48 protein-coding genes, 1 pseudogene and 1 riboswitch (2 of these 50 only partly in view) are annotated in these 56,673 nt (G+C 69.1%); of the genes and pseudogenes, 13 read left to right on the top strand and 36 right to left on the bottom strand.

All coding sequences use genetic code 11. From position 1 onward, the window contains the following. The 7 genes and pseudogenes from kdpA to FHU13_RS18740 form a co-directional block, all read right to left on the bottom strand. Nucleotides 1-122, bottom strand: the start of a protein-coding gene (gene kdpA / locus FHU13_RS18770; RefSeq protein ID WP_183437367.1) for a potassium-transporting ATPase subunit KdpA. It extends 1,594 nt beyond the left edge of the window; only the first 122 of its 1,716 coding nucleotides appear in the window; it begins with the start codon at nt 120-122; its stop codon lies off the left edge, out of view. Nucleotides 123-156: 34 nt separating this feature from the next. Beyond that, entirely contained in the window at nt 157-246 is a 90-nt protein-coding gene (locus FHU13_RS18765; protein WP_183437366.1) for a K(+)-transporting ATPase subunit F, read from the bottom strand. A gap of 221 nt (nt 247-467) precedes the next feature. Beyond that, nucleotides 468-776, bottom strand: coding sequence for a hypothetical protein (locus FHU13_RS18760; RefSeq protein WP_183437365.1), 309 nt, complete (start codon nt 774-776; stop codon nt 468-470). After that, a complete protein-coding gene (locus FHU13_RS18755) occupies nt 773-913 on the bottom strand; it encodes a hypothetical protein (protein WP_183437364.1) in 141 nt (46 codons plus the stop codon). Before FHU13_RS18755 ends, FHU13_RS18760 begins: the two co-directional genes overlap by 4 nt. A 178-nt stretch (nt 914-1,091) precedes the next feature. Further along, nucleotides 1,092-2,159, bottom strand: a pseudogene (arsB, locus tag FHU13_RS18750) (ACR3 family arsenite efflux transporter). Nucleotides 2,160-2,171: 12 nt separating this feature from the next. Next, entirely contained in the window at nt 2,172-2,609 is a 438-nt protein-coding gene (arsC, locus tag FHU13_RS18745) for an arsenate reductase (glutaredoxin) (RefSeq protein ID WP_183437416.1), read from the bottom strand. 4 nt (nt 2,610-2,613) lie between these two features. Further along, nucleotides 2,614-2,973, bottom strand: coding sequence for a helix-turn-helix transcriptional regulator (locus FHU13_RS18740; RefSeq protein ID WP_183437363.1), 360 nt, complete (start codon nt 2,971-2,973; stop codon nt 2,614-2,616). Between the two features lie 50 nt (nt 2,974-3,023). On the opposite strand from FHU13_RS18740, the gene arsH reads away from it, so the two are divergent. Next, nucleotides 3,024-3,770, top strand: coding sequence for an arsenical resistance protein ArsH (arsH, locus tag FHU13_RS18735; protein WP_246714734.1), 747 nt, complete (start codon nt 3,024-3,026; stop codon nt 3,768-3,770). Nucleotides 3,771-3,858: 88 nt separating this feature from the next. Further along, nucleotides 3,859-4,755 (top strand): alpha/beta fold hydrolase, encoded by an 897-nt coding sequence (locus FHU13_RS18730; protein WP_183437362.1) that lies wholly within the window; start codon nt 3,859-3,861, stop codon nt 4,753-4,755. 31 nt (nt 4,756-4,786) lie between these two features. Here the strand turns inward: FHU13_RS18730 and FHU13_RS18725 are convergent, their stop codons facing one another. From FHU13_RS18725 to FHU13_RS18680, 10 genes are all read right to left on the bottom strand, one after another. After that, nucleotides 4,787-5,002, bottom strand: coding sequence for a DUF6894 family protein (locus tag FHU13_RS18725; RefSeq protein ID WP_183437361.1), 216 nt, complete (start codon nt 5,000-5,002; stop codon nt 4,787-4,789). 540 nt (nt 5,003-5,542) lie between these two features. Further along, on the bottom strand, nt 5,543-9,070 hold the full coding sequence (locus FHU13_RS18720; RefSeq protein ID WP_183437360.1) for a 5-oxoprolinase/urea amidolyase family protein: 3,528 nt from the start codon (nt 9,068-9,070) through the stop codon (nt 5,543-5,545). Nucleotides 9,071-9,075: 5 nt separating this feature from the next. Further along, a complete protein-coding gene (locus FHU13_RS18715) occupies nt 9,076-9,708 on the bottom strand; it encodes an urea amidolyase associated protein UAAP2 (RefSeq protein ID WP_183437359.1) in 633 nt (210 codons plus the stop codon). Nucleotides 9,709-9,723: 15 nt separating this feature from the next. Next, entirely contained in the window at nt 9,724-10,536 is an 813-nt protein-coding gene (locus tag FHU13_RS18710) for an urea amidolyase associated protein UAAP1 (RefSeq protein WP_183437414.1), read from the bottom strand. A gap of 99 nt (nt 10,537-10,635) precedes the next feature. Beyond that, nucleotides 10,636-10,983 carry a cupin domain-containing protein gene (locus FHU13_RS18705; protein ID WP_183437358.1) on the bottom strand — a complete coding sequence of 116 codons (348 nt, stop codon included), beginning with the start codon at nt 10,981-10,983 and terminating at the stop codon, nt 10,636-10,638. Nucleotides 10,984-11,101: 118 nt separating this feature from the next. Next, nucleotides 11,102-12,475, bottom strand: coding sequence for a type III glutamate--ammonia ligase (glnT, locus tag FHU13_RS18700; protein WP_183437357.1), 1,374 nt, complete (start codon nt 12,473-12,475; stop codon nt 11,102-11,104). Between the two features lie 4 nt (nt 12,476-12,479). Next, a complete protein-coding gene (locus FHU13_RS18695) occupies nt 12,480-13,280 on the bottom strand; it encodes a creatininase family protein (RefSeq protein ID WP_183437356.1) in 801 nt (266 codons plus the stop codon). Continuing rightward, the gene (locus tag FHU13_RS18690) at nt 13,277-14,215 is read right to left on the bottom strand and encodes an ABC transporter ATP-binding protein (protein ID WP_183437355.1); all 939 of its coding nucleotides are present in this window, start codon (nt 14,213-14,215) and stop codon (nt 13,277-13,279) included. The genes FHU13_RS18695 and FHU13_RS18690 overlap by 4 nt, the downstream gene beginning before the upstream one ends. Further along, nucleotides 14,212-15,267 (bottom strand): ABC transporter permease, encoded by a 1,056-nt coding sequence (locus FHU13_RS18685; protein ID WP_183437354.1) that lies wholly within the window; start codon nt 15,265-15,267, stop codon nt 14,212-14,214. The genes FHU13_RS18690 and FHU13_RS18685 overlap by 4 nt, the downstream gene beginning before the upstream one ends. Before the next feature lie 13 nt (nt 15,268-15,280). Continuing rightward, nucleotides 15,281-16,291: an ABC transporter substrate-binding protein gene (locus FHU13_RS18680; protein ID WP_183437353.1), complete on the bottom strand. Its 1,011-nt coding sequence runs from the start codon at nt 16,289-16,291 to the stop codon at nt 15,281-15,283. Nucleotides 16,292-16,732: 441 nt separating this feature from the next. Then, nucleotides 16,733-16,843: riboswitch (guanidine-I (ykkC/yxkD leader) on the bottom strand. Between the two features lie 512 nt (nt 16,844-17,355). Here FHU13_RS18680 and FHU13_RS18675 point away from each other — a divergent pair. The 4 genes from FHU13_RS18675 (at nt 17,356) to FHU13_RS18660 (ending at nt 21,889) form a co-directional block, all read left to right on the top strand. Beyond that, a complete protein-coding gene (locus FHU13_RS18675; protein ID WP_183437352.1) occupies nt 17,356-18,672 on the top strand; it encodes a glycine betaine/L-proline ABC transporter ATP-binding protein in 1,317 nt (438 codons plus the stop codon). Further along, on the top strand, nt 18,588-19,439 hold the full coding sequence (locus FHU13_RS18670; RefSeq protein ID WP_183437351.1) for a proline/glycine betaine ABC transporter permease: 852 nt from the start codon (nt 18,588-18,590) through the stop codon (nt 19,437-19,439). The genes FHU13_RS18675 and FHU13_RS18670 overlap by 85 nt, the downstream gene beginning before the upstream one ends. A 184-nt stretch (nt 19,440-19,623) precedes the next feature. Further along, nucleotides 19,624-20,460, top strand: coding sequence for a glycine betaine ABC transporter substrate-binding protein (locus FHU13_RS18665; protein WP_183437350.1), 837 nt, complete (start codon nt 19,624-19,626; stop codon nt 20,458-20,460). 79 nt (nt 20,461-20,539) lie between these two features. Further along, nucleotides 20,540-21,889 carry a hypothetical protein gene (locus tag FHU13_RS18660; protein WP_183437349.1) on the top strand — a complete coding sequence of 450 codons (1,350 nt, stop codon included), beginning with the start codon at nt 20,540-20,542 and terminating at the stop codon, nt 21,887-21,889. Between the two features lie 242 nt (nt 21,890-22,131). On the opposite strand, the gene FHU13_RS18655 is transcribed toward FHU13_RS18660, so the two are convergent. Further along, a complete protein-coding gene (locus FHU13_RS18655; protein WP_183437348.1) occupies nt 22,132-23,160 on the bottom strand; it encodes a GlxA family transcriptional regulator in 1,029 nt (342 codons plus the stop codon). A 448-nt stretch (nt 23,161-23,608) separates the two neighbouring features. Here FHU13_RS18655 and FHU13_RS18650 point away from each other — a divergent pair, with 448 nt between their 5' ends. The 6 genes from FHU13_RS18650 to FHU13_RS18625 all read left to right on the top strand — a co-directional run bounded on the left by FHU13_RS18650 (nt 23,609) and on the right by FHU13_RS18625 (nt 30,859). After that, nucleotides 23,609-24,862 (top strand): sarcosine oxidase subunit beta family protein, encoded by a 1,254-nt coding sequence (locus FHU13_RS18650; protein ID WP_183437347.1) that lies wholly within the window; start codon nt 23,609-23,611, stop codon nt 24,860-24,862. A gap of 25 nt (nt 24,863-24,887) precedes the next feature. After that, nucleotides 24,888-25,220 carry a sarcosine oxidase subunit delta gene (locus tag FHU13_RS18645; protein ID WP_183437346.1) on the top strand — a complete coding sequence of 111 codons (333 nt, stop codon included), beginning with the start codon at nt 24,888-24,890 and terminating at the stop codon, nt 25,218-25,220. A 1-nt stretch (nt 25,221) separates the two neighbouring features. Then, on the top strand, nt 25,222-28,209 hold the full coding sequence (locus tag FHU13_RS18640) for a sarcosine oxidase subunit alpha family protein (RefSeq protein WP_183437345.1): 2,988 nt from the start codon (nt 25,222-25,224) through the stop codon (nt 28,207-28,209). Next, nucleotides 28,202-28,792 carry a sarcosine oxidase subunit gamma gene (locus FHU13_RS18635; RefSeq protein ID WP_183437344.1) on the top strand — a complete coding sequence of 197 codons (591 nt, stop codon included), beginning with the start codon at nt 28,202-28,204 and terminating at the stop codon, nt 28,790-28,792. The genes FHU13_RS18640 and FHU13_RS18635 overlap by 8 nt, the downstream gene beginning before the upstream one ends. Before the next feature lie 131 nt (nt 28,793-28,923). Further along, nucleotides 28,924-30,285, top strand: coding sequence for an L-serine ammonia-lyase (locus FHU13_RS18630; RefSeq protein ID WP_183437343.1), 1,362 nt, complete (start codon nt 28,924-28,926; stop codon nt 30,283-30,285). Between the two features lie 352 nt (nt 30,286-30,637). Continuing rightward, a complete protein-coding gene (locus tag FHU13_RS18625; protein WP_183437342.1) occupies nt 30,638-30,859 on the top strand; it encodes a DUF1127 domain-containing protein in 222 nt (73 codons plus the stop codon). Between the two features lie 359 nt (nt 30,860-31,218). Here FHU13_RS18625 and FHU13_RS18620 read toward each other — a convergent pair whose 3' ends face one another. The 18 genes from FHU13_RS18620 to FHU13_RS18535 all read right to left on the bottom strand — a co-directional run bounded on the left by FHU13_RS18620 (nt 31,219) and on the right by FHU13_RS18535 (nt 54,681). After that, nucleotides 31,219-31,728, bottom strand: a complete 510-nt coding sequence (locus tag FHU13_RS18620) for a prolyl-tRNA synthetase associated domain-containing protein (RefSeq protein ID WP_183437341.1) — start codon at nt 31,726-31,728, stop codon at nt 31,219-31,221. A 143-nt stretch (nt 31,729-31,871) separates the two neighbouring features. Continuing rightward, on the bottom strand, nt 31,872-32,675 hold the full coding sequence (locus tag FHU13_RS18615) for an electron transfer flavoprotein subunit beta (protein WP_183437340.1): 804 nt from the start codon (nt 32,673-32,675) through the stop codon (nt 31,872-31,874). Beyond that, a complete protein-coding gene (locus tag FHU13_RS18610; protein WP_183437339.1) occupies nt 32,672-33,901 on the bottom strand; it encodes an electron transfer flavoprotein subunit alpha/FixB family protein in 1,230 nt (409 codons plus the stop codon). The genes FHU13_RS18615 and FHU13_RS18610 overlap by 4 nt, the downstream gene beginning before the upstream one ends. Beyond that, entirely contained in the window at nt 33,898-35,796 is a 1,899-nt protein-coding gene (locus tag FHU13_RS18605; RefSeq protein WP_183437338.1) for a DUF3483 domain-containing protein, read from the bottom strand. Before FHU13_RS18605 ends, FHU13_RS18610 begins: the two co-directional genes overlap by 4 nt. A 141-nt stretch (nt 35,797-35,937) precedes the next feature. Then, nucleotides 35,938-37,980 carry an NADH:flavin oxidoreductase gene (locus FHU13_RS18600; protein WP_183437337.1) on the bottom strand — a complete coding sequence of 681 codons (2,043 nt, stop codon included), beginning with the start codon at nt 37,978-37,980 and terminating at the stop codon, nt 35,938-35,940. Between the two features lie 73 nt (nt 37,981-38,053). Further along, complete coding sequence (locus FHU13_RS18595) at nt 38,054-39,187, bottom strand: hybrid-cluster NAD(P)-dependent oxidoreductase (protein ID WP_183437336.1); 1,134 nt, start codon at nt 39,185-39,187, stop codon at nt 38,054-38,056. 3 nt (nt 39,188-39,190) lie between these two features. Beyond that, the gene (locus tag FHU13_RS18590; protein WP_183437335.1) at nt 39,191-40,450 is read right to left on the bottom strand and encodes an SRPBCC family protein; all 1,260 of its coding nucleotides are present in this window, start codon (nt 40,448-40,450) and stop codon (nt 39,191-39,193) included. A 123-nt stretch (nt 40,451-40,573) separates the two neighbouring features. Then, nucleotides 40,574-41,380, bottom strand: coding sequence for a histidinol-phosphatase (gene hisN / locus FHU13_RS18585; protein WP_183437334.1), 807 nt, complete (start codon nt 41,378-41,380; stop codon nt 40,574-40,576). 3 nt (nt 41,381-41,383) lie between these two features. Beyond that, nucleotides 41,384-42,319: a phosphotransferase gene (locus FHU13_RS18580; RefSeq protein WP_183437333.1), complete on the bottom strand. Its 936-nt coding sequence runs from the start codon at nt 42,317-42,319 to the stop codon at nt 41,384-41,386. 10 nt (nt 42,320-42,329) lie between these two features. Further along, nucleotides 42,330-43,310: a phosphotransferase gene (locus FHU13_RS18575; RefSeq protein ID WP_183437332.1), complete on the bottom strand. Its 981-nt coding sequence runs from the start codon at nt 43,308-43,310 to the stop codon at nt 42,330-42,332. Then, nucleotides 43,307-44,599 carry a Zn-dependent hydrolase gene (locus FHU13_RS18570; protein WP_183437331.1) on the bottom strand — a complete coding sequence of 431 codons (1,293 nt, stop codon included), beginning with the start codon at nt 44,597-44,599 and terminating at the stop codon, nt 43,307-43,309. The genes FHU13_RS18575 and FHU13_RS18570 overlap by 4 nt, the downstream gene beginning before the upstream one ends. A gap of 32 nt (nt 44,600-44,631) precedes the next feature. Beyond that, nucleotides 44,632-46,470 carry an ABC transporter ATP-binding protein gene (locus tag FHU13_RS18565; protein ID WP_183437330.1) on the bottom strand — a complete coding sequence of 613 codons (1,839 nt, stop codon included), beginning with the start codon at nt 46,468-46,470 and terminating at the stop codon, nt 44,632-44,634. Beyond that, nucleotides 46,470-47,393, bottom strand: coding sequence for an ABC transporter permease (locus tag FHU13_RS18560; RefSeq protein ID WP_183437329.1), 924 nt, complete (start codon nt 47,391-47,393; stop codon nt 46,470-46,472). The genes FHU13_RS18565 and FHU13_RS18560 overlap by 1 nt, the downstream gene beginning before the upstream one ends. Beyond that, the gene (locus FHU13_RS18555) at nt 47,393-48,373 is read right to left on the bottom strand and encodes an ABC transporter permease (RefSeq protein ID WP_183437328.1); all 981 of its coding nucleotides are present in this window, start codon (nt 48,371-48,373) and stop codon (nt 47,393-47,395) included. Before FHU13_RS18555 ends, FHU13_RS18560 begins: the two co-directional genes overlap by 1 nt. A 108-nt stretch (nt 48,374-48,481) precedes the next feature. Next, a complete protein-coding gene (locus tag FHU13_RS18550) occupies nt 48,482-50,065 on the bottom strand; it encodes an ABC transporter substrate-binding protein (RefSeq protein ID WP_183437327.1) in 1,584 nt (527 codons plus the stop codon). A gap of 330 nt (nt 50,066-50,395) precedes the next feature. Beyond that, a complete protein-coding gene (locus FHU13_RS18545) occupies nt 50,396-52,930 on the bottom strand; it encodes a TonB-dependent receptor (RefSeq protein ID WP_183437326.1) in 2,535 nt (844 codons plus the stop codon). A gap of 170 nt (nt 52,931-53,100) precedes the next feature. Next, nucleotides 53,101-54,048, bottom strand: coding sequence for a FecR domain-containing protein (locus FHU13_RS18540; RefSeq protein ID WP_183437413.1), 948 nt, complete (start codon nt 54,046-54,048; stop codon nt 53,101-53,103). Nucleotides 54,049-54,159: 111 nt separating this feature from the next. Next, the gene (locus FHU13_RS18535) at nt 54,160-54,681 is read right to left on the bottom strand and encodes an RNA polymerase sigma factor (protein ID WP_183437412.1); all 522 of its coding nucleotides are present in this window, start codon (nt 54,679-54,681) and stop codon (nt 54,160-54,162) included. 975 nt (nt 54,682-55,656) lie between these two features. Here FHU13_RS18535 and FHU13_RS18530 point away from each other — a divergent pair. Next, on the top strand, nt 55,657-56,673 hold the 5' portion of the coding sequence (locus tag FHU13_RS18530) for an IucA/IucC family protein (protein WP_183437325.1). The gene runs 771 nt beyond the window's last position; only the first 1,017 of its 1,788 coding nucleotides appear in the window; it begins with the start codon at nt 55,657-55,659; its stop codon lies beyond the right edge, outside the window.

Genomic DNA, 56,673 nt, shown 5'->3' with positions numbered 1-56,673 from the left:
AGGGGCGAGAGGAGGGTGCGTTCGCCGGTGAAGACGCGGGTCATGTAGAGCCCGAGCGGCTTCACCAGCGCGAGGACGACCGCGCAGAACAGCGCGATCTGGATCCATCCGTTGAAGGTCATGGGAGGGGGGTCCGTCAGGGCCGCGCGAAACCGCTCAGAAGCGTTCCGGGCGGACGAGGGCGAAGGTGAGGTAGGCGAGCAGCCCCGCGGTCACGAGGGCGCCCAGGGCGAGATCGAGGGTCATCGAAGCCTCTCAGAGGCGCTCGCAGAGCGCGGCGTAACCGACGGCGAGGCCGAAGAAGGCGAGGCCGCCGAGCAGGAAGACGATGTCGAGCATGGGAGGGTCCGTATCGATTCGGCCGGTAGCCGCGGTCGCCCCGCGGCCGATCCGGGCCGGTCCCGAATCTGGACGGGAACCGCGTTAGGGTTCGAGAGGGAGAGGCATGCGATCTTATAAGGATCGCATCAGGATCGACCCGCTCCCGGCTTCAGCGCGCCTGCCGGCTGTGTCTCCGGCCGCCAGACGGCCTGAAGCGCCCGGCAGGCGCCGGGCGCCGCGAGGCGCAGGGCTCCGGGGCAGGCGGCGCGCCACCGGGCGCGGTCGACCCGGATCACGCCGGTCTCGGCATCCGCGAAGCCGCGATAGGGCACGCCGCAGACGGGGCAGCGCCCGCCGATGGGCCGGAGTCCGCGGCTGCGGCCCCGCGCATCCTCATGCGCACAGGGAACGGCGGCGGCCGGGAAGCGCGGGCCGAGACGAGCCCCGACGCTCACGATGCGGGCAGCCCGTCGAGGACGTTCAGGGCCAGCATCGCGAGGGCGAGAGCCGACCACGCACCGAGGCCCAGGATCATCGGGGCGAAGAGACGGTCGGCCCTGAATTCGGCGGCGATGTGCCGGAGGACAGTCATTTTCGAACTCCACGCGGGCGAAGGCCCGGTGGCGCGAGAAGTCCCGCCGACCCCGTTAGGGAACAAGACGAAGACGGAACCTCCGGTATCAGTCCGTCATCAGGAGCGGCCGCCACGCCCCCGCGCAGGCGCGCTCCACCGCGCGCGCGCCGACGCGTCGAGACGCGGGCGATCCGGCTCAGGCCTCGCGGGACGCGTGAGTCAGGCTTGCTCCCTTGCCCGCCGCACCGCGCTCGTACCAGCCCCGGCTGCGGTTCACGATCCACACCACCGAGAGCATCACCGGCACCTCGACGAGCACGCCGACCACGGTGGCGAGCGCCGCGCCCGAGTTGAAGCCGAACAGGCTGATGGCGGCGGCCACCGCGAGTTCGAAGAAGTTCGAGGCACCGATCAGCGCCGAGGGGCCGGCGACGCAGTGCGGCTCGCCCGCAACACGGTTCATCAGGTAGGCGAGCCCCGAATTCAGGTAGACCTGGATGAGGATCGGCACCGCCAGGAGTGCGATGACTGCCGGCTGGGCCAGGATTGGCTCGCCCTAGAAGCCGAACAGCAGCACCAGGGTGGCGAGCAGCGCCGCCAGAGAGACCGGTCCGAGCCGGCCGAGCACCCGGCCGAGCGCGGCGGGGCCGCCGGAGGCGAGCAGGCTGCGGCGCAGGGCCTGTGCGATGAGGACCGGGATCACGATGTAGAGCCCCACCGACAGGACCAAGGTGCCCCAGGGCACCGTGATGGCCGAGAGCCCCAGAAGCAGGCCGACGATGGGGGCGAACGCCACCACCATGATGGTGTCGTTCAACGCCACTTGGCTCAGGGTGAAATGCGGCTCGCCCCGGGTCAGGTTCGACCACACGAACACCATGGCGGTGCAGGGGGCCGCCGCCAGGATGATGAGACCGGCGATGTAGCTGTCGATCTGATCCGCCGGCAGGGAGGGCCGGAACAGGGTGCCCACGAACAGCCAGGCCAGCGCGGCCATCGAGAAGGGTTTGACGGCCCAGTTGATGAAGAGGGTCACGCCGATGCCGCGCCAGTGCCTGCCGACGTGCCGCAGCGAGGCGAAATCGATTCTGAGCAGCATCGGGATGACCATCAGCCAGATCAGGACGGCGACGGGAAGGTTCACCCGGGCGATCTCGGCCGAGCCGACGGCGTGGAAGAGGCCGGGCAGGGCGTGGCCGAGCGCGATGCCGGCTACGATGCACAGCGCCACCCAGAGGGTGAGGTAGCGTTCGAACACGGACACGAGCGATTTTCCTCAGGCAGTGGCGACGCGACGGCCCTGCGTGTCGACGACGCGCTCGCCGTTCTCCTTCACGAACGCGCCCTGCTGCGGGGGCAGCAGGTCCAGCACCACCTCGGACGGCCGGCACAGGCGCACGCCCCTCGGGCTCACGACCAGTGGCCGGTTGAGGAGGACCGGGTGGGCCTCGACGGCATTGAGGAGTTGCGCGTCGGTGAAGCCAGAGTCGTCGAGGCCGAGTTCGACGTAAGGCGTCCCCTTCTCGCGGAGCACCGCGCGGACCGAGAGACCGGCACGGGCGAGCATCCGCTCGAGGAGCGCCCGATTCGGCGGCGTCTTCAGGTACTCGATCACGTGCGGCTCGATGCCGGCGTTGCGGATCATCGCCAGCGTGTTGCGCGAGGTGCCGCAGGCCGGGTTGTGGTAGATCACGACGTCGAACGCCTCAGGCAAGGACTCAAGCACAGGCGGTGTCTCCGGTGGGGCAGTTGCAGGCGGACAGCGCTGCCAGCGCCGTCTCGCAGACCTCCGGCCGACCCTGGCAGCAATCGCGCATCAGGAAGGCGATCAGATCGGACAGGCCGGCATAGGCGGCGCTGTAGACCACCGACTTGCCCTCGCGCCGAGAGGTGATCAGCCCGGCATGGGAGAGTTCCTTCAGGTGGAAGGAGAGGTTCGTGCTCGCGACCCCGATCTCGGTCGCGAGCGAACCGGCCGCCAAACCCTCCGGCCCGGCCGTGACCAGCACGCGCACGATCCGCAGGCGGTGTTCCTGGCCCAATGCGGCGAAAGCCGCGAGGGCTTGCCGTTCGTTCATGATTGATCCATCAATTCAACGTTCGTTGGAACGTATCGGGATCCGCTACCTTGGACAAGACCCAGCAGCCCTTCTCCGATGGGATGCCGCAACTCTCGGATAGCCACTTCGAGGTGCCGACGGCGGAACGGGTTCACGCGTCGGCGCCAGCGAGCCACCCGCCGCGCTTCCTGATCCTCTACGGCTCGCTGCGGGAGCGCTCGTTCAGCCGCTTCCTGGCCTACGAGGCGGCGCGGCTGCTGGAGGCGATGGGCGGCGAGGTCCGCATCTTCCACGCCCACGGCCTGCCGCTTCCCGATGACACGGCGGCCGACCACCCGAAGGTGCAAGCATTGCGTGCCCTGTCGATCTGGTCCGAGGGTCAAGTCTGGGTCAGTCCCGAGCGGCACGGCAACCTGACCGGCGTCATGAAGAGCCAGATCGACTGGCTCCCGCTCAGCGAAGGATCGGTGCGCCCGACGCAAGGGCGCACGCTCGCGGTGATGCAGGTCTCTGGCGGCTCGCAGAGCTTCAACGCCGTGAACAGCCTGCGCGTGCTCGGGCGCTGGATGCGGATGTTCACCATCCCGAACCAATCCTCGGTGCCGATGGCCTACAAGGAGTTCGACGAGGCTGGCCGGATGAAGGCCGGGCCGCTCTACGACCGGGTGGTGGATGTCTGCGAGGAACTGATGAAGTTCACCCTGCTGATCCGCGGGCGGGCCGAGTACCTCGTGGACCGCTACAGCGAGCGCAAGGAACGCGACCCGGCGCGGCTCGCGGGCGTAGCCGCCGATATCGGCTTCGCCAAGCGGTAGGCGCGGCGGGCATCGCATTCGGGACGCCGGTCCTTCGAGGGCCACGACGACGCAGCCCGACACTGACTCGTACGGTGAGGTGCACGACATGACGGCAGATCCGTTCCTGGCGGGCTTCGCGCTCCGCGACATCGATGCCGACGGCCTCCGCATTCGCGCATCCCTCGGCGGGTCCGGTCCGCCGGTCCTCCTGCTGCACGGGCATCCGCAGACCCATGCGACCTGGCACGCCGTCGCCCCGCGCTTGGCCGAGCGCCACAGCGTCGTGGCGATGGATCTGCGCGGCTATGGCGACTCGGAGAAGCCGGAGGGGGGCCAGCGCCACGCGAATTACGCCAAGCGCGCCATGGCCGCCGACGCGGTCGCGGTGATGCGGCGCCTCGGCCACGACCGCTTCGCCGTGGTCGGCCACGACCGCGGCGGGCGCGTCGCGCACCGCCTCGCCCTGGACCATCCCGACGCCGTCACCCGGCTGGCCTTGCTCGACATCGCGCCGACCGCGACGATGTACGCACGGACCGACAAGGCCTTCGCCACGGCCTATTTCTGGTGGTTCTTCCTGATCCAGCCGGCGCCCCTGCCGGAGCGCCTGATTGCGGCCGACCCGGAATTCTTCCTGCGCACCCATGTCGAGGGCCAGTCGAAGACGCCGGGCAGCCCGAGCCCGGACCTGTTCGCCGAGTACCTGCGCGTCTACCGCGATCCGGCCACGCGCCACGCCATCTGCGAGGATTACCGGGCGGCGGCGGGAATCGACCTGGAGCACGACGCGGCCGATGCCGACCGGCGGATCGAAGTGCCGCTCCTGGCCCTCTGGGGCGCGCGGGGGACGGTCGGGCGGACCTACGACGTGCTGGCGACGTGGCGCGAGAAGGCCCGCGACGTGCGCGGCTTCGCGCTCGATTGCGGCCATACCCTGCAGGAGGAGCGGCCCGACCTCGTCCTCGCCGCCCTTCGCGACTTCCTGGACGACTTCCTGGGCTGAGCGCGGTCCGGAGCCCCGGCCTCGCCGACCGTCACACGAACGGCTTCACCAGCACGCGCCGGCCGTTGAGGTCGTGCACGGTGATGTGCCACTCCGACCAATCCTCGCGATCGGCGAGGCTGCTCATCACCGCCTGGGCCACCTCGTTGGCGCGTCGCACGAGGCGTTCGGGAACACGGATATCCTTGCCCTGAGCGTCGAACACGCACTCGTAGCCGTTCGTCGCGTGGAAGCGGTAGCGTGCCATCTGCGCCCATCCCTCCTTGTCGACCCAGAAAAGATCTTTGTTCGCCTTTCGTTCCCATATGGGGATAGAACTTGGAAAAGGGCAATGCGACGTACAGCGCCTGCGTCCACACCTCGGTCGCGGTGCCGGTGCCGGGCGCGACACGGATCAGGCCGGGCCGGCGGCACGCTGCCCGAACTCAAAGGAAGGCTTTGACGACCCGAGCCGGCCGGGAGGCGTCTAGAGCATCGTCGTTGTGCATCGTCTTTTCCCGAAGCCGGTGGCCACCTCTCGGGACGATGCTCTAACGCGGCGTCTCTCGGCCCTGCTGCCCCTGCGGCAGCCGCCCGGCGGCCTTGGCTTGGAGGCCGAGCACGACGAGACCGAGGATCGCGGTGAAGACGCGGTGGATCTGCTGCATCATCGGCCGTCTCCGTGCCTATGCGAGGATCGCGCCGGGCGGGTTGCGCCGCCCGAGCGGTGGCGGCCCTTGCAAGATCCGTCCCGACCGTGAGCACCGGCCCGAAAGGTGGTTGCCGGCCTTCGGGAAAAGACGACGTCCTATGTTTCGAGGATGGCGACGAGGTCGCCGCCGCGCAGGGTGCGGCCGGGCTGGGCTCGGATCTCGCGGACCCGGCCGCCGACGGGGGCGGTGACCGCCACCTCCATCTTCATCGATTCGAGGATGGCCACCGTCTGGCCTGCCGTGACGGCGTCGCCCGCGCCGACCAGAACCTTCCAGACATTGCCGGGCACGGTCGTCGGCACGCCCTCGCAGCCGGGCGGGATCTCGGCAGCCTCCGTCGCCACCGCCTCGTCGGCGACGAAGCTGTCGAGCCCTTCCACCTTCCAGCGCTCGCGCTCCGCGGCGAAGGCCGCCCTCTGGCGCGCGCCCGCGCGCTGGATCTCGGCGGCGTTCCCCGCGAGCATGGCCCGGTGTTCGGCATAGGAGAACGTGCCGTCCTCGATCCGGATCGGATAGGCCCCGTGCGGGAAGGCGGCGCGGGCCTCGGTCAGCGCGTCGTGGCTGACGGGGAAGAAGCGGATGCGGTCGAAGGGCCGCAGCAGCCAAGGATGGCCGGGCACGAACTCGCGGGTCGTCCGCCACGTGTTCCAGATCTGGATCGTGCGCCCGAACAGCTGGTATCCGCCCGGCCCCTCCATGCCGTAGATGCACATGTAGGCGCCGCCGATGCCGACCGCGTTCTCCGGCGTCCAGGTGCGGGCCGGGTTGTACTTCGTCGTGACGAGGCGGTGGCGCGGGTCGACCGGGGTGGCGACCGGGGCGCCGAGATAGACGTCGCCGAGCCCCATCACGAGGTACTCTGCGTCGAAGATGATGTTCCGCACCGCCGCCTCGTCGGGCAGGCCGTTGATGCGGCGGATGAAGTCGATGTTCGAGGGGCACCAGGGCGCGTTCGGGCGCACCAGTTCCTGGTACTTGCGCATGGCCAGCTCGGCTTGCGGGTCGTTCCACGAGAGTGGCAGGTGGACGATCCGGCTCGGGACGCTGACGGCGTCCGCCGGAGGCAATCCGGCCTCGATTTCGCGTAAGCTGCCGAGGAGGCGGGAGCGCGGCAGCGCCGTGCCGTCGTAGTGGATCTGAAGCGAGCGGATGCCGGGCGTCAGGTCGGTCAGCCCGGGGAGCCGGGCGGCGCGGACCGCCTCGGCGAGCAGGTGGACGCGCAGCCGCAAACCGATATCGAGGGCCATCGGACCGTACTCGACGAGCAGGTTGTCGTCGCCCTGCCGCCGATAGGCGACGGGGACCGGACCGGTCTCGTCGCGGGCGAGGATGGGCGAGCCGGGCAGGGCACCCCCGCCGATCAGGGCCGGCGCGGCCATCTCGTCGTCCGGCCGGGCCAGGGGCTGGAAGCGGACCGTATCGCCGGGCCGGAGCTGGCCCATCTTCCAGAGTTCGTCGCGGGCAATCACCGCCGGGCAGACGAAGCCGCCGAGACTCGGGCCGTCAGGGCCGAGCAGGATCGGCATGTCGCCGGTGAAGTCGATGGCGCCGACGGCGTAGGCGTTGTCGTGCAGGTTCGAGGGATGGAGTCCGGCCTCGCCGCCGTCGGTCCGCGCCCAGCGCGGCGTCGGGCCGATCAGGCGCACGCCGGTGCGGGCCGAGTTGAAGTGGACCTCGTAGGAGGCCGAGAACAAGTCGGCGATGTCGGCCTCTTGGAAGAAGTCCGGCGCGCCGTGCGGGCCGTAGACGACGCCGACCTCCCAGTCATGGGTCAGCGGCGCGGGCTCGGGCAGGGCAGCGGCGACTTCGGGCACGTCACCGAGATGAAGCACGTCGCCGGCCTTGAGGACGCCCGTGGCGTGGCCGCCGAAGGCGCCGAGCGCGAAGGTCGCGCGCGAGCCGAGCACCAGAGGCGCTTCGAGGCCACCGCGCAGGGCCAGATAGGCGCGCTGTCCCGGCCCCTCGATCGCGCCGATGGCGAGTGTCTGCCCCGCCCTGACCGGGAACGCCTCGCCGTGCGGGCGCGCCTCACCGTCGAGGGTGAGCCGCATCGCGGCGCCCGCAAGCGCCACCCGAGCATCCGTGTGGAAGCGCAGCGTCGGGCCCGAGACAGTGAGTTCGAGGGCGCAGGTGTCTTGCCCGTTGCCGACGAGGGCGTTGGCGTGGGCGAAGGAGCGCGCATCCATCGGACCGCTCGGCGGCACGCCGACCTCCCACAGGCCGAGGCGGCCGGGCAGTTCCTGCAGGCTCGATTGGGGGCCCGGCAGCAGCACCTCGATACTCTTCGGCGCGTAGGCGAGATCGCGCAGGGCCGTGGTCGCCACGCGGCCCTCGGCGAACATCGCCGAGGCGGCAATGGTGCGCAGATAGTCGAGGTTGGTCTCGATGCCGGAGACGGCGGTGTCGGCCAGCGCCGCATGAAGCGCCGCGATGGCGTCCGGTCGGTTGGCCCCGGTGACGATGATCTTGGCGAGCATCGGGTCGTAGAACGGGGTGACCTCGGTGCCGGTGGCGATCCAGCCGTCGATGCGGGCGTTCTCGGGGAAGCGCACCTCGGTGAGCAGGCCGGCGCTCGGAGAAAAGTTGGCGTGCGGGATCTCGGCGTAGAGCCGGGCCTCGATCGCCGCGCCCCTCGGCACGAGCGACCCGGCCGCCGTGATCGGGTCCTCGCCCGCGGCCTGACGCACCATCCATTCGACAAGGTCGATGCCGAACACCGCCTCAGTCACCGGGTGCTCCACTTGAAGCCGCGTGTTCACTTCGAGGAAGGAGAAGTCTTCGCGATCCGGATCGTAGATGAACTCGACCGTGCCGGCCGAGGCGTAGGCGACGCTCTCCGCCAAAGCGACCGCCGCGGCGTGGAGCCGGGCGCGCACCGCGTCGGAGAGGCCGGGGGCCGGCGTCTCCTCGATCACCTTCTGGTTCCGGCGCTGGAGCGAGCAGTCGCGCTCGCCGAGCGCCACGACGCGGCCGCGCCCGTCGCCGAAGATCTGCACCTCGACGTGGCGGGCCTGCGCCACGAAGCGCTCGAGATAGACGCGGGCATCGCCGAAGCTGGCCCGCGCCGTGCGCTCGACCGCGGCGAAGCGCTCGGCCAGTTCCTGGCCCGAGTGGCAGAGCTGCATGCCGATGCCGCCGCCGCCCGCGGTGCTCTTGAGCATGACCGGATAGCCGATCGCCTCCGCCGCGCTCAGCGCCGTCTCGAGATTGGGCAGCAGGTCGGTGCCGGGCAGGAGCGGCACGCCGCTGGCCTTGGCGAGCTCACGGGCTTTGTGCTTGAGGCCGAAGGCGCGCAGGTGCTCCGGGCGCGGCCCGATGAAGACGATGCCCTCCACCGCCAGCCGCTCGGCGAAGCCGACATTCTCGGACAGGAAGCCGTAGCCGGGATGGACGGCCTCGGCGCCTGTCGCCTTGCAGGCGGCAATGACGGCCTCGACGTCGAGATAGCTCTGCGCGGCCGGCGCAGGGCCGAGGCGCACGGCCTCGTCGGCGGCGAGCACGCCCGGCGTGAAGCGGTCGGCGTCCGAATAGACGGCGACGGAGGCGATGTTCATGCGCCGCAGCGTGCGCACGACACGCGCGGCGATCTCGCCGCGATTGGCGACCAGAACCTTTCGGAACATGCGCCTCAACCCTCGCGAACCGTCACGCGGATCGGCGTGGGGTTGAAGCCGTTGCAGGGGTTGTTGATCTGCGGGCAGTTCGAGATCACGCAGATCACGTCCATCTCGGCCCTGAGCTCGACGTAGTCGCCGGGCGACGACACGCCGTCGACGATGGCGAGCCCGCCGTCCTGCTCGATCGGCACGTTCATGAAGAAGTTGATGTTCGGCACGATGTCGCGCTTCGACAGGCCGTACTTCGCAACCTCCAGCGCGAAATTCTCGCGGCAGGCGTGGAGATACTTCGTGGCGTGGCCGAAGCGGACGGTGTTGCTCTCGCAGGAACAGGCCCCGGCCGAGGTGTCGTGGCGCCCGCAGGAATCGGCGGTGACGGTGAGCATCAGCCGCCCCTCGTTCGACATCACCCGCGTGCCGGTGGTGACGTAGGCCGCGCCCTGCGCACGCACCGTATCCTGGGAGGAGTAGCGCTCAGCCCTGTCGTCGGCCCGGTAGAACAGGGTGTCGACGGCCTGGCAGCCTTGGCTGTCCTCGATGCGGATGGTCTGGCCGGCCCGCACGAGGGTGGAGAACGGCGCCTGGGCGGGTACGACTTGATCCAGAACGACTTGGTCGAAGAGCGTGGTCACGGTGTCGGTCATCGGTCTTCCTCCCCTTCAGAAGCCGGCGGCGGCGTTGTTCTCGAAGCCGCGCACGGCCTCGATCGTGGCGGTGCGGCACAGATCGTCCCCTGTCGGGGGCAGGGCGCGGAAGCGGGTCACCGTTACCGGGTTCGGCGCGTAATCGGGGGCCGGATCGAGGGGATGGGGGCAGTTCGAGAGGGCGACGATCAGGTCCATCTCGGCGCGCAGATCGACGAAGTCGTCCGCCATGCGGCCGGCGGCGTTCCAGGCGAAGCGGCCCTCCGGCCCGACCACAACGGGGGCGAAGAACGAGATGCAGGCGGGGATGTCGCGCCGCTCCAGCCCGCTCTTGAGGGCGGCCAGAACGAGGTTGTCGCGGGTGTTGCGATGGGGACCGCCGGCATAGCGCGCCGCGTTCGAGGCGGCATTGGAGCCGCCGACGAGCGCGTCGTGGCCCCCGCAGGAATCCTCGATCATCGAGAACATCACGCGGCCCATATCGGAGAACAGCACACGGCCCTTCCGGAGGGCGGCCGTCCACTGCACCTTGACGGTGTCGGCGTAGTTCAGCCGCTCGCTCGGATCAGAAGCCGACCACGCGACGAGGGCGACGCTCGACGGGCCGTGGTCGAGGCTGAGCCGGATCGCCTCGCCGCGTTTGAGGGTGGCGGCCCAATACCAGCCGCCGGGGATGGTCTCGCGGTGGAGGATCGCCGCCGCATCGAGCGGCACGCCGCCGCGCGGGCTCGGGCCGGGCAGGGCGCGCGGGGCGTAGCCCTGACCCGCCTGCTTCAGCTCCTCGTAGCGGCGGCGGTTCTCGGCGATGAGGCTCGCTTCGTCCGACATTGCATCCGACATTGCGCATGTCTCCGATCAGGGCCGGGTCGTCCCGGTCCAAGAGCCCTGTCGCGGCCGGGCCGTCCCGGCAGGCCAGTTTGGGTTGGGCTACTCGTAGAAGGCGAAGAGCTTCCGGGCGGGCTCGACGATCTCCCAGGTGCCGGTGAAGCCGGCGAGCGAGACGAAGGCGTCGCCGGCCCGGAAGGTGGTTTGTGTCCCGGCCTCGTCGGTGACGACGATCACGCCTTCGAGCAGGTGGCAGAACTCGCTCTCGGTGAAGACCACCCGCCACGTCCCCGGCTGCGCCGCCCAGGTGCCGGCGGAGAAGCGCCCGTCGGCGCTGGTGAAGTGGAGCGTCGCGGTCTGGACCGGGTCGCCGGCCAGGATGCGCTCGGGCGCCGGCCGGTAGGTCGATGCTTCGGCGGAAGAATTCGCGAAGGCGATGACGGTCTTCATGACAAAAAGCCTCCGCCCAGAGCGCTTTCCGACGAAGTGGATGCCGGTTCGTCGAAGAAAGCGCGTCAAAACAAAGATCGAGAGACGCCGACCTGATGCAATCAGGTCGGATACGGCTCTAGAACAGGTGGCTGTAGCGCTCGATCTCCCACGGGCTCACCGTGAGATGGTAGGCGTTCCACTCCTCGCGCTTGGTGCGGATGAACTCTTCGCGAAGGCCTGCGCCCAGCGTCGCCTCGACCAGGGGATCGGCGGCGAAGGCGTCGACCGCCTCCTGCAGGGTCTGGGGCAGGAATGCGATGCCGCGCGCCCGACGCTCGCCGTCGCTCAGCTCGTAGAGGTTGTCCTCGTTGGGCTGGCCGGGGTCGATCCGCTCGCGCACGCCTTCGAGACCCGCCGCGAGCACCAGGGCGGCGGCGAGGTAGGGATTGACCGCGCCGTCCGCGTTGCGGCTCTCGCAGCGCCCACCGCCGGCCGGCACGCGCACCGAGTTGGTGCGGTTGTTCGAGCCGTAGGAGTTGAACACCGGCGCCCAGGAGAAGCCGGCCATCGCGCCCTGGCGCACGAGGCGCTTGTAGCTGTTCACGGTCGGCGCGAAGGTCGCGCAGAGCGCCCGGCCGTGGCGCAGCACGCCGCCGATGAAGTGGTAGCCGGTCTCGGTGAGGCCCAAGCCCCGGGGATCCTCGCCGGGTGAACAGGCGAACAGGTTGCGGCCGGTCTCGCGGTCGGAGAGCGACATGTTGAAATGCGCGCCGTTGCCGGTGCGGTCGGCGAAGGGCTTCGGCATCATCGTGGCGATGAGCCCCTCCTCCTTCGCGTAATGCTTGGTCATCATGCGAAAGAAGGTCAGCCGGTCGCACATGGTCAGCGCGTCGGCATATTGGAAGTCGAACTCGAACTGTCCGTTCGCGTCCTCATGATCGAACGAGTACAGGTCCCAGCCGAGATCGTTGATCGTTGTCGCGACCTTGTCGAGCCAGGAAAAGTTGTCGATGAAACCGCGCACGTCGTAGCAGGGTTTTACCAGTTTATCGTCCGCCACCGGCGTGTGCAGCGAGCCGTCGGCGGCTTGGCGCAGCAAAAAAATCTCGCACTCGATGCCGAGGTTGAAGCCGAAGCCCATCGCCTCGGCTTGAGCCAGCACGTTCTTGAGGGCGACGCGGGTCGAGAGCGGGTAGGGCTTGCCCTGGAAGGTGAGGTCGGCCGGCGCCCAGGCGAGCTTGCTCTCCCAGGGGAGCTGGATGACCTGCGAGAAATCCGGGACCGAGGCGAGTTCGTCCTCGTTCGGGGCTTGGCCCAGACCGTCGAGGGCATAGCCGGTGTAGCGCTCGGAGCCTGCCGCCATCTGCGGCAGGTGGTCGATCGGCACCACCTTGGCCTTCTGTGCGCCGTGGATGTCGACATAGGCGCCGATGACGTATTTCACGCCCTTTGCCCGCAGATCCTCCTGCACGGTGCGGACTTGCGGATCGATGTCGGTCGCGTGGCCCATGATGTCAGGCTCCTGGCGTGGAGACGGCGGGGCCGTCGTAGGAATGGGGGAGGGGCGGGGTCTCGGTGAGACCGCGGCGGACGAGGGCAGTCAGATCCTCGACCATCCAGGCGAACAGCGCAGCGCCCTCCGCAGCGCTCGCCTGCGAGGGGGAGCCGGTGACGCCGTTGCGGCTGGTGCGGTTGACCGGATGGGCGAAGACGAGGTTTTCGGTGCGGTCCGGGTCATCGGACTCCGCAATGCGGCCTTCCCGCACGAGGGCGGGGGCCACGGCCTGCATCAGCGCGGTCTCGGCCCGGTTGGCGTGCCAGTCCTCGGCATCCATGAAGTGGGCCGCGCGCACCCGCTCGCTGACGGTCGCGGTGTTGATCAGTGCCACCATCAGGTCGTCGTGGGCCGCGCGAAGAAGCTCCAGCGCGCAGCGCAAGGGCGCGGCGTTGGTGACGTGGGCGTTGACGAGGAAGAGGCGGCGCACGCCCGAATGGTAGGCTTGGGCGCCGATCTGCCGGACGAGATCGGTCATCAGCAGCGGGTCGAGGGCGATCGTGCCGGGCCAGCGCCGGGAATGGCCGAGCGAGCAGCCATAGGGGAGGGTGGGCAGCGTCAGGACGCCGGTGCGGGCCGAGACCTCGCGGCAGACGGCATCCGCCAGAACGAAATCCATGCCGCAGCCGAGATGCGGCCCGTGCTGCTCGGTGGCGCCGACGGGCAGGAGCGCGGCCCGCGCGGCCTGGCCAAGATCGCCGGGGATCTCCTCCCAGGTCCGCTCGGCCCAGAGCAAGGGGAGGCTTGAGAGCGTGCTCATTCGACCTCGTCCCCCACGCTCGCCATCCGGGTGACCATGTCGAGCCCGCCGAGATCGGCCGGACCGTCGGCCTCGGCCTCGGACGGATGGATCAGTGCATCGAGCCGGGCGCGGGTGGCACGGAATTCCGGCGTCAAGCTCTGGCCGGGATGGCGCGGCCGGGGGACCGGCACCTCGATCAGTTCCTCGACCTCGCCGGGATGGGCCTTCAGGACGAGGATGCGGTCGGCCAGCGTCACGGCCTCGTCGAGGTCGTGGGTGATGAAGACGATGGTGATGTCGATCTTGCGCCAGATCTCGATGAGGTAGGCCTGCATCCGCGCCCGCGACTGCGTGTCGAGCGCCGAGAACGGCTCGTCCATCAGCAGGATGCGGGGACGCATGGCGAGCGCCCGGGCAATCGCCACGCGCTGCTTCATGCCGCCCGAGAGCTGGTGCGGGTAGGCGTCGGCGAACCGCTCCAGCCCGATCAGGGCGAGCCACTGCGCCGCCTCGCGCTCGGCGACGTGGCGCGACTCGCCGTTCTCTTCGAGCCCGAAGGCGACGTTGCGCTTGACCGTCAGCCAGGGGAACAGAGTGTAACCCTGGAACACCATGCCCCGATCGGCGCCAGGGCCGGAGACCGGCACGCCACCGACGCTGACGGTGCCGGAACTCTTGGTCTCGAGACCGGCTAGGATGCGCACGAAGGTGGACTTGCCGCAGCCGGACGGCCCGACGACGCAGAGGAACTCGCGGCGGTGGGTGACGAGATCGATGCCGCGCAAGGCTACGGTCTCGGCGCCCTCGGCATTGCGAAACACCTTGCCGAGGCCCTCGACCCGCAGGGCCACGTCGCGGGCCTTCAGCCGCTCGAACCGGGCACGCACGGGCTCGCACTGGGTGCGGTAGTCGCAGGCCTCGACGGGGAGGGCGATGGCAGCGGGCGCGCTCATGCCTCGCCCATCACGTAGGGGAACAGGCGCCGGCCGATCAGCGCCAGGGCGATGTCGGTGGCGATGCCGACAAGGCCGATCACGAGGATCGCGGCGTAGACGTTGTCGAAGTGCTGGTAGCGCGCTTGCTGCGTGATGAAGAAGGTGATGCCGGACGAGGTGCCGATCAGCTCGGCGACGATCAGGTAGGTCCAGGCCCAACCGAGCAGGATGCGCTGGTCGCGGTAGATCTGCGGCAGCACGGCGGGCACGATCACCCGGCGGATCAGGCGGAGGTTGCGCGAGCCCATGGTGAGCGCGGCCTCGACCAGTAGCGGATCGACCCGGCGGGTGGTGTTGGCGATGACGAGCACCTGCTGGAAGAAGGTGCCGATGACGATGATGGCGATCTTCGGCCCGTCGTAGATCCCGAGGATCGCGACCATCAGCGCGCCGAAGGCGGGGGCGGGCAGGTAGCGCACGAACTCGATCACGGGCTCGGTCAGCCGGGCGATCGTCGGCTGCGCCCCGCACAGCACACCGAGCGGCACGCCGACAACTGAGGAGATCGTGAAACCCCAGACAATGATCTGGATCGAGTGCCACAGGCTCGCGGGCAGCCAGATCGTGTCGCGCTGGGGCGGGGGCGCCGTGAGCGCGGTCCAGAAGGCCACCGCCACCTCGTGCGGCGCGGGCAGGTAGACCGGGTTGGCAGGCCGGCCCTCGGGCGAAGCGGTGCCCTGGGCCGCCGCGACCTCCTCGGAAAAAGCCGCCCGCGGCACCCGCATGCCGGGTTCCATCCAGGCGACATCGCCGGGATTCGTCACCTCGACCAGCGGGTGCCAGAGGAAGGGCAGGTAGGAGACGGCAGCCCACAGGCCGAGCGGCAGCAGGAAGGAGAGGAGCGTCAGCGCCCCGTACCGCCGCCGCGTCAGCGGGCGCGCCACGCCGATCCAGGATCGCCGCGCCCGCCCGGCGACGGGAGACGCCGTCGCGACCGGCGGGAGCGGGGCGACCGCCTCTACCGGAGCGGCATCCCCGTCGGACGGGCGTCGAGGCTGCGGCGCGCGCATCGGCTCTCTCCCCTCACTTGCCGTCGGTAAGGGCGGGGTCGATGGCAGCCTTCACGTCCTGCGGGGTCTTGTAGACCTCGAACTTGACGTTGAAGGCATCGGCGTGCCGGCTCGAACCGTAGAGCGAACCGAACCCGTCGGCATCCTTCATCACCGCGCGGCCGTCGGCGAGCTTCAGAAGCTTGGTACCCTTGAGGAAGCGGGTGAAGACGGCCGGCTCGATCCCGACCTTGGCGGCCATGATCGCCACCGCCTCGCCTTGCGTCTTCGGGTCCTCGATGTAGTCGACGACCCGCTCCCACAGCCCGACGAACTTGATCCAGTCAGGCCGCCGCGCCGCGAGACTCGCCGGCGTCACCGTGACCACGTCGTAGATCAGGCCTGGCCGGTCGGCCGAGGTGTAGAGCGGCCGGGCCCCCGCCGCGCCGCGCATGGCCTGGCCCGCGATGGGCTGCCACGCACCGATGGCGGCAACGTCGCCGGAGGCGAGGATCTGCGGTGTCTCGTTGGTCTTGGCGTTGACGAGCGTCACCTCGCTCTCCTTGATCCCGGCCTTCTGCAGGCCGTCGATCAGGAGGAGGTGTTCGACGAGACCGACTTCGAGACCGACTTTCTTGCCCTTCAGATCGGCCAGCGACTTCACCCCCGGCTTGCCGACGATCATGTCGTTGCCGTTCGAGTAGTCGGTGAGCAGGATCATGACGTTCTTGGCGCCGTTGCCGCTCATGACGAGCGCATCGCCGTTGGTGCAGGTCACCGCATCGAGCTTGCCCGCAGAGAACGCGTCCATCGAGGCGGAGTAGTCGAACCACTCGAATTTGACCTCGATGCCGGCCTCCTTGAGCCAGCCCTTCTCGATGGCGACCTGCCACGCCACCCAGCCCGGCCAGTCGCTGTAGCCGACGCGCAGCGGCTCGGCGGCGTGTGCCATCGGCGCGGCAAGAAGGCCGAGTGCGAGGGTGAGGGTGGACAGGCCGCGCCGGATGCCCGTCAGACCATCGGTGATCAGACTCGAGATGCGCATGTCTTGTCTCCTGGAGCGGCCACTATGACCGGACACTGCGTGTGACGTTCGGATTCGGCTCGTCGGGCGATGGCGGCTTTCGGGCGAGCGGAGGGGCGGCGACGGGCGGTGGAGCCAATCGTCGGAGGGCCGGAGCAAGAGCGCCGGGAGGGAGGCAGAGGGACAAGACGGCAAGGTCGAAGACGCGCCCGAGGCGTCTTCGCACCGGGCGCGGCTTACGGAAGGCTGTCGGAGAAGCTGGCGCAGGACGCAGTCGAGTCTCGCCGACGGCCCAGGCCGGTCGGTGGCATCAACGCCGGCGCCCCAGCGCGAATCGTGCGCGCGCCAGCGTCGATTGAGAATATCGAAAAGTCGATCTTGGAGGCTCTGCCGGGCATACGTCCCTTCCAATACAGAAAGAGATTGTACAAGACCTGTCCTTGCCAATCTCTGGCCAGTGAGGTCTCCCGGGCTTTTATCCCGCCGTGCATCCGCGGCGGATGTCTCCCGCCGCGGCAACCGCTCTCGGACCGAACACATCGAAACGATGCTGGAACCCTAGCGATCAACTCGATGACATTTCTAAGATCGACACTTTTCTTGGTCAAGCAAAGACTATCCTTCGCTTGCGTAAGATTTTATCTTTCATGCCTACGTTTTAGGCGGGCTGCAGCCTGAGCGCGCATCCGATGCGGCCAAGGCGAGCGATGTCCGGCCTCGGAGCAGGCGCCCCGGCGCGGCGACCGAACCGCGGACGTGGCGAGCGAAGGTACCGCCGTCTGCGCAGAGCTGCGCACACGGACCGCCGAAGCCTCTGTCGGAGGGACGCGCGGCAACAGCTGCGCTGCCCAAGACACGCACATATCTTGCAACTTTTTTGGACAGCCTTGCCCAGAATCAGGGCGCACCCCTGCAGAACCATCCTGTTGCAGCGGTAAATTGCCAGAACGTCGGCCGGCACCAATAAAGCGTCGCAATACGACAAGCCGCTTGGAATGACTGGAAATAACCTGTCATCGTCCAAGATAAAACTATATAAATTTCCGTCAAGGACAATATCGATTCACGCTGAAAGGTTTTCTCCCATGGGCCGGATCAATCTTGAAGGTGTCAGCAAGATATTCGGCTCGAACTCCTCCGAGGCGCTCGGTCTGATCGCACAGGGGAAGCGGAAGAACGACATCGCGGCCGCCTGCGGTGCGGTCGTCGGATTGCGCGACATCTCGTTCGACATCGAGGAGGGCGAGATCCTCGTGCTGATGGGCCTTTCCGGCTCGGGCAAGTCGACGCTCCTGCGCTGCATGAACCGGCTCGTGGAACCGTCCTGCGGACGGATCGTCGTGGACGGCGTGGACGTCACACGGCTCGGCCGCAAGGATCTGCTGGCTTTTCGCCAGAAGACCTTCGGCATGGTCTTCCAACACTTCGCGCTGCTGCCGAACCGGACCATCCTCGGGAATGTCGGCTTCGGGCTCGAGGTCAAGGGCGTCTCCGTCAAGGAGCGGACCGAGCGGTCGATGCAGGCCATCGAACTGGTCGGCCTGAAAGGCTGGGAGACGAAGTACCCCAATCAATTGTCCGGCGGCATGCAGCAGCGCGCAGGTCTCGCGCGGGCGCTCGCGGCGGATGCGGACATCCTCCTCATGGACGAGGCCTTCAGCGCCCTCGACCCTCTGATCCGGCGCGACATGCAGGCGGAGCTGCGCGACCTGCAGCGCAAGCTCAAGAAGACCATCGTCTTCGTCTCGCACGATCTCGACGAGGCCATCGCGCTCGGCGGCCGCATCGTCCTGATGAAGGACGGCGAGGTGGTCCAGATCGGGCAGCCCGAGGAGATCGTGGCCCATCCCGCGACCGAGTATGTCGAGCGGTTCGTCGAGCATATCGACCTCGCCGCGGTGTTCCGGGCGGGACAGGTGGCGGATCGCTCCGGCGTCGTGCTCGCGCCCACCCAGACGGTGGCCGAGGCGCGCATGGCCGTCGACGGCACGGATGCCGGGATCTGGCTCGTCGCCGACAGCGACGGACGGCTCGTCGGCCGCCTCTTCGCCGACAGGCTCGCCTCGGCACGGCCCGCCGAGACCCTCTCCAGCCTCCTCGATCTCGGGCAGGCCGTCGTCGAGGCGGAGAGCCGTCTCGACACCATCCTCGCGACGATCGCGGCCGAGGAGGCCGTGGCGGTCGTCGGCGAGGACGGGCGCCTGATCGGAACCATCACCCCTCGCGACGTCGTACAGGCGCTCGCCGCGCGCCCGGGCGCGCACGGGTCGTCCCAGCCGGGCGCCCCGACCCTCTCGAAGCCGGCAGGAGCACATCGATGGAGTGGAACGTCCCGAAATTTCCCCTCGACACGCTCAGCGACGACGGCCTCAACTGGCTCACCGACCATGGCAGCTGGCTGACCCGGGCCGTCAGCCGCACCGTCTCCGACTGGATCGATGCGCTGACCAACACCCTGATCGCGGTGCCGCCGTGGATCTGTATCGCGGTCGCAGCCTTTGCCGCGTACCGCGTCGGCGGCCGCAAGATCGGGATCCTGACGCTAGCCGGCCTGCTGTTCCTGTGGAACCTGCGCCTCTGGCAGGCCACGGTCGAGACCCTGGTCCTCGTCAGCATCGCGACCACCGCGGCGCTGCTGATCGGCATCCCGGTCGGGATCTGGTTCGCACTCAGCCGGCGGGCGTGGCGAGCCTTCTCGCCGGTGCTCGACATGATGCAGACGCTGCCGAGCTTCGTCTACCTGATCCCGGCGCTCCCCTTCTTCGGGCTCGGTGCCGTCTCGGCGTGCTTCGCGACGATCGTGTTCTCCGTGCCCCCGGTCATCCGGCTGACCGCGCTCGGCATCCGCAACGTGCCGACCGAACTCGTCGAGGCCTCGGACGCCTTCGGCGGCTCGGCGACCCAGAAGCTGTTCAAGGTCCAGCTTCCGCTCGCGCTTCCGACGATCATGGCCGGGGTCAACCAGACCATGATGCTCGCCCTCTCCATGGTCGTCATCGCCGCGATGATCGGTGCGGGCGGTCTCGGCCGCGCGGTCTGGCAGTCGATCCAGCGACTCGAAGCGGGGGCCGGGTTCGAGGCGGGCATCGGCATCGTGATCCTGGCGGTCATCCTCGACCGCGTGACGCAGGCGCTGGCCGCCCGGGCCCGTCCTCACGGCGTGGCGTGAAGACAACACCTCCGGCAACTAAGCAACTAACCATTGTATTTCGAGTTTACAAAAGAAACATATGACGTAGGATCGCGTCGTTCTTGATGAGTCTGTTTCCGATACTCCAAGAGTGACTTAGGCCCAAGCTCGGCTTCGGCCCAGGATCGGCGTTCGCCTCAAGCTAGCCCGAAAGATTCAAGTTATGCGTGCACCGATTCTTGGCGCCATCCTCTGCCTCGCGCTGGTTCAGACGCCGGCCGAGGCAGCGGGCAAGGAAGTCAGGCTCGCCTATGTGGAATGGGCCGACGCCGTGGTCGCCACCGACATCCTCAAGCAAGTGCTGGAGGAGAAGGGCTACCAAGTGAAGACGATCCCGCTCGCCGCGGCCGCCATGTGGCAGGCAGTGGCGACCGGCGACGCGGATGCCAGCGTTGCAGCTTGGCTGCCGATCACGCAGGCGGCCTATTACGAGAAGCTGAAGAACCGCCTCGAACTGATCGGCCCGAACGTCACGGGTGCCAAGATCGGCTGGGCGGTGCCGGCCTCTTCGCCGCTGAACTCCATCGAAGACCTGAAGACCAAGGCGGCGGACGTCGATGGCAAGGTGATCGGCATCGATCCCGGCGCGGGCCTGATGAAGAGTTCCGAGGCCGCGATCAAGGCCTACGGCCTTCCGGTCAAGCTCGTCGACGGCAGCGACGCCACGATGACGAGCGCGCTCAAGGACGCGGTCCGGCGCAAGAAGGACATCGTCGTCACCGCCTGGACGCCGCACTGGATGTTCGCGCGCTACGAGCTGAAGTACCTCGCCGATCCCAAGAAGGTCTTCGGCGATGACGAGAGCGTGAACACGCTCGCCCGCAAGGGTCTCAAGGACGACATGCCCGAGGTCTACACGATCCTCACCAAGTTCAAGCTCACCGTCAAGGATGAAGAGGCGGTGATGGCGGAGAACGAGGAGAAGGGCGCTGACCACAAAGCCAACGCTGCGAAATGGATCAAGCAGAACCGTCCAACGGTCGATAGTTGGCTGAAGTGACCGCACGGTCCGATACATAATAAAACCAATCAATAATTCGGATGGCGACTCGGAAAATCAGGTAGAGGGGTCGGGGGACATGACGGCAAACAGGTTGGCGGCTGCCCTGGTGGCATGTGCCGCGGGGGCAATGCTGTGCCCGACGTTGACCGCTGCGCAGACGCAGGGCCCGGTCGAGGTCGATGCCGAGCCCAGCCAGGTCAACCGCGAGCAGCCGGTCGCGGTCCCTGATCCCCGCTCCAATCCCGATTCTCTCAACACGTTCGACCTGGCGCCGCCGAAGGGCAAAACCGACTCGGGCACCTTCACCTTCGGCGGCGCCATCCGCGCCCGCTACGACTGGCGCTTCGACGATGCCAGCCGCGGCGGCGTGCGCAAGGCACGCGAGAATTTCGACTTCGACACCCTGGCGCTCAAGGCGGCCTACGATTCCGACACGATCTTCGGCGCGGCGCAGTACCGGTTCTACGGTGGCAGCTCGATCTACGGCCCGCGCAACGGCTATCGGGGCAATCCGGGTGAAGTCAATTTCCCGATGTTCGCCTATATCGGCTACAAGTTCACCAAGGAAGACAGCATCACCGTCGGCCTCAACCAAGCGCCGTTCGGCCTGACTCCTTATTTCGGCACGAGCTTCCTCGAAACGCTCGGCTTCACCATGGGCCTGGAGGAAGTCTACAATTTCGGCGTCAAGTTCTCGCACGTCGAACCGGACTTCAACTATCAGGTCGGCTTCTATCCGGGCGCCAACCCCAACGCCTTCGGCCTGAGCCTCGACAGCGCGCGCTACTCGACGAACATCGTCCGCGCCGACCCCTACGTCACGAACGGGACCAGCAACGCCGAACAGAACATGTTCATCGGCCGGGCCGAGTACTTCGTCCTCAAGAACGACACCGCCTCGCTCGCCTTCGGCGCCTCGATCTGGCACTCGGACATCTACAATTTCGACACGCGCCAGACCGGCACCAAGCAGCTCGAAGGTCTGCACGCGCTGGGCACCTACGGCGCCTGGGGCTTCAAGGCGATCTATGTCCGCCAGGACATCGATCCGAAGAACCCCTTCCGCAACGACCTCATCACGGTCGGCGGCTTCGACTTCTCGTACAATCTGGCAACGCACGGCAACTTCATCTCGGGGGAGGTGACCTACAAGGTTCCCGATCCGATCGGTCCGTTCACCGTGGTGCCCTTCGTCGGCTACAGCGCCTTCTACAAGGATAAGGCGAGCTTCCGGGCCAGCGAGCGCTTCACGCTCGGCGGGGCCTGGACCCTCACGGCCGACCCGAACCTGATCATCTACACCGAGGCCGCCATCGGCCGGAACGACCCCTATGTCGGCGTCGGTGAGTTCAACAACGGCCTCGCCCAGGGCGGCGAGAACCGCTGGAAGTCGCGGTTCATCATGAATATCGGCTATTACTTCTGACAGGACAATTGTTGCGGTCCATACCTGCGCCGGCTTCCACCTCGGGAGCCGGCGCTGTCGTTTTCGAGCGAGCCGACCCTTCATCCTGCCGTGTGGGGTGAGTGCTTCGAGCCGGCACCGGGCGCGTCCGGGTTCGTTGAAATCCCGCCTTTGCAAGCCGCAGCGAAAGCCCCGGGAAGCGTCGATTCATCCGACGCGCCCGGGGCTCTTTCATTCGACGCTCCGGACGTGAGGCGTGCGCCTCAGGCGCGCATGCCCTGCGCCTGCACGATCTTCCGCTCGGCGCTCGGCGGCTGGCCGAAACAGTCGAGATAGGCCTTCGAGAAATGTGAGGCCGAGGTGAAGCCGCACTCGAACGCCACCGAGAGCAGCGGCATCGCCGTCTGCCGGATCAGGGTGCGGGCGTGTTCGAGACGGATGCGCAGATAGTGCTTGGCCGGCGAGCGGCCGAGATACTTCAGGAACAGCCGCTCGAGTTGGCGGGTCGAGAGATGCACCGCGTCGGCGAGCTCCTGGCTGCCGAGGGGTTCGGCGAGCGAGGTTTCCATCAGCCCCACCACCCGCAGCAGCTTGGGATGCGAGACCCCGAGGCGCATGCGCAGGTCCATCCGCTGCCGCTCGCCGGATTCGCGGATGCGGTGGTGGATGAGTTGGTCGGCGACTTCGGAGGCCACGCTCGGCCCGTGGTCGCGCATGATCAACGACAGCATCATGTCGGCCGCCGCGGTGCCGCCGGCGCAGGTGAAGCGGTTGCGGTCGATCTCGAACAGATCGGAGCCGATCTCCAACCCGTCATGCTCCGAGACGAGGCCCGGCAGGTTCTCCCAGTGGATCGTCGCCCGGTATCCGTCGAGGAGACCGGCCTTGGCCAGCACGTAGGTGCCCGTGCACACGGCTCCGATCGCTGCCCCGCGGGCGCTGCACCGGCGCAGGGCCGAATGGAGGGCACGATGATCCGGACGCTGGATGTCGATGCCGCCGCACACGACCATCATGTCGAAATCCTGCGCGTCGCAGAAGCGGCCCGCGACCTTCACCTCGATTCCGTTCGAGGCGGTGCACTTGGTGCCGTCCTCCGACCACAGTGAGAAGCGGTAGAGATCACGCCCGACCGCGCGGTTGGCGAGCCGCAGGGGCTCGATCGCCGAGGAGAAGGCGATCATCGAGAAGCGATCGACCAGCATGAAGCCGACGGAGATGGCTCTCCCGGCGACCGCCTCGCTCGCGGTCAGCACACTTGCCGGGCTCGTCTCCCCGGCGGCTATCGTCATTTCCATCCCGACCACCGTTTGTCGGCCTGCGCCGCGGCTTGGTGGGCAATTCACGTGCCGCGCCGACTCTCGCGCCGGCCGGGAGCGACTCAGGATCGCTCCGGTTGTAACCGGCGCCGTCGATCGAGCGGGGCGCGTCCGCCGAGGCGGCGCCCACACCGGAACTTAATCTCCGATCATCCGCCGAATGCAATAGAATAATTCTTGTTCGATCCCCCGATCACGGCCGCGTGATCGAACAACCGTTGGATCTGTCAGTCGAACGGGCGGGCCAAAGTCGCCCGCCGGACAGGGCCGGAAGAACCGGCAAGACGAGCGGGAAAGGCGCTTTTCGGCGGGAGGCGCAGGGAAATCGATCGAGGTCGGGAATCCCAAACTCGCGGTCGCCGTCGATCAAGCCCCGCCGCGGCGTGCGGACCATGATCCGTCAACACCGCGAGGTCGTCCGATGCGCCGCTTCTCCCTCACGTCGCTGCTCTCCGAATCCATGCGGGGCCATACCGGCTGGGGCCGCCAGTGGCGCGCCCCCGAACCGAAGCCCCGCTACGACGTCGTCATCGTCGGCGGCGGCGGCCATGGCCTCGCGACCGCCTATTATCTCGCCACCGTGCACGGCATCACCAACGTGGCGGTGCTGGAGAAGGGCTGGATCGGCGGCGGCAATACCGGCCGCAACACCACGATCATCCGCTCCAACTACCTCTACGACGAGAGCGCGGCGATGTACGAGCACGCGCTCAAGCTCTGGGAGGGGCTCAGCCAGGAGCTGAACTACAACATCATGTTCTCCCAGCGCGGCGTGTTGATGCTCGCGCACAACATCCACGACGTTCAGAGCTTCAAGCGCCACGTCTACGCAAACCGTCTCAACGGCATCGACAACGAGTGGCTCTCGAAGGAAGAGTGCAAGGCGTTCTGCCCGCCGCTCGATATCTCGGGGAGCTTGCGCTACCCGGTGCTCGGCGGCGCACTCCAGCGCCGGGCCGGCACCGCCCGCCACGACGCGGTGGCCTGGGGCTATGCCCGCGGCGCCGACAACCGCGGCGTCGACATCATCCAGAACTGCGAGGTGACCGGCATCCGCCGTGATGCCTCCGGCGCGGCGGTCGGCGTCGAGACGACCCGCGGCTTCATCGGCGCCGGCCGGATCGGCGTGGTCGCCGCCGGCCACACCTCGACCCTGATGTCGATGGCCGGCGTGTCGATGCCGCTGGAGAGCTACCCGCTCCAGGCACTCGTCTCCGAGCCGGTCAAGCCGTGCTTCCCCTGCGTGGTGATGTCGAACGCGGTCCACGCCTACCTGTCGCAATCCGACAAGGGCGAACTGGTGATCGGCGCCGGCACCGACCAGTACACCTCCTACAGCCAGCAGGGCGGCCTCCACATCACCACCCACACGCTGGATGCGATCTGCGAGCTGTTCCCGCAATTCACCCGGATGCGGATGCTGCGCTCCTGGGGCGGCATCGTCGACGTGACGCCGGACCGTTCGCCGATCATCGGCAAGACGCCGGTGCCGAACCTGTTCGTCAATTGCGGCTGGGGCACCGGCGGCTTCAAGGCGACTCCGGGCTCGGGCCACGTCTTCGCCCACACGCTCGCGACCGGCACGCCGCACGCGATCAACGCGCCCTTCACCCTCGACCGGTTCCGCACCGGGCGCCTCATCGACGAGGCCGCCGCCGCGGCCGTCGCGCACTGATCCGCATCCGTCGGGAGTCCGAACCATGCTGCTGATCGCCTGTCCCAATTGCGGCAAACGGCCCGAGACCGAATTCCGGTGCGGCGGCCAAGCCCATATCGCCCGCCCGGCCGACCCGATGACCGTCGATGACGGCGGCTGGAGCGAGCACCTGTTCGTGCGCGCCAACCCCAAGGGCGTGCATGCCGAGCGCTGGTGCCACATCCACGGCTGCGGGCGCTGGTTCAACGCCCTGCGCGACACGATCAGCGACCGCTTCATCGAGACCTATCCGATCGGCGAGCAGCCGAAATCCGGCGTGAAACCCGGAACGATTCTCGGAACCAGTTCCGCAACCCAGAGCGAGGCGAGGGCGTGAGATGGCACAGCCGTTCAGATTGTCCCGCGGCGGACGCGTCGACCGCACCCGCCCCATCGTCTTCGCGTTCAACGGCAAGCCGGTCCACGGATACGCCGGCGACACCGTCGCCTCGGCGCTGCTGGCCAACGGCATCCACCTCGTCGGACGCTCGTTCAAGTACCACCGCCCCCGCGGCATCCTGAGCCACGGCCCCGACGAGCCGAGCGCGCTGCTCTCGGTCGATCGCGGCCCGGGCCGGATCGACCCGAACAACCGCGCCTCCGTGGTCGAGGCGCGCTCCGGCCTGCGCACGACCTCGCAGAACCACTGGCCGTCGCTCGAATTCGACGTCGGCGCGGTCAACGACCTCCTGTCGCCGGTCTTCGTGGCGGGCTTCTACTACAAGACCTTCATGTGGCCCCGGAAGTTCTGGGACCGGGTCTACGAGCCGTTCATCCGCGCCGCCGCGGGTCTCGGCAAGGCCCCGACCCAGGCCGATCCGGACCGCTACGCCAACCGCCACGCCCATTGCGACGTGCTCGTCGTCGGCGCCGGCCCGGCGGGGCTCGCCGCCGCGCTCGCCGCGGCCCGCACCGGCAAGCGGGTCATCCTCGCCGACGAGGGCGCGGAGCCCGGCGGCTCGCTCCTGCACGACACGACCTCGCAGATCGACGGGCGCCCCGCGGCGGACTGGCTCACCGAGACGCTGGCCGAGCTCGACGGGCGGGAGAACGTGATCCTGCTGCCCCGCACCACCGCCTTCGGCTACTACAACCACAACCACGTCGCGATGACCGAGCGCGTCACCGACCATCTGACGTCCGCCGCGGGCCAGGCGCCCCGCGAGCGACTGTGGCAGGTGCGGGCGGGCGAGGTGGTGCTCGCCGGCGGCGCCCACGAGCGTCCCCTCGTCTTCGCCGACAACGACCGGCCGGGCATCCTGCTCGCCGAGAGCCTGCGGGTCTTCCTCAACCGCTACGGCGTCGCGCCGGGCCGCAAGCTCGTCTTCGCCACGAGCGGCGCCTCCGCCTACCGGGCCGCGCTCGATGCGCGCGCTGCGGGCCTCGACGTGACCCTCGTCGATCTGCGCCTGGAATCGGATTGCGGACCGGAGCTGGCGCAACTGCGCGGCGCCGGCGTCGAAGTGTTGACCGGCCACACCGTGGTCGGATCGAAGGGCCGAAAGCGCGTCACGGGTCTCATCGTGGCGCCTGTCGGGAGCGACGGCCGGTGCGGCGGCCGTCGCATTCTCCCCTGCGACTGCGTCGGCATGTCCGGCGGCTGGACGCCCGCCGTCCACCTGTTCTCGCAGTCACGTGGCAAGCTCCGCTACGACGACGCCATCGATGCCTTCGTGCCGAGCATCTCAGCCCAGGCCGAGCGCTCGGCGGGTGCCGCCCGCGGCATCTACGACCTCGCCGCCTGCCTCACGGACGGCTTTGCGGCCGGTGCCGCCGCGGCGGGCTCGGACGAGCGGCAGGCCTTCAAGGCGACGGAGACGCTGACCGGCTTCCAGCCGGTGCGCATCATGCCGACGGACGCGAACCCGACCAAGGTCCGCGCCTTCGTCGATTACCAGAACGACGTCACCGCCAAGGACATCAAGCTCGCGGTCCGCGAGGGCTTCCAGTCGATCGAGCACGTCAAGCGCTACACCACGACCGGCATGGCGACCGACCAGGGCAAGACCTCGAACATGAACGCGCTCGGCATCGTCGCCGGGCAGCTCGACAAGGCGCTGCCGGCCGTCGGCACCACCACGTTCCGGCCGCCCTATACGCCGGTGACCTTCGGTGCCCTGGTGGGCCCCGCCCGCCACGCCCTGTTCGACCCGATCCGCACCACGCCGATCCACGAATGGGCCGAGGCCCACGGCGCCCTGTTCGAGAACGTCGCCCTGTGGCGGCGCGCCTGGTACTTCCCGAAGGCCGGCGAGGATCTGCACGCCGCGGTCGCCCGCGAGTGCAAGGCGGTGCGTGAGAATGTGGGCATCTTCGACGCCTCGACGCTGGGCAAGATCGAGATCGTCGGCCGCGACGCGGCCGAGTTCATGAACCGCCTCTACATCAACCCCTGGACCAAGCTCGCGCCGGGCCGCTGCCGCTACGGGCTGATGCTGAAGGAGGACGGCTACATCCTCGACGACGGCGTCGTCGCCCGCGTCTCGGACGAGTGCTTTCACGTCACCACCACCACCGGCGGCGCGGCGCGGGTGCTCGGCCACATGGAGGACTACCTCCAGACCGAGTGGCCGGAACTCGAAGTGTTCCTGACCTCGACCACCGAGCAATGGGCGGTGATCGCGCTCCAGGGCCCGAAGGCCCGCGACGTGATCGCCCCGCTGGTCGACGGCATCGATCTGTCGCCGGAGGCTTTTCCGCACATGGCGATGCGGACGGGGATGATCTGCGGCGTGCCGACCCGGCTGTTCCGCGTGTCGTTCACCGGTGAACTCGGCTTCGAGATCAACGTGCCCTCCGACCACGCCCGCGCGGTCTGGGAAGCGGTGTTCGAGGCGGGTCAGGCCCACGGCATCACGCCCTACGGCACCGAGACGATGCACGTCCTGCGGGCCGAGAAGGGCTACATCATCGTCGGCCAGGAGACCGACGGCACGGTGACCCCGGACGATGTCGGCATGGCCGGCATGATCCCGAAGGCGAAGAAGGACTTCGTCGGCAAGCGCTCGCTGGCGCGCCCCGACGTGGTCGCCTCCGGCCGCAAGCAGCTCGTCGGGCTCATGACCGACGATCCGAAACTCGTCCTCGACGAGGGCGCGCAGATCGTCGCCGATACCAATCAGCCGATCCCGATGCGCATGCTCGGCCACGTCACGTCGAGCTACTGGAGCGCCAATTGCGGACGCTCCATCGCCCTGGCCCTGGTCGAGGGCGGCCGCGAGCGGATGAACGGCCATCTCCACGTCACCACACCGGACGGGTTCACCCGCGTCACCGTCTGCGAACCGGTCTTCTTCGACGTCCAGGGGGAGCGCATCAATGCTTGAGACCCGCTACCGCGCCGCCCGCGCCCTGCCGCTCGGCGCCGCTTCCCGCCCCGCGACCGCCGGTTCGGGCGTGTCGGTCCGGCCCGCGGGCGCCGAGGCGCGCTTCTCGCTGCGGGCGCGGCTCGCCGCCGGCGCCGCGCCGAAGCTGGCCGGGCTCGCGCTCGATGCACCGATCAACACGGTCGGCACCGACGGCGAGACCTGGATCGCCCGGCTCGGGCCCGACGAGTGGCTCGTCGGCGGCCCGGAGGCCGATGCCGACCTGCTGCAGGGCCGCATCCACGAGGCGCTCGCCGGACTGCCCCACTCCCTGGTCGACGTCTCGCACCGCAATGTCGGCATCGACGTATCGGGTCGGCAGGCCGCGGCGGTGCTCAATGCCGGCTGCCCGCTCGACCTGTCCGAGGCCGCCTTCCCGCCGGGCAGCGCCACCCGCACCCTGCTCGGTAAGGCCGAGATCGTGCTGATCCGCGCGACCGCCGCGCCGCTCTACCGCGTCGAGTGCTGGCGCTCGTTCTCGACCTACGTCCACGGCTTCCTCAATGAGGCCGTCTTCGGGGTCGAAGGGTCGGCCGCGCATTGATGCAGGCCGGCGGCGAGCCCACCTCGTCGCGATGGGCCCTGCGCGGCCCCGGCACCCTGTCGTGACGCGCCTCTCCCCGAACGTGAATCCGCTTTCGGGAGAGGCGTCTTTTTGAGAGAGCAACGGACCCGATGATCAGCACCTTCGATCTGTTCAAGATCGGGATCGGTCCGTCGAGTTCCCACACCGTCGGGCCGATGGTCGCCGCGCGCCGCTTCCGCGAGACCGTGCTTACCCGCGGCGACACGGTGCGTGTGAGCGCCGAGATCTACGGCTCGCTCGCCTGGACCGGACGCGGCCACGGCACCGACGTGGCGATCCTGCTCGGTCTGCTCGGCCACGCGCCCGCCACCATCGATCCCGACCGGACCGCGCCGCTCGCGGATGAACTGCGCCGCACCGGCGATCTCGGCATCCCCGGCGTCGTCTTCGACGCCGAGCGCGACCTCGTCTTCAACTTCAAGGACATCCTGCCGCTGCACACCAACGGCATGCGGTTTTGCGCCTACGATGCCGGCGGCGGGCTCCTTGAGGACCAGATCTTCTACTCGGTCGGCGGCGGCTTCGTCGTCACGGCCGTGGAGGCCGAAGCTGCCTCGGCCGGGGATGCGGGGGCAGAGCCGCCGCCGCTGGCCTTCGGCAGCGGGCGCGAACTCCTCGACCTGACGCTGCGCACCGGGCTGACGATCCCGCAGATCCAGCTCGCCAACGAGCTGACCCTGCGCACGCGCGAGGAGATCGATGCCGGCCTCGACGCGATCCGCGACGCGATGTTCGCCTGCATCGAGCGCGGCCTGCGCATGGACGGCGAATTGCCCGGCGGCCTGCGGGTGCGGCGGCGCGCCAAGCGGCTCTACGAGTCGCTGGAGGCGACCAAGCTCGCCAACAGCCGCCCGGCCCACGAGATCATGGACTGGATCAGCCTCTACGCGCTCGCCGTCAACGAGGAGAACGCGTCGGGCGGCCGGGTGGTGACGGCGCCGACCAACGGCGCGGCCGGCATCGTGCCGGCGGTGCTGCGCTACACCCGCGACTTCTGCCCCGACTGGAGCGACGAGCGCGGGCGCGACTTCCTGCTCACCGCCGCCGCCATCGGCGGGCTGATCAAGGCCCGCGCCTCGATCTCGGGGGCGGAGGTCGGCTGCCAGGGCGAGGTCGGCTCGGCCGCGGCGATGGCGGCGGCAGGACTCACCTCGGCGCTAGGCGGCTCGGCCTTCCAGATCGAGAACGCCGCGGAGATCGCCATGGAGCACCATCTCGGCATGACCTGCGATCCGATCGCCGGCCTCGTCCAGGTGCCGTGCATCGAACGCAACGCCTTCGGCGCCAACAAGGCGGTGGTGGCGGCCTCGCTGTCGTTGCGCGGCGACGGCCAGCATCGGGTCAGCCTCGACGAGGTGATCGAGACCATGCGCCAGACCGGCCACGACATGCAGGCCAAGTACAAGGAAACCTCGCTGGGCGGGCTGGCCGTCAACGTCGCCGCCTGCTGACGCGACCACGGGCGGAAGCGGGTTTTTCGCCCCGCGACGCGGCCGATCGGACACCGATCGGGCTCCTCCCGATCCCGCAACCCCTCTTCCGACCCCGGGAGAGGGGTTTTTCGTGCCGCAATAGCCGTTTCTCTCCGCCGCATCTCACGCGTGGCGATCGCCCGGCCGACGGTTTCCATGCATGATAGGTAAGCAAACTGCTAAAAGTTGGACTTTCTTGCTCATTGCATGCGCATCAAGCAGAGCTGATCCCAAGCTTCCGCGCTCCTCCGACGACTGAGGAAGCCTCATATGAGCTCCAACGCGAACCGTCCTCGTCTTGATCAACGACGGCGCGATCGAGGCTCTTCTCATGTTTTCCAAGGTTTTCGAAAGTGTTCGCGCCCATCTCCGCGCCCGGGCCGACGAAGAGGCGCTGATGAACCTCAGCGACGCGGCTTTGGACGATATCGGCCTGACCCGCGCCGCGGTGTCGGAGCTGCGGGCCGGCTCCGAGCCGGCCCGCCCCGAGGCGACGGCCATCGCGCCGCTCTTCGCGGCTCTCGCCTTCCCGGTGACCCTGCAAACCGCCTGAAGGCTCCCTCAGTGGACGGCTCGAAGAGCCGCTGTCGCACAGGCAGGGCGCATGGACGGGGACGGTGTGCAGCCTGATCCGACCGTCACCCTCATGAACGAACGGCACACACGGAAATGGCCTCGAGGGATCGTCCCGGTTCCGCGCGCGGAACCGAGGCGATCCTTCGAGGCCATTTCATTGAGTCATGTGACATCCACCTGATCGCTTCGGTCTCACCTCCGTCCTCGCGAGGCGAAGCCGACGCGATCCAGGGCGCCGAAGGCGGCCCCGGGATGACGGAGTCGAGTGGGACAAAAGCGCTGCGGCGTCTCGAAAGCGCCTGCCGTTGCTCCGACTCGCAGCCTTGGGACAGGCCCTCAGGCCGCCGCGCTCTCCGGCAGGGCGACCGGCATGGGCTCGTGCCCTTCCGCCCTCAGAACCTCCACGAGGTCGGCCGGGACGAGCGAGAGGGTGCGCGTGCTGACGAGCGGGTGGATGTTGACCCGCGTCTCGTTCAGCAGGCTATCCTGAATGAACACCCGCAGGCTGCCCGGCGCGGCGTTGAGCGCCGCCAGCGGCGAGACGGCACCGCTCTCGACCCCGAGGATCTCTCGCAAGGCCTCGGGGCTCGCGAAGGACAGGCCGCCGCGCGCGCCGAGCACGGCGCGGAACGCCTTGAGATCGACCCCGGCGTCGTGCTGGAGCGTCACGAGGAAGTAGGTCTTCTTCCCGTCGCGCAGGAACAGGTTCTTGGTGTGGGCGCCGGCGATGTCGCCGCAGACCGCCATCATCGCCTCGACGGTGAGAACCGACGGGTGCTCGTAGAGCTTGTAGGCGATGCCGCGCTCGCGCAGCCGCGTCAGCAGGTCGTCCGGGCTCAGGGGCATGGGTGTCGTTCCGCTTTTTCTCAGAGCGCATTTCGACGAAGTGGTCACCGGTTCGTCGAGAAAATGCGCGTCAGAACAATGACTAGAACCTTGTTTTGCATCGTCTTTTCCGAAAGCCGGTGGCCACCTTTCGGGACGATGCTCTAGATCTTCGGTTCCGCGCCAGCGCCGGCCGGAGCCAGGACGCCGATCTGCCGGAGATAGGCCAGGATCTCGCGGGCGGCGTCCTCGGGATCGGGCTGGATCAGCAGCCGGCCGCTCGAAGCCGACCCGCTCTCGCCGGTGGCCGCCTTCAGCCGCTCCGCCGCCGAGCCGCCCGCGGGCGCGCCCTTCACGATCTTGGGCCGGCGGCGATAGGGCCGCTCCTCCATCGCGATGGCCGGAGCCGGGACCGCGGCCGGCGCGACGGCCAGCGTCTCGACGCGGCCGCGGCGAGCCCGGCCATAGGCGTAGGCGAGCGGGGCAGGGGCGTCCGGATGGCAGGTGACGACGACCGGCCCCCGCACCAGCACCCGGCGCAGGGCACCGCGGCCGAGGCTCTGGTCGAGGCGCAAGGCCCCCTCCGCCTCGCGCGCCGCCGCGACCACGTCGGACACCAGGGGCAGCGAGAGGGCGCGGGCCAGCGCATAGGGCACGAGGCCGCTCTCGTCGCCACCCTGGCTGCGCCGCCCGGCCAGGATCAGGGCGGGGGCAAGTTCGGCGAGCCGCGCGGCGAGTGCCGGCACCGGGTCGTCGCCGGCCGCGACCGCGATGTGCTCGATTCGGTCGAGCCCCTGGCCCAGCGCCTCGGCGATCGCGGCGGCGTCCGGCCCGGCATGCAGGCCGAAGATTTCGGACGACGCGCCGAGCCCGGCGGCCATCCGGATCGCCTGGGCCTCGACCCGCGGCAGCACCGGCGCCCCGGAGACCGGATGGAGTCCGGCGGACAGGAGGACGGCGATCTTCATAACGGCGCTCCCTCCGCTCCCTGTCCGGATTCCTGGGCGAGCAATCGGAGCAGGGCCGGCATCACGGCCTGGGCGTCCTGCACCACGGCGAGGCCCGCCCGCTCGATCATCGCCGCGTGGAGGTCGGTGTTGACCGCCACCACGTGCTCGCAGCCGGCCACGCCCTGGAGGTGCTGCGGCGCCCCGGAGATGCCGAGCGCGAAGTAGCAGGTCGCGGCCAGCACGGTGCCCGAGGCGCCGACCTGGCTGTGGCGCGGCATCAGCCCGGCATCGCACAGCACGCGGCTCGCGCCGGGCGTCGCGTGAAGCTCCGTTACCACCTGGCGGAAGGTGTCGAGATCGGTGAGGCCGTTGCCGGCCGACACGACGAACTCGGCGAGCGACAGCGGCACCGTGGCGGGATCGGCCGGGATGCGCGTCGCCGACACGATGTTTTTCGGAGTTTCTACCGGGACCGAGCCCTCGAAGGGGAGGGCGCGCGCCTCCCGCGGCGGGCCGGCATAGTCGGCGACCGCGTCCGGCGCCACGGTGGCGAGGCGGGGCGGGGCGAGGCTCTGCTCGACCCGGCGGCCCCTGGCCGGGCGGACCAGACCCTTGGCGGCCACCACCTCGGCATTGGTGAACAGCGCCTCACCTGAGGCCACCGCGACGCGGCGGGCGAGATCGCCGCCGTCGAGGGATTCCGGGAACAGGACGTGGCGCGCCGCGAGGCCTGCGAGGGCGACCCCGACGCGGGCAGCCCGGCCCGCCGGATCGTATCCCTTCGCGCCGTCGAACCGGAGCACCCGATCGGCGCCCGCCGCCCCGAGTCCCTCGCAATCCCCCTCCACGATCACCGCGACCGCACCCTCGCGCCCGGCGAGCGCTCGAGCCGCGCCGAGCACCTGCCGGTCATGGCCCGAGAGGCGACCGCCGGGCGCGTCCGGCACCACCGCGACGAGGAAGGCGGGCGTCTCGACGATGACCGTCTTCGGCGCCTCCGCCACCGGCGCAGACCGGGGCACGGCGGCGACCGCCTCGCCGATCGGGCGGCCGACCTGAGTAAGGTCGTAGCGCAGCCGCGCCCCGCCGCCGATGCGCTGCGCCTCGCGCTCGGCCCGCGGGTCGCGGCGCGGCCGGCCGGAGCCGGCGGCCCGCCGGGTGCGGTCGTAGCGGGGGCGGGGACCCTCGCCGGCGATGAAGGTGGCCGCCCGCTCGGCCCGCGGGTCGCGGCGCGGGCGGCTCATCGGCCCGCCTCCACCGCCTGGAGCAGGAGTTCGGCCACGTCGCGGATCTCCGCCTTGCGGTCGGTCACGCCCTCCAGCATCGCCGTGCAGGAGGGGCAGGCGACGGCGACGATGCCGGCGCCGGTCTCGGCGGCCTGGGCCATGCGGATGTCGGGGATGCGCCGCTCGCCCGGCACGTCGCTCACCGGCGCGCCGCCGCCGCCGCCGCAGCACATCGCCCGGCGCCCCGAACGGGCCATCTCGCTGCGGGAGACGCCGATCGCGTCGAGCACGGCGCGGGGCGCCTCGGTCTCCCCGTTGTAGCGGGCGAGGTAGCAGGGGTCGTGATAGGTGACCGAGAGGTCCGGCAGTCGGCCGGGGTTGAGCTTGCCCGCCCGGATCAGCTCCAGCAGGAAGGCGGTGTGGTGCACCACCGTGTAGCGCCCACCGAGCGCCGGGTACTCGTTGCGGAGCGCATGCAGCGCGTGCGGGTCGGCGGTGACGATCCGCGCGAAGCGGTATTTGCTGAGTGTCGCGATGTTCTCCCGCGCCAGCGCCTGGAAGGTCGCCTCGTCGCCGAGCCGGCGGGCGAGGTCGCCGGTGTCGCGCTCCTCCGCCCCCAGCACCGCGAAATCGACTTGCCCGTCGCGCAGGAGCCGGACGAGGGCGCGGAGCGAGCGGCCGTAGCGCAGGTCGTAGGCGCCCTCGCCGAGCCAGAGCAGGATTTCGGCCCCGCCGCGCTCGGCCATCCGCGGCAGCTCGACACCGGCGGCGAAGTCCGTGCGCGCGGCGAGCGGGCGCCCGCCGGGATCGCCGGACTGGCGCAGCTCCGTCACCGGCCCGACCGCCTTCTCGGGCAGCGCCCCGCGCTCCAGCGTCTCGTGCCGGCGCAGGGAGACCACGGCGTCGACATGCTCGATCATCATCGGGCATTCCTCGACGCAGGCGCGGCAGGTGGTGCAGGACCACAGCGTGTCCGGGTGGATGCGCGCGTCCGGCCCGATCAGCCGGGCCAGCGCCCCGCGCTCGCCCTCCGCCGCCCGGCCGCCGGGATAGGGATTGCCGGCATAGGCGGGCTCGGCCGGGGAGAGGCCGGCGACGAGATCCTGAATGAGTTTCTTGGGGTTCAGCGGCTGGCCGGCGGCGAAGGCCGGGCAGGCGATCTCGCAGCGCCCGCAGCTCACGCAGGCGTCGTAGGAGAGCAGACGGTTCCAGGTGAAGTCGGCGGGCATCTCCGAGCCGAGCCGGGGCGCATCGAGGTCGAGGGGCTGGAGCGCGGTGTCGGGGCGACCCTCGAACCGGCCGGGCCGGGGATGGGCGACGAGGTGGAGCGCGCCGGCCGCTGCGTGGCGCATCGGGCCGTGGCGTACCTCGTAGGCGAGGCCGAGCCCGCCGGCCGCCGCGAGCGCGAGCGCAACGGAGCCGAACAAGCCGCCGCCGCCGAAGGCCAGCAGCAGCGCGGTGATGGTGCCGCCGACGGCGTAGGCGAGAAGCAGGAACGGCAGGATCTGGAAGTGGCCGGCGGAGAGGCGCTTCTGCTTAACAGGATAGCGCCGGGCGCCGACGAGCAGCGAGCCGACCGCCGTGACCCCGAAGGCCAGCGCCACGAGGAACCAGTAGGGCCGGAACTCCGCCAGCGGCGGCAGGATCGCCAGCGCGGTCAGAATGGAGGACGCGAGCAGGCCGCCCGCCACGACCGCGTGCATGCGCGAGGCGTAAGGATCGCGGGCCACGACGTGGTGGACATCGACGAGGTAGCGCCGGGGCAGCTTGGCAAGGCCGTCGAGCCACGCCACGGGCGCGGCCGTGCCGACGCGCCAGAGGGCGGCACGGCGCGAGACCTGGACGAGGGCGAGCGCCGCCATCAGCCAGACGAGGCCGGGAAACACCGTGGTCAGGGGCACGAAGCTGGTCATGACGGTGGGCCTACGGGCTTGGCGAGGGTGCTGAACTCATCGAGTCGGAGCGAGGCGTTCGATTGCCGCGCGTCCTCTCTCCCCGCGTGCGGGGAGCGAGGAGAGCCGCTGCGAGCCCGTTCGTGCCATGGGTGAACCGGATCAAAGATCCTTGCACAGCCGCAGGGCGTCGTAGATCGCCGCGTGGATGTTGCGGCCCGAGACCGCGTCGCCGATGCGGTAGAGGGCGTAGCCCTTCGACAGGTCGTAGGGCTGCGGCTCGCCGCGCAGGACCGCGTCCTGATCGGTCTGGCCGTGATTGACCGAGGCGTCCTTCAGCGCGTGGTAGAGCCCGTCCACGGGCAGCGTGCCGTGATCCACGACGATGCGGTCGACGAGGCGCTCCTCCTCGGCATCGGTCATGGTGTTGCGCAGGGCCGCGACGAAGCGGTTGCCCTCGGGGTAGATCTCGATCAGCTCCATGTTCGGCGTCATCACCACGCCGAGCTTGTACAATTCGCGCAGGTGGATCGGCTGGTTGGTCGTGCCGACCTCCTCCGCGACCATGCGGTCGTGGGTGGCGATCTCGACGAGGCAGCCGCGCTTGGCCAGTTGCTCGGCGACCGACGCGGCGTTGTGCTGGCCCATCTCGTCGTAGAGCAGCACCGAGCCGGTGGGCTCGACCGCGCCGGTCAGCACCTCGGTGGTGGTGACCGCGTGCTGCTCGGCGCCCTTGGCGTGGCCGCGGAAGGGCGTACCTCCGGTCGCGACGATGATGATTTCGGGCTTCTCCGCCAGCACGGCCTGTTCCGTCGCCTCGGTGTTGAGGCGCAGATCGACACCGAGCTTCGTCACCTGCGACACCAGCCAGCGGGTGATGCCTGACATCGCCTCGCGCCAGCCCGCCTTGGCCGCGATCGAGATCTGGCCGCCGGCCTGCCCGCTCTTCTCGAACAGCACCACCGAATGGCCGCGCTCGGCGCAGACGCGGGCCGCCTCCAGGCCGCCGGGGCCGGCGCCGATCACCACCACGCGGCGGCGCAGGTCCGCCTTGCGGATCTCGTGCGGCATCGTCGCCTCGCGGCCGGTGGCCGCGTTCTGGATGCAGAGCGCGTCGCCGCCGACATAGATCCGATCGATGCAGTAGCCCGCGCCGACGCATTGACGAATGTCGTCGGCCCGGCCCTCGGAGAGCTTCTTCACGAGGTGCGGATCGGCGATGTGGGCACGCGTCATCGCCACCATGTCGACATGCCCTTCCGCGACCGCGCGCGCCGCGGTGGCGAGGTCGGTGACGCGCTGGGCGTGGAACACCGGCACGTCGACCTCGCGCTTGATCGCGCTCGGCAGGAACAGGAACGGCGCCACCGGGAAGGACATGTTCGGCAGCGAGATCGCGTGCGCGATGTGGTCGCGCGCCTGGCCGCCGAGGATGTTGAGGAAGTCGACGAGTCCGCGCCGGGCGTATTCCGTGGCGATCGCCAAGCAATCCTCCTGGCTGAGGCCGTCGGCGATCATCTCGTCGCCGGACATGCGGATGCCGATGACGTAGTCGTCGCCGACCTCGGCGCGCATCGCCTCCAGCACCTCGATGCCGAAGCGCATCCGGTTCTCCAGGCTGCCGCCATACTTGTCGGTGCGCTGGTTGACGCTGGGCGACCAGAACTGGTCGATCAGGTGGCCGTGGGCGGCCGAGACCTCGCAGCCGTCGAGTCCGCCCTCGCGGCAGCGCCGGGCGGCCTGGGCGAAGCTCTTGACGATGCGGGCGATGTCCTCGGGCTCCATCTCCTTCGGGATGGTGCGGGAGGCGGGCTCGCGCCGGGGTGAGGGCGAGACGGTGGGGAGCCAGTGCTCGGTGTCCCACTTGGTCCGCCGGCCCATATGGGTGAGCTGGATCATCAGCTTGCCGCCGTGCTCGTGCACCCGGTCGGAGAACTGCCGGAAGAACGGGATCACCGAATCGTCGGCGACCGAGATCTGGTTCCACGGCGCGGCCGGACTGTCGACGGCGACCGAGGACGAGCCGCCGAACATGGTGAGCCCGATGCCGCCCTTGGCCTTCTCGGCGTGGTAGAGCTGGTAGCGCTCCTGCGGCTTGCCGTCCCGGCCGTAGCCGGGCGCGTGGCTCGTGGACATCACCCGGTTGCGGATGGTGAGCCCCTTGATGGTCAGCGGCTTCAGCAGCGCGTCGGCATTGGCGATCACGGGACGACTCCCGAAGGCAACGGGGAAAGCTTGGGGACGCTGACCGGGGGCGACCGCCGGGGCGGCCGCCCGATCAGCGTTCGACGACGAGGTCGCTCGTCGGCTTCGAGCAGCACAAGAGCGCCATGCCGGCGTCGATCTCGCGCTGGCGGATGCCGCCGGCATGGGTCATGGCGACGGTACCGGAGGTGAGCTTCGACTTGCAGGTGCCGCACAGGCCCTTGGCGCAGGAGGAGGGCAGGCGGATGCCGGCCTTGCGGGCGGCGTCGAGCACCGTCTCGTTCTCCGGGCATTCGAGCACCCGGCGGGTTTTAGCGAACTCCACCCGGAAGGTGCGCACGCCCCCGGTGGGCGCGGCCTCGGCGTCGAGTTCCTTGCCCGCCTCCGCCGCGGCCTCCTGCTCGGCCTCCGGCAGTTCGCCGAAGTCGAAGCTCTCCTGATGGTGCCGGGCCATGTCGAAGCCGGCTTCCTTCAGCATCGCCCGCACGGCGTCCATGTAGGGCTTGGGGCCGCAGACGAAGACTTCGCGCTCCAAAAAGTCCGGCACCGCCTCACGCAGGATGTCGAGCGACAGCCGGCCCTTCGGACCCGTCCAAGTCTCATTGGGCGAATCGGTCTCGCAGACCGCGTGGAAGCGGAAGCCGGGATCAAGCCGGGCGATCGTCTCCAGCTCGCCCCGGAACACGATGTCGGCGGGCGAGCGGGCGGAGTGGACGAAGGCCACGTCGCGGGCCTCACCGAGGTCGTGGAAGGTGCGCGCCATCGACATCATCGGCGTGACGCCGCTGCCGCCGGACAGGAGCAGGTACTTCTTCGCCGGATGGGTGAAGCAGGAGAACTCGCCCATCGGCCCCAGAGCCCGCACGACCGAGCCGGGCTTCAGGTTGTCGTGCAGCCAGTTCGAGACCGGGCCGCCGGGCACGCGCTTGACCGTGAACGAGACCGCGTTCGGCCGCGTCGGCGCCGAGGAGATGGTGTAGCAGCGGTGGATCGTCTCACCGCCGACCTCGAAGGAGAAGGTCAGGAACTGGCCCGGCGCATAGGCGAAGCGCCGGGGCTCCTTCGGGGCGAGCACGAAGGTCTTCACGTCGTGCGTCTCGTCGCGAACGGCGAGGCAGACCAGGGCGTCGTCGGCCTCCGCATCCCAGGGCGCGGAGGCCGCGAGCCGCGCGGCGGCCGGCTCGGCCGAGGTGGAGGCCGACGTCATGGCTCAGCGCCCCAGATGCGCGGCCATGCGGCCGACATACCAGTTGCAGAATTTTTCCACGAGCATCTCGGTATGCGGCGAGTAGGGGCCGGGCTCGTAGGCCGGGCTCGCGACACCCTGCTGGCAGATGCCGACGAGTTCGCTGTCCTGATCGTTCGTCGCCTCCCAGACGCCGGTGAGGTTGGCGAGGTCGTAGTCCACGCCCTCGACCGCGTCCTTGTGGACGAGCCACTTGGTGCGCAGCAGCGAGCGCTCGGCATCGAGCGGCAGCACCGAGAACGTGACGATGTGGTCGCCGAGGAAGTGGTGCCAGGAATTCGGCTGCGTCCAGACCGAGAGGCCGCCGAGCTTGGCGCTGGTGAGGTTGCCGAGCAGCTTCTTGCAGGCGGCCTTGGTGTCGAGGGTGTGGGACTCGCCCTCACCGTCGAGCGGCAGCCGCTCGGTGCGGAAGCCCGTGACCATCGTGTCGAGTTCGTCGATCTCCTTCGACGGCAAGCCCTCCGCTTCCCACTCGCCGTGGCAGGTGTTGAGCAGACAGCCGTAGCGCTCGGCCTGGGCGCGGTCGTGCTCGTCCATCTCCTCGGGGGCGAAGCCGAAGCCGTAGGCGAAGAGCGGCACGGTCAGCTCGGGATGGTTGGCCCCGCAATGGTAGCATTCGCGGTTATTCTCCATCGTCAACTTCCAGTTGCCGGGCTCGATGATGTCCTTCTGGAAGGCGACCTTGGTCTCGCGCACGTTGTGCGGCTCGATATAGGGCCCGAGGCGGGCGGCCATCTCGTCGAAATCGGCCGGGGGCTCGTCGGCGAGGCAGATGAAGAGCAGGCCGGCGAGCGAGCGGACATGCACCGGCTTGAGGCCGTGGCACTCCTTCTTGAAGTCCGGGCCCATATGCTCGGCGTGGATCAGGTTGCCTTCAAGGTTGTAGGTCCAGGAATGGTAGCGGCAGACGAGGTTGCCGACCGTGGACTTCTCGTCGTGGACGAGGCGGGCGCCGCGGTGGCGGCAGACGTTGTGGAAGGCGCGGATCTCGTTGTCGTCGTCGCGCACGATCGCGACCGAGGTCTTGCCGATATCGACGACCATGACGTCGCCGGCCTCCGGCACGTCGGGCTCGACGCCGACATAGATCCAGTGCCGTCCGAAGATGATCTCCATGTCGGCCTCGAACACCTCGGGGCTGAGGTAGAACGGGGCAGCGAGGGTGTAGCCGGGGCGACGCTCGCGCAGCAGGCGCTGAAGCGGGGTCGGCGTCACATCGAGCATGGGGACCTCCCGAGCCGTATCTGGCTTTCGGGAATTATTGTTCGCCGGGGTCCCCGTCGCTTCCACATCAGCGACATCCCCTTGGCAAACCGCGACGCGGGGAAACCGCCGGCTTCGGTCGCCCTACGCCCGCAGGATCGCCAGCGCCTCGGCGTGCAGTTCCGGCGTCGCCGCCGCGAGCACCCGCCCGTCGGATTGGAGGGAGAGGTCCTCGCCGCTCCAGTCGGTGATCACGCCGCCCGCCGCCCGGATCACCGGCACCAGGGCCATATAGTCGTAAGGTTGCAGGCCGGTCTCGGCGATCAAGTCGCAATGGCCGCTCGCCAGCAGGCCGTAGGCGTAGCAATCGCCGCCGAAGCGGCGCAGGGCCGTTGTCGCGCTGAGGCGGTGGTAGCGCGCCTCGTCCGCCCCGGTGAAGCCCTCGGGCGAGGTGGTGAAGAAGCGCGCCGCGGACAGGCTCCGGCAGGTGCTGGTGCGGGCGGGTGAGTCGCCGAACCGCGCCTCACCCGGCACGCCGGTCCAGCGCTCACCCAGCGCCGGCATGTCGATCAGCCCGACGACCGGCAGACCGCCGTCGAGGAAGGCGATCAGGGTGCCGAACAGCGGCAGGCCGGTGACGAAGCTCTTGGTGCCGTCGATCGGGTCGATTACCCAGACCGGCCCGGTGCCGGGCCTTCTGCCGGGCTTCACGCCCATCTCCTCGCCGAAGATGCCGTGATCGGGGAACCGCGCCTCGATCAGGGCCCGCAGGCGCGCCTCGATGGCGCGGTCGGCCAGCGTCACCGGGCTCTCGTCGGCCTTCGTCACGATGTCGAGCGGGGTGCGGAAATAAGCGCGCGCGATCGGGCGCGCGGCCTCGGCCAGCTCGGCGGCGAAGGCGAGGATGGTTTCCGGGGCGAGTGCGCCGGTTGTGGGATCAGCCAGGCGCATCGCTCAGAGCGCCTTCAGGAAGAGCGGCCAGCGCGGGTCGTTCATGATCGAGCGGGCGCGCATGTGTTTCCAGATCCCGTACTTGTAGAAATCGAAGTCGAGGGTGGAGATGCGGTTCTGCACCATCGCCCAGGTCGACCACTTCACGTCGGCGAGCGCCTTGTGCACCATCAGGCGCGCGAACAGAGCCTCGTCGTAGCGGCCGAAATACTGCTCGATCAGCTCGCGATCGACGCTCTCAGGGAAGAACATCTCCCCGCTCCAGATCGCGATGTCGTAGAGCCGGTCGTTGTTGGAGGCATATTCGAAGTCGATCAGCAGGATCGAGCCATCCTCGCCGATGAGGAAGTTGCCCGGCATCGGATCGTTGAAGCAGGGCACGAGGTCGAGGCCCGAGGCCTCCAGAGCCGCCCGCGCCAGCCGGGTCTGACGGGTGAGCCACGCCTGATCGGGCGGCAGCAGCGCACCGAGTTCGGCGGCCTGCCGGTCGTGCTCGTCGATCATGTCGAACACGGTCTTGGTCAGCGGCAGGAGCGGGGCCGCGTGGAAGCGGCGGTAGACGCGCATCGCTTCCGCCCGCAGGGCCGGATCGGCGAAGTCGCGGTTGGTCGAGGGGCGGCGCCCGTCCACGAACTCGGCGATCTCGATGCCGTGCGCGTCGAGATCGTCGAAGGTGCGGGGGCCTAGCCCGATCACCTCCGCCTGCCGGCTGGCGGCCCGGGCGGCGGCGCGGTCGATGAACATCTCGGTGCCGCGGCCCGGCATCTTGACGAAGTAGGGATGCGGCTCGCCCTCGATCTCGACGCGCCAGTTGACGTTGCTGATCCCGCCGAGCACCGGCCGATAGCGCGTCGAGCGCCCCTGCCAGCGCGGAACGGCGCGCAGGGCCGCCTCGAAGGCGTGCTCGGCCTCTGTGGCGGCATGGCCCAGAGCGATCATGGTCGTCTCCTCACAAGGCTCTCAGGGTTTCCTCGAAGCCCGGCCGGCCGACGAGCATCCGGCAGCGCAGGAAGCGCCACGCGGCGTACTTGCGAAATTCGAGCCCGCGGCGTGGCGAGAGCCGGTCCATGACGAGCGCGCGCAAGCCCCAGTGCAGGTCGTCGGCGGCGGCGTAGGCACGGGCGCGGTTGAACACGTCCTGACGGAAGCGGCCCTCCGCCATCTCGATGCCGGCCTTCATCGGCGCCTCGAAGGAGCAGGCCTCGTTGAGGAAGGCGCCGAGCTGGTAATGAGGGTCGGTGTCGCAGGCCATGTCGAAATCGACGAGCTGCAGGGTGCCACCGGGGCCGAATAACAGGTTGGAGGCGTGCGGGTCGGCATGGGCCGGGCGGACATCCGTGCCGGCCGCCGTCAGTGCCGCCTCGATCGCCTCGGCCCAATCGAACAGGAACCACGCGTCGGGCGGCAGGGTGTCGGCCCCTTCACCGAGCAGGGCGCGAAGGTCACGGATCGCATCGAACACGCTCCATGGCCGGCCGAAGGCTTCGCCCGCGCCGATCCGGCGGAAGGCCTCGATCACCGTGGCCATGCTGTCCGGCCGCTGAAGCCTGTCGAGGGTGGCCGGGCGCCAATCCGGGCCGAGGCATCGGAACAGGATCGCGCCCTGATCCGCCGCGCAATGCAGCGGTTCCGGCGCGAGGCCCAGCGCAGCGATGGCCTGCGCCGCGCGGAAGGCAGCGGCGGGATCGAGCAGCGCGGCGGCGCAGGGCTCCGAGACCTTGAGGAACAGGCTCGGCGCGACGCCCTCGGCCTCGGCGACGTGGAAGGTCGTGGATTCGACCCCGTGATAGGAGGGCGAGGCGAGGCCGGGCACAGCCACGGCGTAATACGGCCCCTTTCCCCGGAGGTCGGGCCGCGCGGAGAAAGCCTGGGCCAGGGCGGCCTCGGCCAGCCGCTCCGACGCGTCGTCGGGGGTGCCCAGCCCCTTCATCGGACCCCTCCCGCGGTCTCGACGGCGGCCATGCCCTCGGTGGCGAGGATCATCAGCATGTCGGCGAGCACCTGCGTTCCGAAGGCCTGATCCTCCGGGCTCGTGAACTCGGTCGGGTGGTGCATCACGCCGCCGCGGCAGGGCACGGCCAGCACCACCGAGGGGCAGACCGCGCTGAGGCTGACGGCGTCGTGGCCGCCGATCGTGTCGAGGTGGCGGGTCGTCGTGCCGTTGGCAGCAGCCGCGCGCTCGGCGAGCCGCACGAGGCCCGGCGCCATCGGGCCGGCCGCGCGACGGTCGATGGCGCGCACCTCGTGACCCACTTCCGCGCGAGCGGCGGCCAGATCGATGGCGGCCTTCAGCCGGAGTTCGGCCTCCTCCAGGATCGCAGGCGAGCCGGAGCGCAGCTCGATGAACAGAACCGCCTCGCTCGGCACGGTGTTGGGCGAGTTGGGGCGGACTTCGAGCCTGCCGACGGAGGTGTGCAGGTCGAGGCCGTAATCGGCCGTCATCGCCTTGAGGTCGGCGATCAAGTAGGCGGCGCCGAGAAGCGCGTCGCGCCGCTCGGCCATCGGCGTCGGGCCGGTATGGGCTTGGCGTCCGAGGAAGGCGAGGCGGTACTTGGTGGCGCCCCAGTAGCGGGTGAAGGCACCGAAACGCAGGCCCTCGCGCTCGAGGATCGGTCCGCCTTCGATATGCAGTTCGATGAAGGCGTCCGGCACCGGCACGGCATCGCTCCCGACATAGCCGATCCGCGACAGGGCCTCGCCCACGGTGACGCCGTCGCCGTCGCTCCGGGCCAGCGCCCAGTCGAGCCCGGCCGCACCGGTGAAGACGCTGCTGCCGAGCAGGCTCGGCTGGAAGCGGGCGCCCTCCTCGTTGGTCCAGTTGGCGACCGCGAAGTTGCAGGCCGAGGCCATGCCCGCCGCTTCGAGAGTCTCGCGCACGGAGAGGATCGCCTCGCAGGCGGCGAGCACGCCGAGGGTCCCGTCGAAGCGCCCGCCATTGGGTTGGCTGTCGAGATGCGAGCCGACCATCACCGTCGGCGCGCCGGGCCCAGCCAAGTCCAGAGCACCGAACTGGTTGCCGATCGCGTCGATCTTCGGGGTGAAGCCGTGCGCGGAAAACCACGCGGCGAGCCAGTCGCGCGCCTGCCCGTCCTCCTGCGAGAGCGTCAGGCGGGTCAGCGCGCCGTCCGCCCCGCCGCCGAAGGCGGAGACCGCCTCCATCATCGCCTGGAGGCGGGCGGGGTCGATCCGCACGGGGGCTAAGGCCATCATGTCGGGCATGGATCTCATCGATGTCTCGAGAAGGAGCGGCATCAGGCGGCGCCCGCAAGCAGGGCCGCGCCGGCGCCGGGCACACGGTGGCAGGCGGCGAAGTCGCGCGCGCCGCGCGCGGTGAGGAAAGGCGGATGGACGGCGCAGGCGTCGAAGGCCTGCGGGCAGCGCGAGCGGAAGGCGCAGCCCTGCGGCAGGTCGATCGGGCTCGGCGGCTCGCCCTCCATCAGGCAATCCTCCGGCCGGTAGCGCCGCGCCTCCAGGGCCGGCATCGCCGAGAGCAGGGCGCGGGTGTAGGGGTGGCCGGGATCGAAGAACAGACGCTCGTTGTCGGCGAGTTCGACGACCTCGCCGAGATACATCACCGCGATGCGGTTGCAGGCTTTGCGCACCATCGCGAGGTCGTGGCTGATGTAGATGTAGGTCAGCCCGTGCGCGCGCTGGAGTTTCTCGAACAACGCCAGCAGCTTGAACTGCTCGGTCTGGTCGAGGGCCGAGAGCGTCTCGTCCATGAGCAGGATCTCGGGCTCGAGCACCATGGCGCGAGCGACGTTGACCCTCTGGCGCTGCCCGGCCGAGAGCCCGAGCGGCAGGTCGTCGTAGAGCGCGACGGGCAGGCCCACATCGTCCATCACCGCGCGCACCCGCTCGCGGATTTTTTTCGCGTCACGCCAGCCGTGGGTGCGCAGGGGCGCCTCCAGCATAGCGCCGATGCCGGTGCGCGGCGGCAGCGAGTTGAACGGGTCCTGCAGCACCAGTTGCAGCTTGCGGCGGAAGCCGAGGAGTTCGGCCCCCGACAGACCGGCGATGTCGCGGCCCTCGCACAGCACGCTGCCGCCGCTCGGGCGCTCAAGGCGGCTCAGCAGCCGCATCAGGGTGGACTTGCCACAGCCGGATTCGCCGACCACGGCGAAGCTGTCGCCCTTGGCGATGTCGAAGGTGACGTTGCGCACGGCCCGCAGCGCGCTCGTGCCGGCAAAGCTCCCGCGCCGCTTCACCCGGTAGGTCTGCGACACGTCCCGCAGGCTGATGATCGCCTCGGCGGGGCGCGCGCCGGCGGCCCTCGGAGCCGCGGGCAGGCTCGGCCGCTCGCCCCAGATCACCGGGATCTGGGCCACGAGATCGCGGGTGTAGGCGTGGCGCGGCGTGGCGATCAGCGCCTCCGTCGGCTGTTCCTCGACCAGACGCCCCGCATCGATCACCAGAGTGCGGCTCGCCGCCTCGCGGGCCACGGGCAGCGAGGAGGAGACGAACAGGATCGCGGTTTCGAAACGCTCGGTGAGTTCGCGCATCAGGCGGATCACCTGGGCGGCCACCGTCACGTCGAGGGGCTGGGTCACGTTGTCGGCGACGAGCAAAGCCGGGTTCGAGACCATGGCGTCGACGATGAGCGCGCGCTGCATCATCCCGCCGGAGAACTGCGACGGGTAATCGTGGAAACGCGCGGTAGCCGAGGGGATGCGCACGGCGTCGAGCAGGGCGATCACGCGCGCCTGCGCCTCTCGGCGGCCCACCTCCGGCATCACCGCGCGCAGCTTCTCGACGATCTGGCGCCCGACCGGCAGGGTCGGGTCGAGGGCGCCCATCGGGTCGGCGCCGACATAGGCGATGTCGCGGCGAAGCCCTCGCATCGCCCGTGGCGGCAGCGCCAGCAGGTTCTGGCCGCGGAAGGACACGGTACCGGAGCGGATGGCGAGCGGGGCCGCGATCCAGTTGACCACGGCCCGCGACAGCACCGTCTTGCCCGCGCCCGAGGCGCCGACCACGCCGACGATTTCCCGCGGGGCGACGTCAAAGCCGATGCCGTCGAGGATTTTTCGCTCACGCCCGGGGAGGGTGAGGGCGACGGAGAGGTCGCGGACGGAGAGCACCGGGTCCATCAGGCGCCCCCGTGGATCGTGTTGCGGGCGCGCTCGAACGCGGCGCCGATCAGGTTGATGCCGGTCAGCGTGAGGCACAGGAACACGCCGGGCATGGTGGCGATCCACCACGCGTTGAGGAGGTATTTGCGCCCGTCGGCGATGATGCTGCCGAAGGTCGGCGTCGGCGGCTGCACGCCGAGGCCGAGAAAGCCCAGCGTCGACTCGAAGATCATCATCCGCGCCACGTCGAGCACCGAGGTGAACAGCAGCGGCGGCACCAGCAGCGGCACGAGGAGGGTGAGGATGATGCGCGGATGCGTGGCGCCCGAGACCTGCGCGGCCCGCACGTATTCGCGCCCGCGCTCGGCCATCACCACCGAGCGCATGACCCGAGCGTAGACCGGCCAGTTCGACAGGCCGAGGACGAGGATGATCGCTGGGATCGTCGGGCGGTCGGCGCCGAGCACCGCGATCGCCAGGATGATCATCGGGATCGAGAGCTGCGCGTCGGTGACCCGCATGATCACCGTGTCGGTGCGCCCGCCGAAATAGCCGGCAACCGTGCCGAGCGCGCAGCCGATGACCACGGTCACGGCGACCGAGGCCACGCCGATCAGCAGCGAGTAGCGTAAGCCCACGAGGCAGCGCACCAGCATGTCGCGGCCGATCTGGTCGGTGCCCAGCGGATGCGCCCAGCTCCACTTGTCACCGAGGAACAGCGGCGGCAGCAGGCGCGCCCGGATGTCCCGCATCGCCGGGTCGATGCCACTGAGTTCCGGGTAGAGCGCGGCGGCGAGCACGAGGAGGGCGAGCACGGCGAAGCCGATACGGAACCCGCCGGAGCGGGCGGCGCGTCCGAGGATGCGCCGGCCGATGGAGCGCGACGCCGTGACGTCGACGCGCGGCGGCACGAGCGCCAGGGAAGAATCCACGGCATCCATCAGTATTCGAGCCTCGGATCGATGGTCGTCGCCGCGAGATCGACGAGGATGTTGATGAGGACGAAGATCGCGCTGGTGACGATCGCGATGCCTTGGATCAGCGGGAAGTCGCGCTGGAGCACGGCGTTGATGGTGAGGAGCCCGAGGCCGGGATAGTCGAAGATGTATTCGACGATGATCACGCCCCCGAGCAGCGAGGAGAACTGCACGCCGAGCAGGTTGAGGAGCGGCACCGAGGCGTTGCGCAGCGCATGCGCGGCGACGATGCGCGGGCGTGACAGGCCGCGCACATGGCCGACGGCGACGTAAGATTCGCCCATCTGCGCCGCCACCGCGCTCGACAGCGTCCGGATCAGCACCGGCGACAGCTCGACGGCGAGCACCAGGGCCGGCAGCACCGTGTAGGAGAAGCCGCCATAGCCGATCGCCGGCAGCCAGCCGAGCTTCACCGACAGGAGCAGGGCGAGCACGATGCCGAGCCAGAAATTCGGGATCGAGATGAAGACCGAGGAGACCGCGAAGGCGAGCCGGTCGAAGAACCCGCCGGGGCGCAAGCCCGCCGCGATCCCGAGCAGGGCCGAGAAGACCAGGGCGATGGCGAGCGCCAGGGCGGCGAGTTGCAGGGTCATCGGCAGGGCGTCGAGAATGAGGTCGCCGACCGCGGCCCGCTCGCCGCGGGTCATGTCGTCGAAATTCGCGCCCCCCGTCGCCGCGCCGTTGGCCGGCCGCATGAAGCTGCGGCCGAGATCGCCCCGGACGACCTGAGCGGCATAGCGGCCGAACTGCACGATGATCGGATCGCGCAGGCCCATCGTGGTGGCGATCTCCTCCACCAGGGAGTCGGGCGCCATGCCGCCCACCATCTGGCGTACGGGATTGCCCGACATCACCCGCAGCAGGGTGAAGATCAGAAGCGAGACGAGGAAGATGATGACCGCACCCTGCGCGAGGCGCCGGGCGAGGAAACTGAGAACGAACATCGGGGCATCGGGTCCGGTGACGGAATCGGCAGGGCGGGGCCCGGCCGCCGTAGGGGCGGGCCGGGCCCCGCGCCGAGCGCGGACAGTTCAGTCAGGCGGTCTTGCCGGTCAGGCCGTTTTCGAGGCGTCGATGGAGCCGTCGGGGTAGATGTAGAGGCCCTTCAGCTCCCGCTGCATCGCGTGGATCATCACCGAGGTGAACAGCGACAGCGCCGGCATCTTGGTTGCCAGCAGCGGCATGGTTTCGTTCTGGAGGATGGCCTTACGCTCCTCCAGCGTCGGCGCCGCGCGCTCACGATCCAGGCTCGCATCGATCTCCGCATCCTCGATGCCGGTGATGCGGTGCGAGGACGAGTGGAAGTGGGTGCGCAGCACCAGATCCGGCTCGGGCGAGGCGGTGGACCAGCCGCAATCGACCATGTGGCCGGGCCCGCCGCCGGGGCGGTGATAGAGGCGCTCGTTCCAGGCCGCGGGCTCCAGCACGGTCAGGCTCACCGGAAAGCCCTGCTCGTTGAGCATCGCGGTGATGACCTCGCCGTACTCCTTGGTCTTCGGGTAGAACCCGACCGAGGTGATGTATTCGAGCGGCGGCAGCCCCTTGCCCTTGGGAAAGCCCGCCTCGGCCAGCAGCGCCTGGGCCTTGGCGGGGTCGTAGGCCGGATAGTTCTTCAGGTCGACGTAGCCGAACTTCACCGGCGAGATGAAGTTGGCGCAGGCATGACCCGCCGCGCCCAGGATCTCCAGCAGCATCGCCCGGTCGATGGAGTGGCAGGCGGCCATGCGCACCCGCACGTCGTTGAAGGGCGGCTTGGAGCAGCGGAACCAGAGATACTTGTTCTCGACCGAGACGACCTCGTTGATCGCGATCTTCGGATTGTTCTTGACCGTCTCGACCTGCTCGGGCTCGAGCCGCTCGACGATCGAGGCCTGACCGTTCATCAGCGACAGCATCCGCGTCGTCGAGTCGCCGGTGAAGGTGAAGTTGATACCGGGGATGCCGGGCTTGCCGCGGAAATAGCCGTCATGGGCCTTGAGCACGGTATCGTTGCCGCGCTGCTCGACGAAGCGGAACGGGCCCGTGCCGTTCAGGCGACGGGTGAGGGCGCCGCCCGGCCCCTCGGCGACGTCCTTGGCCGAGAGGATGGGGAGGAACGAGGCGAGGAAGATGAAGAGGTGGGCGGGGTAGCCGCCCTTCGAGGTGTCGACGATCACGGTCTCGTCGTCGGGCGTGGTGATCGTCAGCGTCTCGGTCGGGCCGGGATACCACTGCGCCGGGCGATCCTTGCCCGAGCCGTACTCGAAGGTCGCCTTCACGTCCTCGGGCCCGAACGGCTTGCCGTCGTGGAAATGCACGCCCTTGCGCAGCTTGATCTGGAGGCGGTGCGGGTCGAGCAACTGAATGTCGGTGGCAAGTTCGTAGACGACCTTACCGGGGTCATCGAGGGTCATCGGCGTGCGGGTCAGGAAGCCCATCACGAAGCCCTCGATGTTCTTCTGCGAGAGCGTGGTGTGGGCGGTCGGGTCCCAGTTGCCGGTGATGTTCTCGGCCGAGAGGAAGACCAGCGGCTTGCCCGTCTGCGCGAAAGCGGAAGAAATCAGAAAGTCGGGGTTGATCTGGGCAAATCCCACAGCGGCAGCACTACCCTGCAGAACCCCTTGCAGAAACCGTCTGCGATCCATCGTTCCGGCCATGCTGAGGCTCCTGAGTTCCCACGCATCCATCAAAGCGGTCAAAAACCACATAGCAGGACGCGTGCCAGAAGCCGCAAAACACACACCGGTCAGCTTGACGGTGATTGCCGCCAGGAGTGGGGGCGCTGAGCAGGCGGCGGGCAGTTCATGCGGAAGCTGCTCGTTTCGGCGGCAGATCGCAGGCGAGACGTGCCTGTGAATGCTGACGGCCCGCCGGCCGCCCCGCATATCATGGGGTGATCGACAGGCGCGGCGTGCGCGACCGAGCGGTCGGCCCTTACCCTTTCGCGATGTCGGGGCAGGGTGGACAAGGATCGATGCGTCGGTCTCTCAGAAGTCGACCGACGCGGACACGATGAACGTCCGGGGCGCGCCGACGGCGAGGAAGCCGCGAGCGGCGGACGCCCAGTACGAGTCGTCGAGCAGGTTCTCGACGGTGGCGCGGATCACGACGGGTTTCCCGTTCACGCCCTCGGTCGTGTAGCGCAGGCCGGCATCGAAGCGGGTCCAATCCGGGACCGACTGGGTGTTGGCCTGGTTGTAGAACATGCTGCTGGTATAGATCGCCCGCCCGGTCAGGGTGAGGCCCGTCGCCAGCCACGGCGGCAGGTCGTATTCGGCGTAGAGGTTGAACGCCGTGTCGGGCACGCCGGGGGCGGCCTGGCCGTCGAACCTTCCACCCGCCGTCCTCACTAGTTGCGCGTCGATGAAGGTGATGCCGCCGAGCACACGCACGCCCGGAATGGGCTCGCCGAACACGTTGAACTCGATGCCGCGATTGCGCTGGAGGCCGTTGACGTTGAACCGCCCCCCCTCGGTGATGGCATTGGGCTGTTCGATCTCGAACAAGGCCGCGGTGACCGCGACGGTGCCGAAATCGTATTTGGCGCCGACTTCCTTCTGCCGTGTCACGACGGGCGGGAAGACTTGGTCTGTATTGGTCCCGACGATGCCGGGGTTCGTCGGCCCGACCTCGAGGGCCTCGATGTAGTTCCCATAGAACGACAGGTTCGCGAACGGCTGGATCACCAGGGTGATGGCGGGACTGAACCGGCCCTCCTGATAGTTCGTCGCCACTCGACCGATGGGCGTTCCGGGACGGGTGTCGAAGCTCTGCTGGTCGATCTCCTGATAGCGTCCGCCCAAAGTCAGCAGGAAGCGATCGTCGCCGTTGAAGGAGAGTGTGTCGGCCACCGCCACGCTGCGCGCGGAGAGCTGGGTGAATAGCGGCTGTTGCCCGGAGCGCGGAAACCCGATGGTCGGAATGGGTCCGGCTGGCCGGTTGATCGGATCGTAGATGTTGATTTGGTAGGGCGGAATCGTGAAAGGCGTGAATCCGCGCGAATAGTTCTTGTTGACCACCTCGACGGCGCTGACGTTGAACTGGTGATGGAGGAAGCCGGTCTGGAACTTCGTGCGCAGGCCGACTTCGCCGGTGAAGCCTTCCAGTTGCAGCGGTTGGATCGCCAGGGTGTTGGTGGCCAGCCCGGTCGGGCTCGTGACCACATAGTTCGAGGTCAGGAAATCCTCGTTGTAGCGGCTGGCGCCGCCCGCGGCGTAGATCGTCGTCTCGGGCAGGAGGTCGTACTCGACCCGGCCGGCGATCATGTCGTACCGGCTGTCGTTGTACTCGAACGGATTGGCCGCGTTGCGACGGTTGTTCGGGGCACGGGGAACCTGGATGTTCGCGGCGACCGCATTGAACAGCGACGTCGGCGCCGTGACGTTCTGCGTCGAGTGCATCAGATCGAGCGAGGCGTGGAAGCGCTCGCCGCGATAGTCGAGGCCGAGGGTGGCGACGCCGACCTCGATCTCGTTCTTGTCGAGGGGCGTGGCCCCGTTGCGGTAGGCACCGTTGAAGCGCACGCCCCATTCCTTGAACTCGCCGAAGCGGCGGCCGAGGTCGGCATGCGTCCAGATCTGTGCGTCGCTGATATAGGTCGTGGTGAGCCGGGCGAGCGGCTCGTCGTAGGCGCGCTTGGGGATGAGGTTGATCGTGCCGCCGACGCGGCCGGTGCCGCCGCTCAGAAGCGCTGTGGGGCCGAGCAGAACCTCGACGCGCTCGATGCCCTCCACGAAGTGCCGGCGCGGGTTGGCGAGGTAGAACAGCCCGTCGAAGCCGGTATCCAGATTGGTGACCGAGAAGCCGCGGATGAAGTAGGAATCGCGCTCGCTGAACGGCGGCGCATCGCTGCGCACCGAGGGGTTGTTCAGCACGACGTCGGCGACCGACCGCGCCTGCTGATCCGCGATCAGCTTCTCCGTGTATCCGGTCACGCTGAAGGGCGTCTTGAGGACGGAGCGGTTACCCAGAAGGCCGACCCGGGTTCCCGAGCCGACCTGGCCGCCGGCATAGGGCACGGGCGGCTGTCCGACGGTTCCCGTGGGCGGCGGCAGGCCGGCGGCGGCACGATCCTGCCCTTGAGCCTGCCCCTGAACGTGCAGCTCGTCGAGCTGCACCGTGCCCGCGGGCTCCGCGCCGAGCTGGACGTAGCGCGGGTTGACCAGGGTGATGGTCGAGGCGCCGGCCGGCCGATAGGTGAGGCCGGTACCCTCCAGAAGCTTGGTCAGGGCCTCGATCGGGGCGAACTCGCCCGCGAGCCCTTGCGTCTCCAGGCGCGCCGTCAGCTCGGTCGGGTAGACCAGCTTGACCCCGGCCTGCTCGGTGAAGGCGACGAGGCCGGTCTCAAGCGAGCCCTTCGGGATGGCGAGACGAACCGGGTCACCGGACATCGGCGCGTCGGACCGGATCGTGCGCGGAGCCGGGCCGCGCGTGGGTTTCGCCTCGCCGGTCATCTCGCCGGCCTGAGCCGCCGCCTGTGCCATCACCGCGGCCGACACGCCGGCCAGCGCGAGTCCCGCCATCCGGCCCCGTGAAAACCTGCGCGCGCGCGACGCCATGCTAAAGCCCCATCGATCCATCGGGAGGGGCGGCACGCTTCGCGTCATCCGCGCCCTCGATGGTTAAGATCAACGGGCACGCGATCTCCTGACGTGGAGCGAGCGATTTTTTCGCCCATCGGCATTCCCCCCTCTCACAGGGGCGATCCGACCAGGACCAGCAGGGGTGAGAGGCGCCGGATACGGGCCCCCATGGTCGCGGCGATCACGTCGAGGGCGTCGTCGGTGTTGCGGGCATCGAACGCGCCCGTCACCCGCCGCGCCCCGAGTTCACGGTCGAGCAGCAGGATGCGCCCGCGGCGGTAGCGGTTCAATTCCGCAAGGACCGCCGCCAGCGGCTTTCCGGCGTAGATCAGCCGGCCGTCACGCCACGCCGTGTCGCGCTCCACATCCGCGGCAACCACCTGCAGGACGCCGTCGCCGACGCGGACTTCCTCCCCGGCCGAGACGACGGCGCGCCCCCTCTCCCCCGACACGTCGACACGCCCCTCCGCCACCCCCACCGGGCTGGCCGCCCCATCCGCGCGCAGGAAAAAGCGGGTCCCGATGGCGCGCACGCTCAGGCCGCCGCCACGCACGACGAACGGGCGGCTCGGATCAGGCACGACATCAAAGCTGGCCTCACCCCGCAGAAGCTCGATCTTGCGCTCCCGCTCGGTGAACCGCACCGTGATCGCCGTGTCCGTGTTGAGATCGACGCCGCTGCCGTCGGCAAGGGTCGCGTGCTCGATGGTGCCGACGTCGCTCCACAGATCCGCGCGCAGCCGGTCGAGGAGCCCGATCTGATACACCAGGGCGCCTCCGATCAGGGCCAGGGCGGCAAGCGTCTTCGGAGATCCCTTGGGAGGCCCCTTGCGCGGGCGGGGATCGGGCAGTTGCCCGAGCCTGCGCCACAGCGCATCCATCTCGGCATAGGCCGCGGCATGGGCCGGATCGGCCCCGCGCCATGCCTCGAATTCCCCGCGGTCGGCCTCGGTGGCGTCGGAGGAGGAGAGCCGCGCAACCCAGGCCGCGGCCGCGCGCTCGACCGGATCCTCGCCGCTGTCGGCCTCGTCGGCCTCCGCCCCGTCGCTGCCGGCCACGTCACGTCCCACGTCACGTTCCCCTGGGGGCCTGCCGCGGCCCGACATGGTGCCGCGCCGGTGTCCTATCCCCTTAGATCAACGAGGTCGCGGCCTCCTGATGCGATCCGTTCAAAAAAGATCGAGGCGGGTGCGGCGGCAATGCAGGAGGGCCTTGATGATGTGCTTCTCGACCATGTTGCGCGAGATGCCGAGGCGCAGTGCGATCTCCCCGTTGGGAAGGCCATCGAGGCGGCTGAGCAGGAACACCTCGCGGCAGCGGGGCGGCAACGCGTCGATCGCCCCGGCGAGGCGCCTCAGTTCCTGGCGGGCGATCGCCTGCCGCTCCGGGAGGGCGTAGCCGTCGACGATTTCAGCCAATTCCGCGTCGCACTTCGCCGCGAACAGAGTCCGTTCCAGCCGGCCGCGGTTGCGCATCCGCAGGGCGACATTGGTGGCGATGCGGAACAGAAGGGCGGACGGGTGCTCGATGCTCGTGCGCGAGAGCGCAGCGACCATGCGCAGGTAGGTCTCCTGACTCGCATCCGCAGCATCAGCCGGGTTGTCGAGCAGGCGCAGAAGGAAGCGCCGAAGCTTGAGACCCTCGTGCCGGTAGAGGGTATCGATCGACACCCCCGTCGCCCCTCCCGCCATGATCTCGGCCCCGTCGCCCACAGATGATCCCGCCCTCAATGACCGAGGACCGACCAGAAGGAGACGGGCGGGCAATGCAAGTCCCGCAATAGCTTGGACAACTTCCAGCCTAGACGCCGATGCTATCGCAAGGCGTTGGACAGACAGTCGAAATATTTTCCCGGAAGCCAAAACAAGAATTATTACAAATAAAGCATTGAAGCCATTTCATTATCTCGTTGCAGATCAGCAACAGGCCGCTTCACCACCGTGCAGCAAACGATACACGAACCGAGTCCATCCGGCGAAGCCAGAACCGAAGCCGAGGATCAAGCCCAAGTCGAACAGAGCCGGCAACGGGATGGGGCAGCGCGGTGCGGCGGAAGCGCGGCACAACCCGCGATCGACCACGCGCAACAGAATCCCTGGACGAATGACGCCGCGGAACCTGTCCGCATCCGGTCCATGACCCGAATTACCGAAGAGTAAAATCAGGTTTTTTACGCCGGCAACGGACTGACGCGGCAAAACAAACACGCGGTCACCCTATATCAAGAACAATTCCAATCGATTCGACTTCCCTTGACGCCTGCCTGAAGTTTGCGCAACACGCCTTCAGCTTCACGCGATTCGAGGGAGTCCTCAGTCCGATGAGCAAGTACAACGAAAAGCAATTTTCCTTTTCTTACGCTTCGACCAACATCTTCTTCTTGCTCACGAAACCGCGGGCCCTCCTTGCCTGTCCCTGCAACGGTGGGTTCGTCATGCGTTCGGCCTGCACGACGGCGGTGATGCCCGCGCGCCGGCAACCGGATGGCCGTGCCGCTTCGATGAGGCGTCGATAACGCGCCAATGAGGCGTCGAGGCGTCGGGAACGCCGTCGGCCGAGACGGAGACCGGGTCGGCGCCGGGCTTACGGATCAGGAACGCGGCCCCCCGCTCCGGCCGCGACACGGCTGGAGCCGGCCCTGAAGGCTCTCACGAGGTTCGGAGATCATGCCACCATCGTCTCAAGCCGTTGCCGAGGCAGCCGCCTTCCGCAGCTTCGCCAACGGATATCTGCGCGAGATCGACCCCGGCATCCGCATCCGGCACGCGCTGCCGGACGGGCCACCCGCACCTTGCGTCGAATGGAACCTGCGCAGCCGCCGTCTCGCGATCCGCGCCGAGATCCTCTCCCCGTCGCTTTGCGGCGCGCACGCGTTCGGCCGCCTCTGGACCCGCCACCTGCACGAGCCGCGCTGGCGCCCAGTCGCACCGATGCGGGCGCTTCAGGAGCTTCTCGGCGAGGCCTATTCGCGTACGGACGAGGGGCGGGGCGAGACCGCCCGCGAGCGCGAGCTGGAACTGCTCGGGCGCGTGCTCGACAGCTACCGCGAGACCGCGCGCCTGCTCGGCCTCGCGGAACGGGAAGCCGGCGCGGGGACCGGCTTCATCGCCGCCGAGCGCGCCCTCGTCTTCGGCCACTGGCTGCACCCGACGCCCAAGAGCCGGCAGGGCCTCACGACCTGGCAGGCCCGCGCCTACGCACCGGAGGAGGGCGGCACGTTCCAACTCGCCGTGTTCGCCGCCGAAGCGCGCCTCGTCCGCCACGATTCGGCGGTGACCCGCGCTGCGCCCGACCTCGCCCTCGACCTGCTCGGCCCTGACGCCGCCCGGCTGGACTTGCACGCGGGCGAAATTGCCCTGCCGATGCATCCGCTCCAGGCCGAGGCGCTGATGCTGGAGCCGCACGTCGCCGCGTGGGTCGAGGCGGGTCGGCTACGGCGGCTCGGCGCCTTCGGCCCCCGCTTCACCGCGACCTCCTCGCTGCGCACGGTCTACGCGGCCGAGAGCCCGTGGATGGCGAAGTTCTCACTGCCCGTCACCCTCACCAACTCGCTGCGGGTCAACCGGCTCGCCGAACTCAAAGCAGGCGTCGCCATGGCCCGCCTGCTGGCCAAGAGCGGCTTCGGCGCCCGCCACCCCGACTTCCTGATCCTCGCCGACCCCGCCTACCTCACCCTGCAGAGC

Origin of the sequence: Methylobacterium sp. R2-1, from assembly GCF_014191355.1 — a bacterium.
GTDB lineage: Bacteria > Pseudomonadota > Alphaproteobacteria > Rhizobiales > Beijerinckiaceae > Methylobacterium.
The sequence above is the reverse complement of the archived record's forward strand: the minus strand, read 5'-3'. Positions and strand labels throughout refer to the sequence as shown.

What these genes read in the sequence shown, in the direction of transcription:
- FHU13_RS18765 (WP_183437366.1), bottom strand. Translation starts at nt 246, where the DNA reads ATGACCCTCGATCTCGCCCTGGGCGCCCTCGTGACCGCGGGGCTGCTC.
- FHU13_RS18755 (WP_183437364.1), bottom strand. Translation starts at nt 913, where the DNA reads ATGACTGTCCTCCGGCACATCGCCGCCGAATTCAGGGCCGACCGTCTC.
- FHU13_RS18740 (WP_183437363.1), bottom strand. Translation starts at nt 2,973, where the DNA reads ATGAACGAACGGCAAGCCCTCGCGGCTTTCGCCGCATTGGGCCAGGAA.
- FHU13_RS18730 (WP_183437362.1), top strand. Translation starts at nt 3,859, where the DNA reads ATGACGGCAGATCCGTTCCTGGCGGGCTTCGCGCTCCGCGACATCGAT.
- FHU13_RS18725 (WP_183437361.1), bottom strand. Translation starts at nt 5,002, where the DNA reads ATGGCACGCTACCGCTTCCACGCGACGAACGGCTACGAGTGCGTGTTC.
- FHU13_RS18720 (WP_183437360.1), bottom strand. Translation starts at nt 9,070, where the DNA reads ATGTTCCGAAAGGTTCTGGTCGCCAATCGCGGCGAGATCGCCGCGCGT.
- FHU13_RS18715 (WP_183437359.1), bottom strand. Translation starts at nt 9,708, where the DNA reads ATGACCGACACCGTGACCACGCTCTTCGACCAAGTCGTTCTGGATCAA.
- FHU13_RS18710 (WP_183437414.1), bottom strand. Translation starts at nt 10,536, where the DNA reads ATGTCGGACGAAGCGAGCCTCATCGCCGAGAACCGCCGCCGCTACGAG.
- FHU13_RS18705 (WP_183437358.1), bottom strand. Translation starts at nt 10,983, where the DNA reads ATGAAGACCGTCATCGCCTTCGCGAATTCTTCCGCCGAAGCATCGACC.
- glnT (WP_183437357.1), bottom strand. Translation starts at nt 12,475, where the DNA reads ATGGGCCACGCGACCGACATCGATCCGCAAGTCCGCACCGTGCAGGAG.
- FHU13_RS18695 (WP_183437356.1), bottom strand. Translation starts at nt 13,280, where the DNA reads ATGAGCACGCTCTCAAGCCTCCCCTTGCTCTGGGCCGAGCGGACCTGG.
- FHU13_RS18690 (WP_183437355.1), bottom strand. Translation starts at nt 14,215, where the DNA reads ATGAGCGCGCCCGCTGCCATCGCCCTCCCCGTCGAGGCCTGCGACTAC.
- FHU13_RS18685 (WP_183437354.1), bottom strand. Translation starts at nt 15,267, where the DNA reads ATGCGCGCGCCGCAGCCTCGACGCCCGTCCGACGGGGATGCCGCTCCG.
- FHU13_RS18680 (WP_183437353.1), bottom strand. Translation starts at nt 16,291, where the DNA reads ATGCGCATCTCGAGTCTGATCACCGATGGTCTGACGGGCATCCGGCGC.
- FHU13_RS18675 (WP_183437352.1), top strand. Translation starts at nt 17,356, where the DNA reads ATGGGCCGGATCAATCTTGAAGGTGTCAGCAAGATATTCGGCTCGAAC.
- FHU13_RS18670 (WP_183437351.1), top strand. Translation starts at nt 18,588, where the DNA reads ATGGAGTGGAACGTCCCGAAATTTCCCCTCGACACGCTCAGCGACGAC.
- FHU13_RS18665 (WP_183437350.1), top strand. Translation starts at nt 19,624, where the DNA reads ATGCGTGCACCGATTCTTGGCGCCATCCTCTGCCTCGCGCTGGTTCAG.
- FHU13_RS18660 (WP_183437349.1), top strand. Translation starts at nt 20,540, where the DNA reads ATGACGGCAAACAGGTTGGCGGCTGCCCTGGTGGCATGTGCCGCGGGG.
- FHU13_RS18655 (WP_183437348.1), bottom strand. Translation starts at nt 23,160, where the DNA reads ATGACGATAGCCGCCGGGGAGACGAGCCCGGCAAGTGTGCTGACCGCG.
- FHU13_RS18650 (WP_183437347.1), top strand. Translation starts at nt 23,609, where the DNA reads ATGCGCCGCTTCTCCCTCACGTCGCTGCTCTCCGAATCCATGCGGGGC.
- FHU13_RS18645 (WP_183437346.1), top strand. Translation starts at nt 24,888, where the DNA reads ATGCTGCTGATCGCCTGTCCCAATTGCGGCAAACGGCCCGAGACCGAA.
- FHU13_RS18640 (WP_183437345.1), top strand. Translation starts at nt 25,222, where the DNA reads ATGGCACAGCCGTTCAGATTGTCCCGCGGCGGACGCGTCGACCGCACC.
- FHU13_RS18635 (WP_183437344.1), top strand. Translation starts at nt 28,202, where the DNA reads ATGCTTGAGACCCGCTACCGCGCCGCCCGCGCCCTGCCGCTCGGCGCC.
- FHU13_RS18630 (WP_183437343.1), top strand. Translation starts at nt 28,924, where the DNA reads ATGATCAGCACCTTCGATCTGTTCAAGATCGGGATCGGTCCGTCGAGT.
- FHU13_RS18625 (WP_183437342.1), top strand. Translation starts at nt 30,638, where the DNA reads ATGTTTTCCAAGGTTTTCGAAAGTGTTCGCGCCCATCTCCGCGCCCGG.
- FHU13_RS18620 (WP_183437341.1), bottom strand. Translation starts at nt 31,728, where the DNA reads ATGCCCCTGAGCCCGGACGACCTGCTGACGCGGCTGCGCGAGCGCGGC.
- FHU13_RS18615 (WP_183437340.1), bottom strand. Translation starts at nt 32,675, where the DNA reads ATGAAGATCGCCGTCCTCCTGTCCGCCGGACTCCATCCGGTCTCCGGG.
- FHU13_RS18610 (WP_183437339.1), bottom strand. Translation starts at nt 33,901, where the DNA reads ATGAGCCGCCCGCGCCGCGACCCGCGGGCCGAGCGGGCGGCCACCTTC.
- FHU13_RS18605 (WP_183437338.1), bottom strand. Translation starts at nt 35,796, where the DNA reads ATGACCAGCTTCGTGCCCCTGACCACGGTGTTTCCCGGCCTCGTCTGG.
- FHU13_RS18595 (WP_183437336.1), bottom strand. Translation starts at nt 39,187, where the DNA reads ATGACGTCGGCCTCCACCTCGGCCGAGCCGGCCGCCGCGCGGCTCGCG.
- FHU13_RS18590 (WP_183437335.1), bottom strand. Translation starts at nt 40,450, where the DNA reads ATGCTCGATGTGACGCCGACCCCGCTTCAGCGCCTGCTGCGCGAGCGT.
- hisN (WP_183437334.1), bottom strand. Translation starts at nt 41,380, where the DNA reads ATGCGCCTGGCTGATCCCACAACCGGCGCACTCGCCCCGGAAACCATC.
- FHU13_RS18580 (WP_183437333.1), bottom strand. Translation starts at nt 42,319, where the DNA reads ATGATCGCTCTGGGCCATGCCGCCACAGAGGCCGAGCACGCCTTCGAG.
- FHU13_RS18575 (WP_183437332.1), bottom strand. Translation starts at nt 43,310, where the DNA reads ATGAAGGGGCTGGGCACCCCCGACGACGCGTCGGAGCGGCTGGCCGAG.
- FHU13_RS18570 (WP_183437331.1), bottom strand. Translation starts at nt 44,599, where the DNA reads ATGCCCGACATGATGGCCTTAGCCCCCGTGCGGATCGACCCCGCCCGC.
- FHU13_RS18565 (WP_183437330.1), bottom strand. Translation starts at nt 46,470, where the DNA reads ATGGACCCGGTGCTCTCCGTCCGCGACCTCTCCGTCGCCCTCACCCTC.
- FHU13_RS18560 (WP_183437329.1), bottom strand. Translation starts at nt 47,393, where the DNA reads ATGGATGCCGTGGATTCTTCCCTGGCGCTCGTGCCGCCGCGCGTCGAC.
- FHU13_RS18555 (WP_183437328.1), bottom strand. Translation starts at nt 48,373, where the DNA reads ATGTTCGTTCTCAGTTTCCTCGCCCGGCGCCTCGCGCAGGGTGCGGTC.
- FHU13_RS18550 (WP_183437327.1), bottom strand. Translation starts at nt 50,065, where the DNA reads ATGGCCGGAACGATGGATCGCAGACGGTTTCTGCAAGGGGTTCTGCAG.
- FHU13_RS18545 (WP_183437326.1), bottom strand. Translation starts at nt 52,930, where the DNA reads ATGGCGGGACTCGCGCTGGCCGGCGTGTCGGCCGCGGTGATGGCACAG.
- FHU13_RS18535 (WP_183437412.1), bottom strand. Translation starts at nt 54,681, where the DNA reads ATGGCGGGAGGGGCGACGGGGGTGTCGATCGATACCCTCTACCGGCAC.